Origin of the sequence: Undibacterium pigrum (assembly GCF_003201815.1) — a bacterium.
In the GTDB taxonomy this organism is placed as follows: domain Bacteria; phylum Pseudomonadota; class Gammaproteobacteria; order Burkholderiales; family Burkholderiaceae_D; genus Undibacterium; species Undibacterium pigrum.
Genome location: NZ_QJKB01000001.1, coordinates 519044 through 576714 on the forward strand (window position 1 = coordinate 519044; position 57671 = coordinate 576714).

The window sequence follows — 57671 nt, forward strand, 5'->3', positions numbered from 1 at the left end:
TTGTGCCAATGCCACCCCCAGTTTTTTGCAGGAAGATTGGGAACGCAACCAGGCTTTTTTCAAGCAGCATGGCATCACCAATCATGGTTTCGCTTTTCCCTTTGGCGCTTATGACCTGGGCAGCAAACTGGCGGCTTCGAAGCGATTTGCGTATAACCGGATTACCGGTGGCGGTACCCAGACAGGGCGTGCCGACTTGTCTGCCTTGCGTGCACAAGCCTTATACTCGGCCAATAATAATGAAGATGAGATAGGTGCACTGATCAAACATACTGCCTCAGAGGGCGGTTGGTTGATTTTATATAGTCATGAAGTCAGTGAAACACCTGGTCCATGGGGGGCAACGCCAGCTTTGCTGGAAAGCGCCTTACAGACAGCTACTCAAGAAAGTTGTCAGATATTGCCAGTCCATAAGGCAATTGACTTCTTTCTTTCATAATGGCTTACGTGGTTTTTACTCAAATCTTATTTGGGTAAGTTACAATTCTTGCGGTTTCAATCTTAATTTCAGGTAGCAGACAACATCCATGAGCCAACATAGCCAGTTTACCCTGCTGTCCCAGCGTCGCTTTGCTCCGTTTTTCTGGACGCAATTTCTCGGCGCGTTCAATGATAATGTGTTCAAGACAGCCTTGCTGACCATACTGACGTATGACGCATTGTCCTGGACAAATATGGATGTCGGCTTGCTTAATAACCTGATACCAGGTTTATTCATTCTGCCCTTTGTGCTGTTTTCAGCAACCTCCGGTCAATTGGCTGACAAATTCGAAAAAGGCCGCATGGCCCGCAATGTCAAATTGCTCGAAATTGGTATCATGCTGATTGCTGCTGTCGGCTGGCAAACGCATAATCTTTGGCTGCTGATTGCCGCTGTTGCAGGCATGGGCATACATTCAACCTTGTTTGGCCCGGTCAAATATGCCTATTTACCCCAGCATCTGAAGACTGACGAGCTGGTTGGCGGCAATGGCCTGATAGAAATGGGTACCTTTGTCGGCATCTTGCTAGGTGAAATTCTCGGTGCCATGCTGGTGGTTCACAAACCCTGGGGCATAGAATTGGTTGCTGGTGGTGCGATAGTCGTTGCTATCATGGGTTATCTGACGGCACTGCGTATCCCCGATTCTCCAGCTCCTGCGCCGGAATTAAAAATCAACTGGAATCCAGCAACAGAAACAATCAGGAATATCAGTTTCAGCAAACAAAACCGTCCGGTATTTTTGTCTTTGCTGGGTAACTCCTGGTTCTGGTTTTACGGCGCGATTGTTCTGGCGCAATTTCCTTTATATGCAAAAAATTACCTGCATGGTGACCACAGCGTCTTTGTGCTTTTGTTGACGATATTCTCTTTTGGTATAGGCGCAGGTTCTTTGTTATGCGAGAAGCTCTCTGGTCATAAGGTCGAAATTGGTCTGGTGCCTTTTGGGGCCATCGGTTTGTCTGTATTTGGTTTTGATCTGTATTTATCCAGCCTTAGCTATACCAATGTGGCAACTGTCGGCGCCATGGAGTTCATCAAGCAAACGGGTAGTTTGCACATCCTGTTCGACATTACGATGATAGGTATCTTCGGTGGTTTATACATCGTGCCTTTGTTTGCTTTGATACAAACACGTTGCGATCCAAAACATCTGTCGCGTACGATCGCGGGCATGAATATCCTGAACGCCTTGTTCATGGTGGTCGCTTCATTGTCTGCTGTAGCGATGCTGGAAAAAGGTTTCACGATACCGCAAATCTTCATGGCAACTGCTATTCTGAATGCCATCGTGGCGATCTATATCTTCAGCCTGGTACCAGAGTTTTTGATGCGTTTTATTGCGTGGATATTGATACACACTATCTACAAGGTCAAGACCATCAATACTGAGCGCCTGCCTGATGAAGGGGCTGGCATCCTCGTCTGTAATCATGTCAGCTACATGGATGCCATCGTCATCATGGCATCAAGCCCGCGACCAGTGCGCTTTGTCATGGACCACAGGATATTTAAGATACCTTTCATGTCATGGGTATTCCGTACTGCCAAGGCCATTCCTATCGCGCCAGCCAAAGAAGACCCGTGGTTGATGGAAAAATCGTTTATCGATGTTGCCCAGGCTTTGCATGAAGGTGATCTCGTTTGCATTTTCCCTGAAGGTAAATTGACCGCGACTGGTGAATTGAATGAATTTAAAGGCGGGATCATGAAGATACTGGAACGTAGCCCCGTTCCGGTTTATCCGTTGGCTTTGCGTGGTTTATGGGGTAGTGTATTTTCGCGTGATAAAAGCAATTCCTTTGGACGCGCATTCCGTCAAGGCCCATTCTCCAAACTGGAACTGGTCGTAGGTGAGGTCATGCAGCCTCAGGATGTGACTCCTCAGGCGCTGCAGGAAAAGGTCAGTGAATTGCGTGGTGACTGGAAATAAATTTCAAATATCAGCTTAATCATCCAGGTTCATTTTAAGTTTAATAAAAAAATGGCGCATTCATTATTGAATGCGCCATTTTTATTTGCTGCGTTTTTACTTCATGAGTCCGATTACAGAATCTCGCTCGCGTGATCTGCCAGACGAGAACGTTCACCGCGTGCCAGTGTCACATGGCCGCTATGCGCCCAGCCTTTGAATCTGTCTACGACATAAGTCAGACCGCTTGAGCCTTCAGTCAGGTATGGCGTATCGATCTGGGCAATGTTACCCAGGCAGATGATCTTGGTGCCAGGGCCCGCACGCGTTACCAGAGTCTTGACCTGCTTCGGTGTCAAGTTCTGCGCTTCGTCGATGATGAGGAATTTATTGACGAAAGTACGGCCACGCATGAAGTTCAGCGACTTGATCTTGATCTTCGAGCGTATCAAATCCTGCGTGGCTGCACGACCCCAGTCACCTGCATCATTGTCTGACTTGTTGAGCACTTCCAGGTTGTCGTCAAATGCGCCCATCCATGGTGACATTTTTTCTTCCTCTGTACCTGGCAGGAAACCTATGTCTTCACCAACAGGCACGGTAACGCGCGTGACGATGATTTCATTGTAGGTTTTGGTTTCCAGTACTTGTGCCAGACCTGCAGCCAAAGCCAGCAAGGTCTTGCCTGTGCCAGCCTGACCCAACAGGGTAACGAAATCGCATTCTGGATCCATCAACAGATTCAATGCAAAGTTCTGTTCGCGGTTGCGGGATGTGATGCCCCAGACGCTATGCTTGATATGGCCATAGTCACGCAAGGTTTGCAGCACTGCAGTCTTGCCATTGATTTGCCTTACCTGGCCATAGAAAGATGCTTCACCATTTTTTGGTTCCAGATACACGAACTGGTTCACCAGCAGCGAGGGGATGACAGGCCCGGTAATTCGATAGAAAGTCGTGCTCAAACCATTACGGTTTTCTTGCCAGGTTTCTATACCCTTGCCATGCTTGTTCCAGAAGTCGTCAGGCAATTGTACGATGCCTGAATACAGCAGGTCAGAGTCTTCCAGCACATGATCATTGAAATAGTCTTCGGCAGGCAAGCCCATGGCGCGCGCCTTGATGCGCATATTGATGTCTTTCGACACCAGCACGACAGGGCGGCCCGGCATTTCTGTTTCCAGGGCACGCACTACACCAAGGATCTGGTTATCGGCCTTGCCTTTAGGCAGACCGACTGGCAAGTCGGCGCTTTGCAATTTGGTCTGGAAGTACAAATGGCCCTTGGCATCCTTGTTGCCCAGTTTGGACAGCAAGATACCTTTTTCGATATCGTGATGGTCGATATCACCTACCAGCGCATCCAGTGAGCGTGATACCTGACGGGCATTGCGGGCGACTTCGGACATGCCTTTCTTGTGATCATCCAGTTCTTCCAGAGTGATCATAGGCAGGTAGACATCATGCTCCTCGAAACGGAAGAGCGATGATGGGTCATGCATCAATACATTGGTATCGAGTACAAACAACTTGGTTGTACCTGACTTGTCGGCAGCGCGGCTGGTGCCCGACTTGACGCGGCTGTCGTGAGATTTGGCCTTGCTTGCAGCGACGACAGGCAGAGTCTTGGCGATGACGGCTGGTGTCGCTTTTTCTGCAACGGCTTTGCTGACCACTGCCGGTACCGGCGTGGTTTTCTTTCTTTGTGGTGCGGGTGCGACATCAACTGCAATGATTTTCTCAGGCGTTGCGTGTTTTATTGTTTTGGCTGGTTTGCCTTTTTCTGCCTTCGGATAATCCTTGGGTGAAAGCAGTGCTGCTGGCTTGGTCGGCATTTTTGGCAATGGCATGAAAACCTCAATCAAAAAGTGAGAGCTGAAAAGTTAAAAGCCGCTAAGGACATACCAGCATTGCTACTGGCACTGTCTTTTGCGGCTTTTATCAAGAGTAATTCTGGAGAGTTCAATTAAGTTTGGGCGCTCACAAATTCGAGTACTTCGTCTACGTGTCCTGCTACTTTGACTCCACGCCATTCTTTCACTAATTTACCATTGCCGTCAATCACAAATGTGCTGCGCTCTATGCCGCGCACTTGTTTGCCATACATGTTCTTCATTTTCATGACATTGAACAACAGGCATAAAGTTTCATCAGGGTCGGAAATCAGTTCGAAAGGCAGGTCTAATTTATTCTTGAAACCGTCGTGAGAGCGCAAGCTGTCACGGCTGACACCAAAAACAACAGAGTTAGCTTGCTGGAATTGAGGATGCAGGTCACGGAAGGCGATGCTTTCTGTGGTGCAGCCCGGAGTGTTGTCTTTTGGGTAAAAATAAACGACGATATTTTTACCAATATGTTCACTTAATTGAAACGCTTTGCCGCCAGTCATGACGGCAGAAAATTCTGGTACCTGGCAATTTAGTGCGGAAGGGGTCTCAGCCACTTTCATCTCCTTGGTTAGGGGTGGAGAAATGTTGCTGACTGACTAGATCAGGGCGACCAGTTCTCCGGAACGACCTGGCAAGCTTGCCCATGACAATGGACGTGTCGGTAAGTCACTGTTCTTGATGGACGCATAGTAGTCCGCCATGGATATACAACGATAACCTTGCTTGTGCCAGCCTGTCAGCAATTCCTCGAATATGGGGGCGAGTTTTTGTCCTTCAAGCTCTGCATGTAAGGTAAATACATGATCTTTTGGATTTGCTGTCAGTTTCAGTATATTGCCAGCGATATTTGACTCGCTAATGACATTGCCAGCGATGTCGCGCCCCAGCAACTCATCGAGAGTCGGCAGGGTAGTTGGCATCTGTATGCAGGACATGACATTGCTACCCACTTGCAGGCGGTAGGGGCCAGCGTCTGCATTGGTGAGGCTACCATCTTCATTGAGCATGGCGCGCCCGTCAGAAGCGTATTGCATGTCAAACTGGTCGAGCTGGGCAAAAGCATGTTCATTCATTTGCCAGCCGGCAGCACCATGGGTTTTTGGGGTGACACCAAAAATTTGCTGGAAGCGCTGGTGGGCTTGCTGCATTTGTTTGCGAGTCCAGTCAAGATCACGCACCCGCACATTGTCTTGCCAGACCACATGGTCCCAGGTGTGGATGCCACACTCAAAACCGGCATCACGCACCGCCTGCATTTCGGTCGTGCAACTGCCTATATCCGGGGCTGGCAGGAAAACACCATACATCAGGGTCTTGAAGCCATAATGCTCCAGGACCGAGGTTCGCGACACTTTTTGGAAAAAACCAGGGCGAAATGCCCTGCGCAAGGCCCAGCCTGTGTGGTCCTTGCCCAAAGAAAACAGGAAAGTTGCGCCTGAGTTATGCTTCTTGAGAATGCGCACCAGGTTAGGTACGCCTTCTTTGGTGCCGCGATAGGTATCGACGTCGATCTTGAGAACGATGGTAGGCATGTAATCCAGTATTAGTCCATCAAGGCGCGTGCTTCAGCTACCTGGCTGCGGTAAGCATCAAAAATATTGCGCATGGTGTCTGGCATGGTTGTCACCGGCTTCCAGCCCAGTTCTTCACAGGTGTTGGTGATTTTTGGAACGCGGTTTTGCACGTCCTGGTAGCCTTTGCCGTAGTAGGCTGCAGAAGTGGTTTCTGTCAGTTCTACTTTTTTGGCCGTTTCCGCATACTCAGGATATTCAGCAGCCAGATCCAGCATCATGTGTGCCAGTTCGCGGATGGAGAAATTATTGGTCGGGTTGCCGATGTTGTAGATCTTGCCGCTGGCTACGCCGTTTTTGTTATCGATAATGCGCATCAGTGCGTCAATACCGTCGTCGATATAAGTGAAAGCACGTTTTTGCGCGCCGCCATCTACCAGGGAAATATTTTCGCCACGGACGATATGGCCAAAGAATTGCGTCACAACGCGTGAGCTGCCTTCTTTTGGTGTGTGGATATTATCCAGGCCAGCACCGATCCAGTTGAACGGGCGGAACAGAGTGAAGTTCAGGCCTTCCATGCCATAGCCCCAGATCACGCGATCCATCAATTGCTTGGCGCAAGAATAAATCCAGCGTGGTTTATTGATAGGACCGCAGATCAGTTCGGATTCTTCCGGATCAAATTCTTCATCATGGCACATGCCATAGACTTCAGAAGTGGATGGGAATACTAGGTGTTTGCCATATTTTGCAGCGGAGCGAACGATAGGCAGATTGGCTTCAAAGTCCAGTTCAAACACACGCAAAGGCTGTTTTACATATGTGGAAGGTGTAGCAATCGCCACCAGAGGCAGGATGACGTCGCACTTCTTGACATGGTATTCAACCCATTCTTTATTGATGGTGATGTCACCTTCAAAGAAATGCATGCGCGGGTGATTGATCATGTCGCCCAGACGCTCGGTTTGCATGTCCATGCCATACACTTCCCAGTCTGTGGTTTCCAGAATGCGCTTGGACAAATGGTGACCGATAAAACCGTTCACGCCGAGTATGAGGACTTTTTTCATAATGAATTCTTTTTAAAGTAAATGTTGATTGCCAGTTCAGATGTGCAAAACAAAGGCTTATGCCGCTTGCTTTAAGAGGGTCGCTAATTCCTGCGTACCCACGATTTTGCCATCCATTAACAATTCAATAATATGCAGTGCCCGGCCATCGCCGCACACGCCAAGGACGTTATTATCTACTACATGTAAGCCTATCGGCAAATTTGCAACGTCAGATTTGGATAAACGTGCTTTTCCGATAATAAAACGCTGGCCAGCTTGATCAGTGTATGCACCAGGGTAGGGCGGAGCTACTGCCCTATGCAGGTTATAAACCTGTTGCGCAGTCTGTTGCCAGTTGATACGTCCGTCTTCCGGTTTGCGACCACCGAAGTAACTACCGGCAGATAAATCGTTGGGCAAACGCCTGGCAGTACCAGCAATCAAATCAGGTAACGCGGCCCACAGGCATTGCTCTGCTGCCACAGTCAATTTACCAAATACTTCATAGGCTGTGTCATCCGGCAAAATGGGCGCTGATACTTGAGCAAGAATGTCACCTGCATCAGGTTTCAAGGCCATTTCATGCAGGGTGGCACCAGTTTCAGTCTCTCCATGCAAGACTGCCCAGTTGACCGGTACACGACCACGGTATTTAGGCAGCAAAGAACCATGCAGGTTGTATGCTCCGCGCCTGGCCAGTGCCAATACATCCAGCGGCAGCATGTGACGGTAATAAAAGCTGAAAATGAAATCTGGAGCTATGGCCGCGACTTGTTCTTTCAGTTGAACTGATTTTGGATCATCAGGCGTGATGCAGGGTATGCCTTGTTCACGGCAAAGATCGGCAACGGATTCAAACCAGATGGTTTCTGCCGGGTTGTCAGTGTGGCTGACAACCAGTCTGACATCTACGCCGCGTGCCAGCAAAGTCTTGATGCAACGCACGCCTACGCTGTGATAGGCAAAAACCACCGCTTTTACCACTGCTTTTGCAGGGGATGCTGATGTAGTCATCTCTGCTCTCTTAATTAACTTCAGGCAAATCTGCGCTGGATTGCTCGAGTATGGTTTGCACCACATAACGCGGGCGACCACGCACTTGCTGATAAATCCGGCCTACATACTCACCCAGCAAACCTATGCCGAACAAGATTACACCCATCAGGAAGAAGGCGATAGCAAACAGGGTGAACAGACCTTCCGCCTCTGCACCCAGTACAAAGCGGCGTATCAGCAACAGCAATACCAGGCCACCAGACAAGACAGACAGCACCATACCCAGCATGGAAAACCATTGCAAAGGCATGATGGAAAAACCCGTCATTAAGTCGAAATTCAGACGTATCAGGCTGTACAGTGAATACTTTGATTCGCCGGCTGAGCGTTCTTCATGTTCAACCGTAATCTCAGTCGGCTTGCGTGCAAAGGTATAAGCCAGGGCAGGGACGAAGGTATTCACTTCGCTGCATTGATTAATCAGGTTAATCACATTGCGGCCATAGGCGCGCAGCATATTGCCCTGGTCAGTGATCTTGATGCGCGTGATCTTTTCGCGGAAGCGGTTCATCGCCTTGGACGCATAAGTACGCCAGACAGAATCCTGACGCTTGCGGCGTATGGAGCCTACGTAATCATAGCCTTCACGCATTTTATCGACGAGTGCACCGATTTCTTCTGGCGGATTTTGCAAATCCGCATCCAGAGTGACAACAATCTCACCACGCGTAGCTTCAAAGCCAGCCAGAATAGCCATGTGCTGGCCATAATTGCCATTGAACAGCACGACACGGGTTACGTCCGGGCGCAGGCGATATTGGTCAGCCAGCAAGGCAGGCGTATTATCGCGGCTGCCATCGTTGACAAAGACTATTTCATAGCTGACGCCGCGCGCTGCCAGCGTATCAAGCGCCGGGTACAGGCGTTCAAACAGCTTGGCCAGGCCAGCTTCTTCGTTGTAGACGGGTATGACAACAGAGAGTTCGGGTTTCATTGGTATTGTTCTGCCGATTTCAGAGAAGGCAGGATTTTACCGCAGACACGACTCTTTCGACATCTTCTGTGTTCATTGCTGGAAATAATGGCAAAGTAACAATTTGCTTGCCTATGCGTTCTGCAATCGGGAACATGCCATCGGTAAAGCCGCGCTCGCGGTACATACTGAATAAATGAATGGCGCGATAGTGATAACCCAGGCCAATTTGCTGATCCAGCATTTGCTGCATAAAAGTCGCACGATTAACACTTTCTGGCAAGACCAGGTGGAACATATGCCAGTTGCTGTTTTCAAAGTCGGCAACAGGTAATTCTGCCCCTGTCTTTTGTTCAAAGTCATTGCCAAAGCTGGTGAAATAGTGCTTTGCCAGGGCCGCGCGTTTGGCATTGAACTCTGCCAGATGCTTCATTTGCCCCAGGCCTATGGTCGCTGCAATATCGGTCATATTGTATTTGCCACCCAGCACATCAACATCTATGCCATCAAGACCACTACGCGTCACGCCTTGCAGCCTGTATTTTTCGGCCAGACGTACTTCCTCTGCGTTATTCAAGACCAGGCAGCCACCTTCGCCTGTCATGATGTTTTTGTTGACCTGGAAGCTGAATGAAGCAAAATCACCAAAAGCGCCTATGCGCTTGCCTTTCCAGCTGGAACCTATGGCTTGCGCCGCATCTTCTATAACGCGCAATTTATATTTTTCGGCGATGGCGTACAGCCTGTCCATATCGCAAGGCAGGCCGCACATGTGCACGGGGATGATGGCCTTGGTACGTGGCGTAATGGCAGCTTCGACTTTGTCGAGGTCAATATTATGTGTTTTGGGATCAATGTCAGCAAAAACCGGTGTCGCGCCTGTTTCTATGATGACATTGGCAGTAGCCACCCATGAATTTGGTGTGGTGATGACTTCATCGCCTGCGCCTATGCCTGCAATGCGCAGGGCAATTTCCATGGTGCAGGTGCCAGAATTAAACGTGCGCACAGGACGGCCACCAAAATATTCAGACAATTGGGCTTCCAGAGCTTGCACTTTAGGGCCACTGGTCAACCAGCCAGAACGCAAGACTTCTGTGACGGCGGCGATGGTTTCTTCATCGATAGTCGGTTTGGTAAATGGCAGGAATTTGGATGTATCACTCATGGTGAACCTTTCAATAAAACAAAGCTATTCTTATGGAATATGAGGTGTGTGCCAATGAAGCAATTCAGCTTTTTACCAGCAAAGCCACGCCTATGATGATGACGCCAATTGCCAGCATCCTTTGCACGGACATGACTTCACCCAGGAAATACCAGGCACCGATGGCATTCACGATATAGCCTAATGACAGTAACGGGTAAGCAATGCTGACATCAACCCGCGATAAACCTATGATCCAGACAACGACAGAAATGACATAGCAGGTCAGGCCGCCGATGATGGGTAACTGTGTTGCCAGTTGCAGGCCCGTTGAAAACCAGTTTTCGGCAGTCAGATGTATGGCACCAACTGCATTCGTGCCTTTCTTAAGCAAAAGCTGGGCAACAGCATTGAGCATAATGCCAGTGAAAATAAAGCCAAAGGTATTGATATTCATAATTATTTATTTGTTTTTATTAACCAGGTTGGCAATGATGACCCGGCGAGGGTCCTTGGCGATTACCCGCATAGGAAAGTCGGTTTTTTTCAAGTCTTCATAAATATCATTTCGCACGATGGCGACTGCGGCTTCGCCTTTGTCCTGATGTGCCTGCCACTTTTTGATGAAGTCTTCGCGCTTTGGTATCCACAATTCTGGCTGTTGCTCCAGGCCAAACTGCATTTCATCCGGAAACTCAACCAGCGTTACTGTGCGTTCCAGATAAAACGGCAATGCCTGTTCATAGCGGCCAACTGCGTAGAAAGGCGTAGTGGGAGAAATCAATTCAGCCTTGATGGCGGGTATGTATTCACTGCCCGCCATATATTTACCCCAGGGATTGTGCCCCAGGAAACCAATTTGTCCAACCAGATAACCACTGGCAGCCAGGCAAATGATTGCCCAGTCTTTCCCAGTATTGCCTTTGCGTGCCAGCAGCCAGGTGGCGAGGCCGCCCACTATTGACAGCGTAATGACGGCAATGATCCAGGGGGTATAAGCAATCGCCAGTGGGCGGTCAAATTCGTCGGCAGCATCCAGTTTGCCCAGATAAATTGTCAGGCCGACTGCGATAGCTATGCCAAATACAATAAATAAAATGCCAGCTGTTTTTACAGGGCGGCTATCTGTCTGTTCCAGGTGGCTGGCTATCAGGAGTGCCAGGGCAGGGAATATAGGCAAGATATAGCCTGGTAATTTTGAGCCAGAAATACTGAAAAAGAAAAACAGGAAAGCTGCCCAGATAAACAGCATCTTTCTGGGTTGAAAGCCAGGTGTTTTATCTTTGACGCCCGACCAGAGTCCTTGCAACAAGACACCTATCCACGGAACGATGCCCAGAATAAGCAAGGGGATAAAATAATGCCAGGGTCCACCACGTTTGTGCACAGTGCTGGTAAAACGCTGAAAATGCTCGTGGATAAAGAAAAAATGCGGGTGCTCAGGATTTTTTATCGCTATCAGGATAAACCATGGTGCAGTGATGGCAAAAAACAGGATCAGACCCTTGCCCATGTGCAGACGTTTCCATAAGCCCCAGTCACGGGTTGCCAGGGTATAGATAACCAACACCCCTCCTGGTAACACGAAGCCGATCAGGCCTTTCGACATCGTTGCCAGTGCCATGCCTGCCCAGCAGACCAGCATGGCATTGCGTTCAGTCTTGCTATTGGCATCTGCCATTTGCGCGACCAGCAAACCGCACAAAGCCAGAGTCATCATGCCAGATAAACCCATATCCAGAGAGTTGACATGACCCATGCCAGCCCACCAGAAGCTTGAGCCCAATACCAGTGCCGCGATAATGCCGACGCGGCGGCTGAATATCTTGTTGCCGGTGTAAGCAACGGCAGCAACTCCCAGTAAGCCATTCAAGCCTGTCCACAAACGCGCTTGCCAGTCTCCCAGGCCGAACAGGGCAAAGGTCAGGGCATTCATCCAGTTTTGCAGGGGAGGCTTTTCAAAATACTTGATGCCGTTCAGGCGCAGGGTAATCCAGTCGCCAGAAGCCAGCATTTCGCGGCCCATTTGCGCATACCGGCCTTCATCGGTCGGTACCAGGGTTCTTGCGCCCAGCATGTAAAACCAGATCACCAGGAAGGCAATCATCAAGGCCCATAAGGTACGAGGGGAATCGTAAGGGGAAGTCTTGTTCATGCAGTTTCCATAATCAGGGCAAGCGCAACCTTGCGGCCTTCAGCCATCAGGATATTATAAGTACGGCAAGCGGCCTGATTGTCCATGCATTCCACACCTATGCGTTTGGTAGCCAGTGCAGCGGTCAGTTTGGGATGAACAAAGCGCTGCTTGTTCCCTGTGCCTAAAATCACGACATCGGGCACGGTCGCTTCAATTTGCGCAAAATCAGCAGCGTTCAATTGCTCAAAACTGGTAGCCGACCATTGTTGAGGCTTGGTTTCCGGTAGCACGATCAGGCTGTAGGTATAAGTAATTGCATTAATTTCTACACTGTCTTTTTCATAAGCAGTGATGGTCTGGTATTGCTGCGTAGGAGTAGAGTGCAACTTCATCGATATAGCTCAAGGGTTAAGACTGGAGAAGGGCGCATTGTAACGGTTTTTATTCACTTTCATGGGATGCTCAAAGCTGCTGGCCTATTTTTTTGACCATGCATCCCAGCCAAGCTTGGTAATTTTGGCGATCGTCAAATCACGGGATGCATGGGGAGCCTTGCTATCCGTCAAAAAGACTGCCACGACCATATGGTGACCATTGGGCAAAGTAACAATACCCACATCGTTATGCGCAGCTGTCAGGCTGCCATGCGTGGCTGAGCTGCCGGCCTTATGAGCCACGGCTGTGCCAGCAGGCAGTAAAGCCTTGATACGTGCCGCATTGGGGTTAGGAGTGGTGTTGGAGCTTGGGCCGGTTTCGGCATCTGTCATCCATTTCAGCAGCAATTCTCTAGCTTTGGGACTCAGGGCTTTGCCTTGCTGCAAGGCTTGCAGCAGTTTGATCATTGCTTTGGGCGTCCCGGTATTGCGGTATTGCATATTCCAGGATTTTGCCATTTCCTTATCTGTATTCAGGACTTTAATGTCCTGGATCTCCAGTTGTGCCAGATATTGCATGACGGCAGTTGGCCCGCCTAGCAGACGCAACAAGACATCATTGGCCGTGCCATCGTTATCAACAATGGCGTGATGCATTAGTTCCTTGAGGCTGATTTTGAAATTGCCATCTGGATGTTCATCACGCAGAGGGCTGGCTAGTTCAGCAGCGATTAATTCTTCTTTGCTGACGGTAACTTTTTGCTCCAGCTTGAGTTTGTTTTTGTCGACCGCAGCCAATGCTGCCATGACGACCGGCAGTTTGCTGACACCTTGCATGGGGGCGGCCTGATCCGGCAATATCCACAAGCTCTGGCCTGTTTCCAGCACCAGTAAGCTGGCACTCAATCTACCGCCGCTGTCAATGGCGATAGATTCGATCACATTTTGTGCAAAGGCAGCATTCATGCTGGCCATACTGAACAATAAGGATAAGAGCAGTTTTTTCATAATGCTTTCTACTAAATTAAATGCACACTAAGTATTCTGACCAGCGACATGCATTTTTGTTCTCGCTAAGTTCACGCTGAGGCAATAATGCCCGCTCATGGTTATTAGGTTGTAAAACCATCATTTGCGATACATGCTGCGACTCTATTGGTGCAAATCCGCCAGTTAGTTCCGCTTTTGCCAAGTTCTGATTGATAAAATTCGGCGCATTGTGCAGAATGGAACGTTTGGCAGTGCAGCATTTCTGTATTGCAGCTTAATATGTGCTTTTATCTCATTTCAGTCTGGATTGGAAATGTAGATATAGCCAACTCATGAATATTATCAAGGATTGTTGCGGTGCGCCCCATACAAAAATCACAAAAACTAGCAGACGTTTGTTATGACATCCGTGGCCCTGTCATGGAAAAAGCCAAGCAGATGGAGGATGAGGGCCATAAGATCATCAAGCTCAATATCGGCAATCTGGCGGTTTTCAATTTTGATCCGCCGGATGAAATCGTGCAGGATATGATACGCAATATGCAAAATGCAGCCGGTTATACCGACTCCAAAGGCATGTTTTCACCTCGCAAAGCGATTATGCATTACACCCAGGAAAAACATATCCGTGGTGTGACCATAGAAGATATTTATATCGGCAACGGCGCTTCTGAACTGATCGTCATGGGCATGAATGCTCTGCTCAACAGCGGTGATGAAGTATTGGTGCCAGCGCCTGATTACCCCTTGTGGACAGCAGCTGTCAGCCTGTCTGGCGGCAAGCCCGTGCATTATGTCTGCGACGAAAGTGCAGACTGGATGCCTGATATTGACGATATCAAGAGCAAGATCACACCTAATACCAAGGCCATCGTCGTCATCAATCCGAATAATCCTACCGGTGCCTTGTACCCGGTTGAGGTCTTGCAGCAGATAGTTGAAGTAGCACGCCAGCATCAACTCATCGTTTTTGCAGATGAAATTTACGACAAGACTTTGTATGATGGCGAAGTGCATACCTCGATTGCGTCTCTGGCCGATGATGTACTGTTCCTGACACTGAATGGTCTTTCGAAAAACTATCGTTCTTGTGGTTATCGCGCTGGCTGGATGGTGGTATCCGGTGAAAAACGTCATGCCAAGGATTATATTGAAGGCTTGAATATGTTAGCCTCCATGCGCTTGTGCGCAAATGCACCAGGCCAGTTTGCTATCCAGACTGCGCTTGGCGGCTACCAGAGTATCAATGATCTGGTAGGGCCGGGTGGACGCTTGCTCAAGCAACGCGATCTGGCGCACAAGCTGTTGACGGCAATTCCTGGTGTGACTTGTGTCAAACCAAAGGCTGCGCTGTATATGTTTCCCAAACTGGACCCCGTGATGTATCCCATCAAGGATGACCAGGAGTTTATCCACGAACTGCTGACCGAGCAGCGCGTGTTGCTGGTACAGGGAACGGGATTTAACTGGATCAATCCCGACCATTTCCGTGTGGTGTTCTTGCCCAATACGGATGATTTGACAGATGCTTTCGGACGCATTGCCAGTTTCCTGGAGTCATACCGAAAGCGTCACGGCACCAATTAATTAATTTAATTTACTGTTTAGAAAACTTATGAAACCCATCAAAGTAGGCCTGTTAGGCATAGGCACCGTCGGCTCCGGCACTTTCAACGTTTTGAAGCGCAATCAATTAGAGATTACGCGTCGCGCAGGTCGCTCGATTGAGATTGCCATGGTGGCAGACCTGAACGTTGAGCGGGCACGTGAGTTGACCAATGGTGAATGTGAAGTCGTCAATGATGCCAATCTCGTGGTCAGCAATCCTGATATCGATATCGTCATCGAATTGATAGGTGGCTACGGTATCGCCAAAGACCTGGTCATGAAAGCCATCGCCAATGGCAAGCACGTTGTCACAGCCAATAAGGCTTTGCTGGCAACACATGGCAATGAAATTTTCAAGGCGGCAGAAGAAAAAGGCGTGATGGTTGCTTTTGAGGCTGCAGTTGCCGGTGGCATCCCCATCATCAAGGCTTTGCGCGAAGGCCTGACTGCCAATCGCATACAATGGATTGCTGGCATCATCAATGGCACGACCAATTTCATCTTGTCTGAAATGCGTGACAAGGGCCTGGACTTTGCGACTGTGCTGAAACAGGCGCAAGAACTGGGCTATGCAGAAGCAGACCCTACTTTCGATATTGAAGGTGTCGATGCTGCACATAAAGCTACCATCATGGCATCGATAGCCTATGGTATTCCCATGCAGTTTGATAAAGCCCACGTAGAAGGCATCACCAAACTGCAAGCCAGCGACATCCGCTATGCAGAAGAACTGGGATACCGCATCAAATTGCTGGGTATCAGCAAACGCACTGAAGACGGTATAGAGCTGCGCGTGCATCCAACCCTGATTCCTGAAAAACGCCTGATCGCCAATGTAGAAGGTGCCATGAATGCGGTGCTGGTGCATGGTGATGCAGTCGGTGCGACACTGTACTATGGCAAGGGTGCAGGCTCTGAGCCTACTGCTTCTGCAGTGATCGCCGATCTGGTTGATATCACGCGTCTGGCAACGGCTGATCCTGAACATCGCGTGCCTTACCTGGCCTTCCAGTCTAATTCCCTCAGTGATTTGCCAGTCCTGCCTATGGCAGAAATCGTCACCAGCTATTATCTGCGCATGCATGTGGCAGACAAACCTGGTGTTTTGGCCGATGTCACGCGCATCCTTGCAGATTTGACGATTTCTATCGATGCCATGCTGCAAAAAGAACCAGCAGAAGGCGAAACGCAGACAGATATCATCATCCTTACGCATCAGACCAAGGAAAAAAATATTGTTGCAGCCATAGAGAAAATCGAAAAGCTCGATTCAGTCTTTGGTGAAGTGACGAAGTTGCGCCTGGAAGAACTGAGCTAAATCAGCAGGTTTCAAACGGAAAAGCGTGGTCATGGAATAATGACCACGCTTTTTTCTTTTCCAAGATAGCACGAACAGGAAGATATGCCGCGCCTCTCACTCTCGCAATTGCTGTCCTATGCCTTGTTTGGCTTCCCGCTGGCGATGGTGGCATTGCCCATCTATGTCTATGTACCTCAGTTTTATGCTGATCGACTTGGCATGTCTTTATCTGCCATAGGTACAGCACTATTGCTGACCCGCATCATGGATGCCTTCATTGATCCTTTTATTGGTGCGGTGATAGACCGCAGACCGCAAAGCCGTACTTACGCGCCATATATAGCCATGGCATTGCCATTGTTGATTGCAGGTTTCATTGGCTTGTTTCATCCTCCGCAGCTATCAGGCAATCCGGCTTTTCTCTGGTTTTTTGTGACACTGGTAGTTGTATATGCCGGATTCAGTCTGGCCAGTATTGCTTACCAGAGCTGGGGCGCTGCCCTGACGCAAGAACCTGGGCAAAGAGTAAGACTGACCAGTGTACGTGAGGCATGTGGTTTGGCTGGGGTGATCGCGACTGCCATCATCATCCAGTTTGGCAATGTCACGATCTTGTCTGGCATGTTGAGTTTTAGTCTGCTGATAACGGCATGGTTCTTGATACGGCATACACCGCGAAAGTCTGGTGTAACAGACACGGCTCATGTGCCGCTGTCTTTGCGCCATTTATTCGCCAACCGCAGTTTTCGCGCCTTGTTTCTGGTCTTTGTGGTTAACGGCATTGCTGCAGCGATACCGGCCACATTGTTCCTGTTTTTCACCAAAGACCGTTTGCATCTGGCGCATCTGTCCGGAGTTTTATTGCTGATGTATTTTCTGGCGGCTGCTCTATCCATGCCTCTATGGACTCGTCTGGCACAGAGAAAAGGCGAAGTCAAAGCATGGTTGTTAGCAATGCTTTTGTCTGTAGTCAGTTTCGTTGGCGTACTTGCTCTAGGTGTCGGCGATGCCTGGGCCTTTTCGCTGATTTGTATTTTTTCTGGCATGAGTCTGGGAGCCGACCTGGCTTTGCCACCAGCCTTATTGGCAGGGGTCATACATGCGGCAGGACATAGTGAGAAAAACGAAGCCAGTTATTTTGGCGTCTGGAACTGGGCCAGCAAGATGAATCTGGCTCTGGCCGCAGGCCTGGCTTTGCCAGCACTTGAGTACTTGGGTTATGTGCCGGGAGTGGCCAGCGAAAATGGCTTACAGGCACTGACACTGGCTTATGCTGCTTTACCCTGCATATTAAAATTACTGGCCGCGGCTTTACTGTGGAAAGCCAGACTGGAAAAAGTATAAAGGCGCAAAGTGCGGGGCTGACTGCACCAACTTATCTAGCGCAACAATTTTTCATTGAATTCCGCTGGATAGTCTTTATGGACTTTGACTACCGTAGAAACCCTGGTGCCATAATTCGGCGAGACTATGCAGGGCGATGATAGCAAGCGTTCCATTTCAAATGAAACGCCAGTGTCAGGCAAGCGGCAATCGGGGGCAGGGGTGGTGTTGGCCAGCACTTCAAAATAAGCATCCACTGGTGCCCGTTGACAGATCATGCTGGCAAATTCTGCCTTGGTCCTGACAACTTTTGGCCATGGCGTATCCAGTGATGCATTGGAAATGCCATAAATACCCGGAGGCAGGGGCTGACCATTGCGTACATCGTCCAGATTACGGTTGGAAAACCAGATCAGATCTTCCTTGTCGCCTATCAATAAATTGAAGCCATTATAGTCAGCAACAGTGTCACGAATGCTGGCAATATACTCTTGCGCACTTAAATCACTCTTGAGGTAATTGGCAACCAGTTCTCCGCGCGATGGAGCATCTTCACGCTTTTCCGACGGTGCACGGATATTGGTAATGGCAGCAAATTTAATGGTCAGGCTATCCGCGCCATCCACGGTAGTCATGCCCAGCCAGGTGCCGCCAGATTGCAGGTCACGCCCAGCGTATATCTTCGGGTTATCTTGCCACCAGTCAGCCGCAGCCGCAGGCCGGTCATAAAATTCATCACGGTTGCCTGCAAACACGATAGGTGTGCAGGGTATCAGTTTCCAGGCAAAGACGATCAGGCACATAAGTCTATATCCACAAAATATTCCATATGTCGCTCACCAGACTGTAATTGCTGCAATCCAGTTTGCGCGTAAGCCAGCTCAAGACGCTGTTCAAAATCAGACGTGACCTGATGATAAATCTCCATCCAGGTATGCATGCCATCCTGTTCTGTCGGGCGTCTCTGCAAGAGCGGGCTTTTTTCATTTTCCTGGCGCATCAGGTTTTGCAACAACCTTTCCTGCTGCAGTACTTCTGCTTCTTTGCCAGCGCTGGCTTTAAAATAGATATAGCAATTCATATGCCTGCTTTTGATTCTTTATTGCGCGATTATTGCGTGATGTCTGTTATTGCATATGGCAGAGGCAATAGCTCTATTGCAGCGCCAGTTGCCGAGCCTAAGGTGAGCTGACCACTCTCCTGATCAGCCAGCTTCATTTCTATCAGGGCCAGTGAGCTGTCTTCCTGATGTTGTTCTGCGTTAACGATCATGCCGCAGGGTTGGCTGACATCATCGCTGTTAAATACTTCGGTTCCTGCTGCGACATCTGACGCGTGCACCAAGGCTATCGCCATGCGGCGTTTGAGTTTGCCCAGGTATTGACTGCGCGCGACTATTTCCTGGCCGGGGTAGCAGCCCTTTTTAAAATTCACGCCACCGATAAGTTCAAAATTGATCATTTGCGGGACAAACTTCTCTTGCGTGCTGGCGATGACGATGGCAATGCCGGCCTGTATTTCAGTCGCACGCCAGGCGCTGGTGTTTACCGCCTGCAGTTGGGTGTTTAATTTGAGCCAGGCTTGCTGTGCAATTTCCACAGGTGCTATCCATAGATAGCGCGGCGCATTGCTGACGTCAGCCACGCGTAGCAGACTGCCATATTCATTACTCAGTTTTTGGTCGACCTTTGCTGGCAGTTCCGGAAACCATGCTTGTAGTGCAGCAGGTGCAGCACTGCCACCCAGTCCTAAAACGACGTATTCTGCATTGATATCGTGTAATTTGGCTTTCGCCCGCAAAACAAACATTTGAAAGCGCTTTTGTACTGTAGCTTGTATGCTTTTTGATAGCTGCAAGATAATATCCTGACCATCTTTCCAATACACAAAGCTGGCCAGCATGCGACCTTTGGGGGTGCAGTAAGCAGCACGACGCAGCTCAGTGGCTCCCAGGTGTTCTACATCATTGCTCAATTGATTATGCAAAAATGACGGGGCATCTTCACCTGTAACTCTGATCAGGCCCAGATCAGTCAAGGGGGCAATAAACCCTGTTTGTAGGGCATCTGACTGCCAATGTGGGGCAAAACCACTGGTATTCAGGTTTTCCACCGTTGCACCCTGGCTGGATAAAAAGTCTTCCCACGTCATATTGTTATACTCACTATTCTTTACGATTCGCTTAATGTTTGCGCTGGCTTTACAATACCGCCTGCACCTGTTCAGGCGAATTATAGTAGCGTCTGCAAAATCTCGTCAGAACTCCCTCAATTTTGATTAAGCTGCCTACATGGGTTTCATAAAAAAACTATTTGTATTATTTATTTTACTTGCGCTGGCCGCAGGTGGCGGCTTCTATTACTGGATGCAACAAGTCATTTTTACAGAGGGTGAGGCCAAGGAATTCACCATCAAACCGGGTAGTAGTGTGCGTGCATCTGCTCGTCAGGTCTATGAAGCTGGCGTACCAGTTCAACCCCTGATGTTTGAAGCACTGGCACGTTTGTTGGGTAAGGAAAATCGCCTGAAAGCGGGTTCTTTCGAAATCGAAGCTGGTAAAACGCCTGTTGACCTGTTGAACAAGATCGTCAATGGTGACTTCTCCATGGCCAGCCTGGCGGTCATAGAAGGCTGGACTTTCCAGCAGATGCGCAAGCTGGTAGATGCGCATCCTGCCATCAAACATGAAACCCTGGGTATGAGCGAAGCTGAACTGATGCGTAAGATCACCCCAGATTTTCCACAGGCAGAAGGATTGTTCTTTCCGGATACCTATCGTTTTGCCAAGGGCAGTACTGACCTGCAACTATATCAGCAGGCACATAGCCAATTGCTGAAAAAACTCGATGAAGCCTGGAAAAAGCGGGTTGATGGCTTGCCCTACAAGAATCGCTACGAAGCCCTGACCATGGCTTCCATCATAGAAAAAGAGACTGGGCAAAAATCAGAGCGACCCATGATAGCCTCGGTTTTTGTGAATCGTCTGCGCACGGGCATGTTATTGCAAACCGATCCTACCGTCATTTATGGCATGGGCGAACGTTATCAGGGCAAGATTTATAAGCGTGATTTACTGACAGATACACCTTATAACACCTATACACGAGCTGGGCTGCCGCCTACCCCAATTGCATTGCCAGGCATGGAGTCCATTTCTGCAGCTTTGGACCCTGCTCGCAGCGATGCTTTATACTTCGTGGCGCGTGGAAACGGGACCAGTCAGTTTTCTGATAATTTGAATGACCATAATCGCGCAGTGAACAAGTACCAGCGCTGATAGCGTCAAGACGCATTAATAGAATATAGAATTAAATAATGAAGCACTCAGGAAAATTTATCAGCTTTGAAGGCATAGATGGTGCGGGTAAATCCACCCATATCGCCTATGTTGCAGAGCGTTTGCAAAAACAGCTGCAAGCTGAAGATGTAAAAGTAATTTGCAGCCGTGAGCCTGGTGGTACGCCACTGGGTGAAACCTTGCGCGAATTGCTATTAAAACAAAAAATGCATCTGGAGACAGAGGCCTTGCTGATGTTTGCCGTCAGGCGCGAGCACATTTCCCAGGTCATAGAGCCAGCCCTCGCACGTGGCGACTGGGTTATTTCTGACCGTTTTACCGATGCCAGCTTTGCCTACCAGGGCGGCGGCAGGAATTTATCGCTGGATAAACTCAATGCGCTGGAACAATGGGTGCATCCGCATTTGCAACCAGACCTGACTCTCTTGTTTGATGTGCCTCTGGAAGTGGCGCGTGCGCGCCTTGATGCAACACGTGACCTGGACAAGTTTGAGCAGGAAAAGGCAGATTTTTTTGCCGCCACCCGCAAGGAATACCTGCGCCGTGCCAAAGAATTCCCTCAACGTTTCAGGATCATCGACTCTACACAAAGCATAGAGGCTATACGTTTGCAACTGGACATATTGCTTGATGATCTTTTGAGCTCTTCTCAGCAAACGATATGACGCAGCATCCTTTATATAGCTGGCAAGAGGATTCCTGGCAACAGATACAGGCTCTGGGGCAGCGCTTGCCACATGCCTTTTTGTTGCATGGGCCACAAGGCATAGGTAAAACTGTATTTGCCGAGCATTTGGCGCAGTCACTGCTTTGTGAAAGTCCGGGGCAGGGTGGACACGCTTGCCAGCAATGCGGTTCTTGCGGCTGGTTTGCGCAATATAGCCATCCTGATTATCGCCGTGTCAGGCCAGAACTGCTGGACGAAGAAGATGCGCCCGCTGGTGACGAGGCGGAGGCTCCTGCCAAAACCAGCAAGGCCAGCAAAGCGCCTTCCAAAGAAATCGTCATCAACCAAATCCGCGCATTGTCGGATTTCATGAACATTTCTACTCACCGCAGTGGCAGACGTGTCATTGTCTTGTATCCCGCCGAAGCTTTGAATGTGCCAGCAGCAAATGCCTTGTTGAAATCGCTGGAAGAGCCCAATGCCAATACGGTATTTATCCTGGTGTCGAATAGTATAGACAGGTTGCTGCCAACCATCTTGTCGCGTTGCCACAAGTTTGGACTTGGCTTGCCGGATGCTGGTATTGCGCTGGAGTGGCTACATAAACAGGGCATCAAGGATGCTGACGTCTGGCTGGCGCAACAAGGTGGTGCGCCGCTGGCGGCATTTGATATGGCACATTCAGACTTACGTGCTGATCTGGATGAATTTATACGGTTTTTGAGCAAACCTGGCACAGAACTGAGCCTTAAAACTGCTGACAAAATGCAGAAAATGGAAATGCCTGTCGTCGTCGGCTGGCTACAACGTTGGCTCTACGATATATTTTCCTGCAAACAAAGTGGCAGAATCCGGTATCATCGTCGCTATGAGAGGGAGTTGAAGTCATTGTCCGTGCAGGTTGATGAGCCAGCTTTGCAGCAATTCATCAAGAATTGCAACGAAAGACAGGCAATTGCCAGCCACCCTTTATCGGCCAAATTATTTTTGGAAGATATGCTGCTTGAATATTCAGCACTATTTGATTAAAGAATTGCGAAAGCCAGAACATGTCAGATTTACCAGCAGATCCCGGTACACCACTTAATATGCCGTCACCGAATCGTCCTTCGGTGTTGTCGCTGGCGATTAAAGAAAAAGCGGCCTTGTTTGCAGCCTATATGCCATTTTTAAAGAATGGCGGTATCTTTGTGCCCACCAATAAGACTTACCGTCTGGGCGAAGAAATTTACTTGATTCTGACCCTGTTGGACGATCCAAATAAATATCCTATCGCAGGTAAAGTAGCCTGGATTACACCGGCAGGTGCAGGCAACAACAAATCGCAGGGCATAGGCGTGCATTTTCCTGAAGATGAAAGTGGTACCCGCATACGCTTACGCGTAGAGGAGTTGCTGGGTGCGGCCGTACGTTCTTCCCGTGCTACCCATACGATTTAATGACGATGGCTGCAGAGTTTACGCACAGACTGGCTCAGTTTGAGGATTTGCCGCAAATAGTGGTAATTTATAACTCCACGGTTGCTTCGCGTGTGGTGACCGCAGATACTGAGCCTATTACTGTAGAATCGCGCCATGCATGGTTTCATGAGCACAAGCCTGAATCACGTCCACTCTGGGTATGCGAACAGAATGGGCAAATCATAGGCTGGTTGTCATTTTCGAACTTTTACGGCAGGCCAGCTTATGCTGGTACGGCTGAATTATCCATTTACTTGCATGAGGCTGCGCGTGGCCAGGGGCTGGGGCGTTATTTTCTGACCCAGGCTATTGCTCATGCCCCGGAAATCAAGGTTCATACTTTGCTGGGCTTCATTTTTGGTCATAATGTACCTAGTCTGAAGTTGTTTGCTGCATTTGACTTTGCTACCTGGGCGAATATGCCAAAGGTGGCGACGCTGGACGGCATAGAACGCGATTTGATCATATTAGGCAAACGGGTAGGCTAGGCCTTTAGCTTCATCCCGTTTGTTACCACTTCAGGGCGACTTGCCAACGGCAGGTCGCCTATTCATTTTTGAAAGATTTATTATGCTGAGCTACCGCCACGGCTTTCATGCCGGTAATCATGCCGACGTTCTGAAACACTTTGTCCTGATTCAATTGCTTGAATACCTGGGCCAAAAAGACACTGCCTATACCTATATAGACACACATGCAGGTGCGGGTTTATACGCGCTTGATAGTGGTTATGCGAGTAAAAATGCCGAGTTTGAAACCGGTATCGGTCCTTTGTGGGACAGGAAAGATATTCCTGAGTCTTTCGCAGCCTATATGGATTTGATCAAGGGCCTCAATCCCAGCGGCAAAATGCGCTATTACCCAGGCTCACCTTACTGCGCCAATATTGTCATGCGTGAGCAAGACCGCCTGCGCCTGTTTGAATTGCACCCTAGCGAAATCAAGATACTGGGCGAAAACTTCCGCAAGCTGGATAACCATGCGGCAGAGCAGGGCCAGCGTCAAACCGTCAGGGGCAAACGCGTCATCATTTCTGCCGGCGATGGTTTTGAAAGCCTGAAAGCCTTGCTGCCACCTCCATCCCGTCGTGGCCTGGTGCTGATAGACCCTCCTTACGAAGTCAAGGATGATTACCGACGCGTCAAAGTGTCTCTGGAAGATGGCTTGAAACGTTTCCCCACCGGCACCTTCGCTGTCTGGTATCCGGTACTGCAACGTCAGGAATCCCGTTCCCTGCCAGAAAAGCTCAAGCGTCTGCAGGCGAATAGCTGGCTGAACGTCACCTTGTCCATCAGCGGCCCAACGCCAGATGGTTTTGGCTTGCATAGCAGTGGGATGTTCATCCTTAATCCTCCGTGGACTTTGCTGGCTACTCTAAAAGAAGTCATGCCCTATCTGGTCAAGGTCTTGGGAAAAGATGCAAAAGCAGGTTTTGTGCTTGAGTCGGGAGAAGGTGGCCCACCAGCCAGGCGTTAAGAAGGCGATCGACTAAGGGTGTCGGACTCTTTTTTCGACACAAAGTAAATTTGTTGAATGTTGCGATGCGGGAGAGCTTATCTTCCGCATTTTTGTTTGTGGAAGCACTAAAACAGAAAGGATGAAAAGAGGCTACTTTGTGCATTGCAAAAAAAATACTGATTGACGGATTAGTACGGTCGTACAAAAATCGGTAAAGAATAATATTCAGCAATTTAAGCAATTACCAAAGTAATCAATAACGCTGCACATTTCAGGAGAACAAATGTCGTCTTATGAGAAGAGTCCCTTGATGGGGCAAATGATGGGCAAACCCATGCTTATTTCCAGCCTCATCGAACATGCTGACCGTTATTTTGGAAAGAATGAGATTGTCTCCCGCCGGGTAGAAGGCGATATACACCGTTATAACTATAGTGAATGCCATAAACGTTCAAAACAACTGGCGAATGCTTTTGCGAAGCTTGGGGTAAAGCTGGGTGACCGGATTGCCACCCTGGCCTGGAATGGCTACCGCCATTTGGAAGCTTATTATGCAGTGTCTGGTTCTGGCGCTGTCTTGCACACGATTAATCCCAGACTGCACCCTGAACAGATTGCATACATTGCCAATCACGCAGAAGATCAATACCTGCTGTTTGACATGACCTTCCTGCCTATCGTACAGGCAATTGTTGCGCATTGCCCTGGTATCAAAGGCTATATCATGATGTGCGACCAGGATAAATTGCCGACCGATGGCAAAATCCCCAACCTGATGGCTTATGAGGATTTGATCGAAGCCAATAGCGACGATTTTGCCTGGCCAGTGTTTGATGAAAATTCTGCTTCCAGCCTGTGCTATACATCTGGTACCACAGGCAACCCTAAAGGGGCTCTGTATTCCCACCGTTCCACTATCCTGCATTCTTATGGTTCGTCATTGCCAGATGGTTTGAATGTATCGGCACGTGACTCTGTATTGCCTGTCGTACCCATGTTTCATGTGAATGCCTGGGGCCTGCCTTATTCTGCGCCATTGAATGGTGCCAAACTGGTTTTCCCTGGTCCGCATCTGGATGGTAAATCTCTCTATGAATTATTCGAGCAGGAAAAAGTTACCTTCTCAGCCGGTGTGCCTACCGTCTGGCTGGGCTTGCTGACGTATGTCGCACAAAATAACCTGAAATTCTCTACCTTCAAACGTACGGTGATTGGTGGTTCTGCCTGCCCACCTGCCATGATGAAAACCTTGCGCCATACCTATGGCGTAGAAGTAGTGCATGCCTGGGGCATGACAGAAATGTCGCCGCTGGGTACGGCTGGCACCTTGATGGCCAAACACGCAGACCTGGCTGAAGAAGAGAAGCAAGCCATACTGCAGAAGCAAGGTCACGTCTTGTATGGCGTTGATATGAAGATTGTTGATGACGCTGGCCAGGAATTGCCATGGGATGGTAAAACCTACGGCAATCTGCTGGTCAAGGGGCCGTGGATTATCAATAGCTATTACAAGAACGAGGGCGGTGATGTCCTCGAAGATGGCTGGTTCCCTACTGGTGACGTGGCAACCATAGATACCGATGGCTATATGCAGATTACTGACCGCAGCAAGGATGTGGTCAAGTCTGGTGGCGAATGGATAGGCACGATAGACCTGGAAAACGTGGCTGTCTCCCATCCTGCAATTCTGCAGGCAGCATGTATTGGTGTCTTCCATCCCAAATGGGACGAGCGTCCGCTACTGCTGGCAGTCAAGAAGCCAGGGGCAGAAGTGAGCAGGGAAGAATTGCTGCAATTTTTTGATGGCAAGGTAGCTAAATGGTGGTTACCTGATGACGTGGTTTTCATAGAAAGCCTGCCGTTAGGGGCAACAGGAAAAATTTTGAAAAATAAACTGAGGGAGCAATTCAAGGAATATAAACTACCAACTGCATAGGAAGTGCAGAGCCTGGACTTAGCTATGAGGGTAGCCCAGGTTCTGGAAGTAGCGATAAAACGAAAAAATCTAGATTCCAAACAATGAGAATACCGGAGAGAGACAAATGAAATTTCCTTTACGTGCCAGCCTTGCTGCAGTCGCTTTAACCTTCGCCGTACCTGCAGTAATGGCAGATACCATCAAGATCGCTTACATTGATCCACTCTCAGGCGCTTTTGCGCCAGTTGGGCAAAATATTCTGAATTCCTATCAGTTTGTTGCTGACAAGGCCAATGCTGAAAAGTGGGCAGGTGAACACAAGTTTGAAGTTGTCGGCTTCGACAACAAGGGTAGCCCACAAGAGTCATTGAATGTTTTGAAAACGGTGATTGATAAAGGCTTTCGCTACATCACGCAAGGCAATGGTTCTGCCGTAGGCCTGGCTTTGCAGGATGCTGTCAATAAGCATAATGAGCGCAATCCGGGGAAGGAAATCATTTACCTGAACCATGCTGCTGTTGATCCTGATATGACCAATAGCAAATGCAGCTTCTGGCATTTCCGCTTTGATTCAAATTCTGATATGAAAATGGAAGCCCTGACTACATTCATGGCGGCCGACAAGAATATCCAGAAGGTGTATATCATTGGGCAGAATTACTCATTTGGTCATCAGGTGACCCGTGCTGCCAAAGAGTATCTGGCGCGCAAACGTCCGGACGTACAAATCGTTGGTGATGACCTGCATCCTATTGGCCAGGTAAAAGACTTTTCTCCTTACATAGCTAAAATCAAGGCTTCTGGTGCTGATACGGTTATTACAGGTAACTGGGGTGCTGATCTGGCCTTGCTGATTAAATCTGCCAAAGACGCTGACCTGAAAGCCAATTTCTACACTTACTATGCATCGACGACTGGCGTCCCAACAGCCATGGGCGCTGCTGGTATAGACAGGGTGAAATATGTAGGCTATTGGAATGTGAACAATGAAACCTTTGCAGGCAAGGACATTGTTGAAGGATTCAAAGCCAAATACAAGGATGACTATTATTCCATGGCGACTTATTCTGTCCTGGCAGCTATGGGACAAGCCGTCAAACAGGCCAAATCCATAGAACCTGCAAAAGTGGCTGTGGCACTCGAAGGCTTGAATTTCAAGAGCCTGAATGGTGACGCCAGCATGCGTAAGGTTGACCATCAAATTCAACAGCCTTTGTATATCGCTACCTGGGTAAAAACCAATGGCAAGGATGTTAAATTTGACCAGGAAAATACTGGCATGGGTTGGAAGACCAATCAAAAGATAGATGCGTTCGTTGCATCGCAACCATCTTCTTGCCAGATGAAACGACCAGGCTAATCCTATAAGAAAAGAGAGTCGCTTCATGCGCACTCTCTTTTTTTACCTATAAATAGTACGATCGTTCAAGAATTTTCTGAAAAGGATCTTTGCTGTGGAATTCACACTGATCACTTTGCTGAATGGTGTCAGTTACGGATTGCTGTTGTTCATGCTTTCATCCGGACTGACGCTGATTTTCAGCATGATGGGCGTTCTCAATTTCGCCCACGCCAGTTTTTATATGCTAGGCGCTTACTTTGCCTATGCCATCAGTATCAAGATAGGCTTTTGGCCAGCCTTGTTTTTAGCGCCATTGCTGGTTGGTTTGCTGGGCGCAATGGTGGAGCGCTATGGCTTACGCTCGGTACACAAATATGGGCATATACCTGAATTGCTGTTCACCTTTGGGCTTTCCTATGTGATTGTCGAGTTGGTGCAATTGATTTGGGGCAGGTCTACCGTGCCTTACCCTATCCCTGCGTCACTGGATGGCCCCTTGTTTACTTTGTACACAACCACCTTTCCTATCTACCGCGGTTTCATGATGCTGGTGGCACTGGTGATGCTGGCCGCCATTTATCTCTTGCTCACGCGTACCCGCATAGGTCTGGTGATACAGGCAGCTTTGACCCATCCTGATACTGTAGAAGCACTGGGACACAATGTGCCACGTGTTTTCATGCTGGTATTTGGTGGTGGCTGTGCATTGGCCGGCCTGGCGGGTGTTGTCGGTGGCAATGCCTTTGTTACCGAGCCAGGTATGGCTTCCACTCTGGGTAGTATTATTTTCGTGGTGGTCGTGGTGGGGGGCATGGGCTCACTGGCGGGGGCCTTTGTGGCATCGCTATTAATAGGTGTGCTGCAAACATTTGCCGTGGCGCTTGATTATTCCTTCGTCACCGTGTTCGCCAAACTGGGCATGATCATCAGTGCGACAGCACCTGGTTACGCCTTGTTGAGCCTGACGATTGCTCAGGTTGCCCCTATCTTGCCTTATCTCTTATTGGTACTCATCCTGATTTTCAGGCCCAGAGGTTTACTCGGCACACGCGAAGGATAAAAGATGAGCAAACCTTTAGTATTCAAACCCATCAACCTGGCGCGCTGGATAATCTGGGGCAGTTTTGCCATCCTGCTTATTGTCGCGCCTATGATATTCAGCACTGGCGGATCATTGTCCCTGCTGTCGCAAATTGGCACTTTGATGATCTTCGGCCTTTCCTACAATATGTTATTGGGGCAAGGCGGCATGCTGTCATTTGGTCACGCCGTGTATTCCGGATTGGGAGCTTTCTTCGCCATTCATGCGATGAACATGGTGACTGCGGGCAGCCTGGTGTTCCCAATTACACTGATTCCCTTGATAGGTGGTGTTGCCGGCATGTTCTTTGGTGTCTTGTTTGGCTATGTCACGACCAAGAAATCAGGGACGACTTTCTCCATGATTACCCTGGGTATGGTTGAACTGGTGTTTGCCTGTTCGCTGATGTTCCCCAGTTTCTTTGGCGGCGAAGGCGGTATCTCTACCAACCGTGTCATTGGTCAGTCTTTCCTTGGTATTACCTATGGACCGCAAATTCAGGTGTATTACCTGATTGCCTTGTGGCTGTTCATCAGTACCATAGGAATGTACGCCTTTACGCAAACCCCACTGGGGCGCATCGTCAATGCTGTACGGGATAATCCTGAGCGCGTCGAGTTCATAGGCTATGACACGCAATGGGTACGCTATATGACATTGATTTTGTCGGCATTTTTTGCTGGTATTGCCGGTGGTTTGTCTGCCATTAATTTTGAAATTGTCACAGCAGAAAATGTCAGTGCCATACGCTCAGGTGCGGTGTTGCTGTTCACTTTCATAGGTGGGGTGGGCTTCTTTTTTGGTCCTATGATAGGGGCAATCATAGGAGTATTCCTGACCGTGATGCTGTCAGACCTGACCAAGGCATGGCAGTTGTATCTGGGTGTTTTCTTTATCCTCATCGTCATGTATGCGCCTGGTGGTATGGCAAGCATCATCATGATGAATCTGCGCGTAGCAAAGTTTGGCCTTTTCAAGCGGGTCTGGCCAAGCATGTGGAAACTTGTGCTGGCGGCAGCAATTACTACAGCAGGGGTCATCCTGGCGGTGGAAATGCTGTATCAACGTACCCTGGAAGCGACGCAAAGCGCCGTCATAGAAATGTTTGGTGTTTCCATCGATACCGCAAGCAGCAGCTGGTGGGCAATGACCATCGTCGTCATTGGCCTGGGTATTTTTGCCTGCGCCAAACTCAAAGGTGGTTTTGCAGAGCACTGGGGCGAAGTCAATACTGAAATTGAAGAACAAATGCGGAGGGCGCAAGCATGACAGGCTTTTCGCTAGAATTAAAAGACGTACGAAAGTCTTTTGGCAGTGCAGAAATCATCAAGGGTGCAAATTTGCAGGTGCCAAAAGGCGAGCGTTTTGCCATCATTGGCCCCAATGGTGCTGGTAAATCCACCTTGTTTAATCTCATTTCTGGCCGCTTCCCGCTGAGTTCTGGAGATATCCTGCTCAATGGCGAGAGCATCACAGACCTGAAACCCTATGAAATTAACCGACGTGGCTTGTCGCGCAGTTTTCAGATCACGAATATTTTCCATCGTTTGTCGGTCTATGAAAATCTGCGCTGCGCAGTCTTGTGGTCGCTGGGGTATAAATACTCGTTCTGGCACAGGTTGAATGGCTTAAAGGATGCACATGAAAGGGCGGAGGCAGTACTGGAACAGATTGGCCTCAAACGCAGGCGCAATGTTACTGCTGGCTTGCTGACATATGCTGAGCAGCGCGCTCTGGAAATTGGCATCACCATTGCTGGCGGCGCTGATGTGATTTTGCTCGATGAACCTACTGCGGGCATGAGTCGTTCAGAATCCGATGCTGCGGTAGAGCTGATACGCAAGGTCACCGTCGGTAAATCCCTGTTGATGGTGGAACATGACATGAGCGTGGTCTTCGGGCTGGCCGATAAAATTGCTGTGGTGGTTTATGGTGAAGTCATAGCCTGCGATACTCCGGCAAATATACGCAATAATCAAAAAGTCAAAGACGCCTATCTGGGTGGTCATGCACCGGTGGAGGTTGAATGAGCTTGCTGACGATTAAAAATCTCAATGCCTTTTATGGCAAGAGCCATGTTTTGCATGGCGTGGACATGCAGGTCAATGCCGGTGAAATTGTCAGCCTGCTGGGGCGGAATGGTGTCGGCCGTTCAACTACAGTCAAGGCCACCATGGGGCAGGTGGATGCCACTGGGTCCATCCTGTTCAAGGGCGAGGAAATCATTGGTCTGAAAGCCTTTCAGATTGCTCATAAAGGTTTAGGTTATGTCCCGGAAAACCGCGATATCTTCCCGACCTTGACTGTCGAGCAAAATCTGATGCTGGGTGAAAAATCTGGTCGCGCCAAAGACAGCAAGCCACGCTGGAGCATGGAGGATATGTACCAGATGTTCCCGCGCTTGCGTGAACGCAAAAACACCCAGGCGGGTGTGATGTCAGGTGGTGAGCAGCAAATGCTGACCTTGTGTCGTACCTTGATGGGCGACCCTGACCTGATCATGATTGATGAGCCCACAGAAGGTCTGGCACCTAAGATTGTTGAGCTGGTGGCAGAATATCTGAAGGAACTGAAGAATCGAGGAATCTCTGTCTTGCTGGTAGAGCAAAAACTGGCCATCGCCCTGGAAATCTCGCAACGGGTGTATGTGATGGGTCATGGCAGCATCGTTTTTGAAGGCACTCCTGCTGATTTGCGTGCCAATGAAAACATCCGCAAAGAATGGCTGGAGGTTTAAGACTGTTGAGCTTCCTTTGATCGGGTTCAATTGGTTTTGAGTCCGATCATTTTCAGTTTTTTAAGCATCAAGGTCATCACTTTCTACGCGATTGCGTCCATTTTCCTTGGCGCGATAAAGCGCTTTGTCAGCAACCAATAACAATGCTTCAATATCGGGTATAGCCTGTTGGGCAAAGCTGACGCCTATACTGACAGTTACTGTAATTTGCTGGCCGTCGCCCAGATCAATGGATGTGTCTGCAAGTTTGCTGCGTATACGTTGCGCGATTTTTGCCGCCTCCTTCTGGCCGCAGCCTGGCAGTACAGCCGCAAATTCTTCACCACCTATACGACCCAGCATATCTATATTGCGTAGACCGGCACTGGCGATACGTGCAAATGCCACCAGCACACGGTCGCCGCCAGCATGCCCGTAGGTGTCATTTACGTCCTTGAATTTGTCTATATCCAGCATCAATACTGCTACCGGCCTGGTTTGTTCAGACAGCCTGGCCAGCAGGTTGGCAGCGCGTTCATTAAAAGCACGGCGGTTTAACAGAGCGGTCAGTTGATCGTGTTCAGCGATGTATTTGAGTTGCCGCAAAAGTTCTTCACGTGCTGCCATGACGCAGGCCACGGTCAGAGGTGCCAGTGCCATCAGGCTTACACCTATGCGTATCGACAACAGCATGGGGCGCGAATTCATATTGACTATGGAAATGGGCAGGTAGCCGAGCGACATGGCAATCAATACCCAGCCGCTGTACAGCAAAGTCAGTATGCTGGTGATGAAGATATCGTAGCTTAGTGCGCACCAGAGCAAGGCGGGGATAGGGAAGACAAGTGCACCAGGACCACCTACGATAATGCCCAAAGCAAGAGATATCAGGAGGGCGCATACAGGCAAGATTTTGCTGACATGAAAGTGCTCAGTCTTAAAAGCACGACGGCGATCTAATCTTAATCCTGACAAATCCGGCAAACTGAGCATCACAGGTAAAACTGCCATCAAATTAGCCAGTTCAATGACGGACCAGAATGCCCAGTTTTTGAGTGGGTTTGCATTGGATAGTATGGGGTCGGCAATGACACCAACTACGCCAGTTGCGGCTGCTGCACACGATGCCACCAAAGCAAGATAGAGCACAGACAGCGGGTGTTTCAAGCGGCGGTGTTCTTCATCCAGCCAGGAGAAAAGGAGTACGCCGGTGACGACGCAGACAAGATTGCCAGCAGTCAGCATTAAATTGGCAGACCAATTATTGCCCGTCATGATGTCAGCCATGAAATAAGCCAATATTGCGCCCAGCCATCCAAAGGCATTGTTCAACTTGGGAAAGCGTACAAACAGACCAATCAGCAGGGCATTGGCTGGCCATAGTGCAGCAAGGTGGCCCATGGGTCGGCTGAGTATACCCAATACACATGCGGCAAACACGATGATGCCAGTGATGGCCGCAGCTTTGATGTGCTCAGTCCAGCTCGGTGTGGGATGCATCATTGGCGCAGAGACTCCGGTTCCATTGACTTCGCAGGTATTAAATATCGTCTTGCGCCTTCTCAGGAGCAATATCGGTATTCAAGACCAGATTTTCTAATATGCTGGTGCTTGATAGACTAAAGTACTGTAGCAGATAGTGCGGTAGGTAGTACTGCAGGCAGACGGCACCAGATGTATTTCATGGTGCGTGGAAATATTTTCATGCTTGCCCGTACTGGAATTAAAATAAAATAATACGCTCGTACTATTTTGCGGTATAGTAAGCAAAAACAAGCTTACACCAGATTTTAAAAAGCACTGAACTGGCAAATCCAAGCAGCATTTCACCTATAGGAAGAGACATGAGCGCCGAATATCAAGTGAATGGCAATATCGCCGTAATTACCCTGAACAATCCACCTGTCAATGGCTTGGGTCATGCTACCCGCGCAGCTGCGGTGAATGGCATGAAGCAGGCATTGAATGATGATGCAGTCAAAGCCATCGTCATCACTGGTGCCGGTAAAGCATTCTCTGGCGGTGCAGACATCAAAGAATTTAATTCCCCCAAAGCATCTGCAGAGCCTAGCCTGCATACGCTGATCAATGTGGTCGAAAACTCCGACAAACCCGTGATTGCTGCTATTCACACTGTGTGCATGGGCGGTGGTCTGGAACTGGCTTTGGGTTGTAACTATCGCGTTGCATCCAAGGGAGCGCAAATCGCCTTGCCTGAAGTTAAGCTCGGCATCTTGCCTGGAGCTGGCGGCACGCAGCGCCTGCCACGCGTGCTGGGCCTGGAAATGGCTTTGAACATGATAGTTTCAGGCACACCAATTCCTTCAGAGAAGCTGGCTAAAACAGCGATCTTCAATGAAGTGGTGGACGGTGACGTACTGGAAGCTGCACTCGCATTTGCGGCTAAAGTTGCAGATGTGCGCCCTTTGCCTAAAGTGCGGGATATCAAGATTGATTATCCGAACTACGAAGCCTATCTGCAATTCTCACGTAATACAGTACGCGCAATGGCAGGACCTTTCCCAGCACCTTTGAAATGCGTGGAAGCAGTAGCAGCCGCAGTCACCAAGAAATTTGATGACGGTATCAAGTTTGAGCGTGAACTGTTTGTTGACCTGGTGCAAACTACAGAATCCAAAGCCTTGCGTCATGCTTTCTTTGGTGAGCGTGCGGCCAGCAAATTGCCTGATGTGCCAGAAGATACACCAACGCGTCCTATCAGATCCGTTGCCGTTATCGGTGCCGGCACCATGGGAGGCGGCATTGCCATGAACTTTGCCAATGCTGGCATTCCTGTACAAATACTGGAAATGAAGCAGGAAGCATTGGACAAAGGTTTGGCGACGATCCGCAAGAATTATGAAAACACGCTTAAAAAAGGTAAGCTGACGCAAGAGAAATTTGATCAGCGTGTGGGTCTGATTACAGGTACTTTGTCGTATGAAGAGATTGCCCAGGCAGATATCGTCATTGAAGCTGTATTCGAAGACATGGGCGTCAAGGAACAAGTTTTCAAAAAACTCGACGAAGTCATGAAGCAGGGTGCTATTCTGGCGTCGAATACCTCAACACTGGACGTCGACAAAATCGCCGACTTCACCAGGCGCCCTGAAGATGTCATCGGCACCCATTTCTTCAGCCCGGCAAATGTCATGAAACTGCTGGAAATTGTACGCGGTAAAAAAACTGCCAAAGACGTGCTGGCGACAGTGCTGGGCTTATCCAAAAAAATCAAGAAAACTGGCGTGGTATCTGGCGTGTGCGATGGTTTCATTGGCAACCGCATGATAGAACAATACAGCCGTCAGGCGGGTTTCTTGCTGGAAGAGGGCTGCACACCTGAGCAGGTGGATAAAGCCGTAGAAAAAATGGGCTTTGCCATGGGACCTTTCCGCATGGGTGACCTGGCTGGGAATGATATCGGCTGGTATATCCGCAAACGTCGTTACGTAGAAAAACCACAAATCACTTATTCCAAAACAGCAGATTTGCTGTGTGAGCTGGGTCGTTTCGGACAAAAAACCGGTGCTGGCTGGTATGACTATAAGCCGGGTGACCGTAAAGCTTATCCTTCAAGCATTGTGAATGACATGATCATCCAGCACTCTGCTGACCTGGGTATTACGCGCCGCAAGATTTCTGATCAGGAGATAGTAGAGCGTCTGATATTTGCCCTGGTCAATGAAGCTGCTTACATCCTGGAAGAGGGCATCGCGACACGTGCCTCTGATATTGATATGGTGTATCTGACAGGCTATGGCTTCCCATTGCATACTGGTGGCCCTATGTTCTATGCCGATACCGTGGGCTTGCCTAATGTGGTTATGGCCATGGAGAAATATGCCAAAGGCCGACATGGCGACGCCTGGAAACCCGCTCCTTTACTCGCAAAACTGGCTGCAGAAGGAAAAACTTTCAATTAAGTAAATCATTTGAAGTTTAGAAATGGCTTGTCTGAGAGAGTTGATCTTCAGGCAAGCCATTTCTTATTGGTAAAGAAGTAACCTCGCTCCTGCAGAAAACTGCCAATCTGCATATATCTGCCGTTCAAAGCCCATAATTTCTCTATAAATCATGGGCTTGTCTTCGACTCGTCAAAAACACAATGCGGCACGATGCTATAATGCATGGTTAATCCCCATACTTATTGCAAAAGGTTTTCTGTGCTTTCTACCGCTAATATCACCATGCAGTTCGGCCCCAAGCCGCTGTTTGAAAATATCTCTGTCAAATTTGGCGAAGGTAACCGCTATGGCCTGATTGGTGCCAATGGCTGCGGCAAATCCACCTTCATGAAGATTCTTGGCGGTGACCTTGAGCAATCTTCCGGCACGGTCATGCTGGATCAGAATGAGCGTCTGGGTAAATTGCGCCAGGATCAGTTTGCTTTTGAAGACATGCGCGTGCTGGACGTAGTCATGATGGGCCACATAGAAATGTGGGCGGCAATGTCGGAACGGGATGCGATTTACGCTAATCCTGAAGCGACTGACGACGACTACATGAAAGCGGCAGACCTGGAAGCCAAGTTTGCTGAATATGATGGTTACACTGCTGAGGCACGTGCTGGTGAATTATTGCTGGGCGTAGGTATACCAACCGATCAGCATCAGGGCGTCATGAGTGCGGTTGCGCCAGGCTGGAAGCTGCGCGTCTTGCTGGCACAGGCCTTGTTCTCCAATCCAGATATTTTGCTGCTTGATGAACCAACCAATAACCTGGACATCAATACAATTCGCTGGCTGGAAGATATTCTGAATGAACGCAATTCCACCATGATCATCATTTCCCATGATCGCCATTTCCTGAACCAGGTATGTACGCACATGGCCGATATGGATTACGGTACGCTGAAAGTGTACCCGGGTAATTATGATGATTACATGCTGGCATCATCACAGGCACGTGCGCAGCAAATGGCGAACAATGCCAAGGCCAAGGAAAAAGTCGCTGAGTTGCAAGACTTCGTTCGTCGTTTCTCTGCGAATAAATCCAAGGCACGTCAGGCAACTTCACGTGCCAAGCAGATTGATAAAATCAAGATTGAAGATTTCAAGCCATCCAGCCGTCAAAATCCTTTCGTGCGTTTCGATGGCGAGAAGAAATTGCATCGCCTGGCCGTGGAAGTGCAATCCCTGAGCAAGGCTTACGACAAGCCATTGTTCAAGAATGTCGATCTGATGGTCGAAGCTGGTGAAAGAATCGCGATTATCGGTGCCAATGGTATTGGTAAAACCACTTTGTTGCGTTGCATAGGCGGCGATGACATCACAGGTTTGCATGCTGATTATGGAACGGTCAAATGGGCAGAAAATGCCAATGTTGGCTATATGCCGCAAGATCCTACTGAAGAATTTGCATCTGATAAAAATCTGACTGACTGGATAGGTCAGTGGACACAAGAGGGTGATGATGACCAGGCAGTACGCTCCATCCTCGGTCGTTTGTTGTTTGGTGGTGATGACGTCAAAAAATCAGTCAAGGTTTTATCGGGTGGTGAAAAAGGCCGCATGATGTATGGCAAGCTCATGCTGGGCCGCCATAATGTCTTGTTGATGGATGAACCAACCAATCACATGGATATGGAATCTATCGAATCATTGAATATCGCGCTGGAAAAATATGCGGGTACTTTGATTTTCGTATCGCATGACCGTGAATTTGTTTCATCTCTGGCGACACGCGTGTTGGAAATCAAGGAAAACAAAATCATCGATTTCCAGGGTACGTATGAAGAATACCTGAGCACGTGTGTGATACCGTTTGAGGGCAAAAAGTAGAAACAATTTGAACTGTTGACATGTAGGCTCTATATTGCAACGTATGGACGTGTAGGTTTGTCCGAGGGGTTGAGTAGCAAAAGTCTCTTTTAGAGACGAGTAGCGGTGGCGCAAACTGACGCCCAACGCATCAATCAAGCACTTCCGGACGTTGCCGGAACTCATGTCTCAAAGGAGTTCAAATTGAATCGAGTGAATGCAACGGAGTTGCAACGCTATCAGGCGATGGGTCTCGAAGCGGTGCTACCGCTTCTTGCCGAGTACGCCAAGGACGATGTGTCCTTCCAGCCAATCCAAATCAAACTTGTGTCACGATGGAATGTGACGGTGTCAGGCCGTCATTTCGAATTAGTTCTGAATGGCCCAAAATTCTACGATTCTCGCGCCAAAAGCGGCGGTGGCAGCGTTATTGACTTGACGATGCATCTGTTCCAATTGAATTTCAAACGAGCGGTGGAAAAGTTCAGGGCGATCTTATGATCGCAATGTATTTTTTCATCAAAGATGCAGCTGATGGCGACTCTTGAGCACATCCTGTACATCGCTCATCGTCCAGAGGTATCCGATGGCAAGATCAAATGGGTGCCTGACACCATTGTTCGGACCGTGGATCGGTTGCCACAGGTGTTCTGGAAAGATGGTAAGGCGTGGCGCGAAGCCAATCTGTGGGCATTGGAAATGGCGCGAAACCGCAACGTGAAGTTGAGCACGGCGATCAGCGTCATGGAGCATCTGCACAAATACGCCGAATGGTTGGAAGAGACAGACATTGATTGGCGGCACTTCCCAATTACAAAGGTCGAACGAGTCCTAGTGCGCTACCGGGGGGCGCTAATTGATGCTCGTGATCGTGGAAATTTGATGCCGTCCACCACCACAGCGCGGATGAATGCTGTCATTCGTTTTTACCGCTATGCTGCGGGCCGCAACTTCATCAGTCGTGAGGCTCCAAAGTGGCAGGACAGAATTGTAACCATCAGCTACTTCGACCCTGTGGGATTTGAGCGTACCATGAGCCGTGTCACCACGGATGTATCGATACCCAACCGCGCTCGACCTGGTCGGCGTCTGGAAGATGGCTTGCTCCCAATTTCTGATCAAGACAAGTTGGATCTTTTGCAGTTCGCTAGCACGAATGCATCGCGGGAGTTGTGCTTGATGCTAATGGTTGGATTCTATACAGGTGCGCGAATTGGAACCATCCTTACCCTTCGCACGACAGCACTCGATAACGCGATGCCTGATCCCAAACTGCCGAACATGTGGCTGCTTCCAGTTGGACCTGGTACCGGCATCGACACGAAGTTTGACATCAACGGCAATTTGATGATTCCGCAGCAACTCATGACAATGCTCAGAAACTATGCAACCTCACGCCGCCATCTGGACCGCGTCGTCAGAGCCAATGGTGCCGACAAGAGCCTTTTGTTCTTAACACGATTCTGCAAACAGTATAAGGTCGTCGCGGTAGCTCGAGAGATGGTCGATCTGCGCCGTGCCGGACAAATCGTAGGGTTGAAATTCCTACAAAAGTTCAAGTTCCACCAAACTCGTGCCACCTATGGAACGTGGCTTATTACGCTTTGCTTGATGTGCATGGAGGTCAAGGCGGCCATCGAATTTGTCAAGCACGCCATGTTCCACAAGCACGAATCGACGACCTTCGGCTACATCACCTTCGCTCAGAACACGAAGGAGAAAATTGAACTGGATAAGTTATTTACAGAAGCTTTTCTTGGCCTTTCCGACCACCTTAAGTCAGCAAAAGGTGCTTGATGTGGCGATCCCCGATCTGACCTTTACGATGGTGAAGTATGGGGCCACAGAAACGCCGTGGGATTTGCGTGTGCTTCTATACAGAGGCGGCGCGAAGGGAAATCCGAAAACCGTCTTCAACCAGATCGCGGAGGGCAAATTGGGTCGCCCGATAATTGATCGGATGGGGTTGGTGAAAATTATTCACGCAGAAATTACGGCGAGGCTTGTTGGGGGAGGTGCAAGGGAGACGGCTTCGTCCATGATAAGGAATCTGCGAGCTTTTTTTTCTTGGGCTGACGAATTCGATCAGTCTCTCTCTCTAGAAGTCATCGAAGATACTTACAGGCATTGGTGTGATTATTTGTTGAGTCAAGTGCAGCTCAAAGTCATGAAAAATAACTCCGCTTACAGCAAAGCACAAATTGTATCGATCATACTCAATGCGGTGCTGGATCGGGCACAATCTCTGATTTTGACCACTCGGCTTAAGTACAAAAAGCGTGGCACCCGTGCAGTCAGTGTGGCCGCTGATAAGCAGAGCCTTACGGATACCTTTAAATTTGGTCATTTGTGCCTAGATATTATCAACAGTCTCTCGTATGAGGCCATTTTTGGCTCGTTGCCCATCAAAATTCAATTGCGCGATGGGCGAGAAATTGAACACTGGTCTGGATTGAGAGATCCCGCCACCGTTGTGTCCCTTCAGCCAAAGTACAAGAACAAACATACCACTGAAAAAGTTAAGCGACAACGCGATAATTGGGAGGCAGACGGAACGTTGAACACACGTTATCCAACAATCAATTTACGTATCATGGCAGAGATGATGGCCTTTATCGGTCAGACCGGTATGAATCTCTCTCAAGCTCATAACTTACTTCTCAATCAATACACCTACAGTAGTTCGACAGATGGCTATGATGTTCGTGCCTTTAAGAATCGACGCCACGGTGAAGTGCTGTTCAGTATCTATAACGAATACAGGGAGGTGTTCGAGAACTACTTGGCTTGGCGTAAGAAGGTGTTCGGAGAAACATCAAGTCGCCTGTTCCCATTCATTCGTACACTTGGGGCTCTGGAAACCAAGTCATTTAGCTTCAAACCTTTGCAGGTCAACATCTGCAAAGCAATGGGAATTGCTTTTGTGTCTCCCCAAAAACTCCGCAACACGCGCGTTAATTGGCTGCTGAGGCGATCGCGAGATCCCGACCAGACCGCGGAACAAGCGCAACACATGAAGGAAACGCTGTTGCAAGTTTATGAAAAGCCGAGCCTTCAAGTCGCGCTGGTCGAGATCATCGAATTCTGGAAAAAGAACGATCCACGACTCGTCGGCACGGAGGTCGCTTGTCCCGCGCCTGGTTCATGTGATGGCGTTCCAACATCCACCTCTGATTTGCCGCCAGAGGCCCCGAAACCGGACTGCTCGAATCCTTCGGGATGCCTGTTCTGCACGCACCACCGCGACATCGACAGCGAGGATTATGTTTGGTCAACGGCAAGTATGCGGTATCTTAACCTCACCATACTGCCACGCTTCCATCAACCTGCCAAAGCCAAGGCCGACTCCGCAAGGCATGTGCAGATGGTGATCGATGTTCTTACGTCGAAACTTAAATGGTTCAGCGACTCCAACGCCGCGCGCAAAGCATGGGTGGAAGAAGCACAGGAAAAGTTGAATGAGGGGGATTATCACATTTATTGGCGTCACCTGATCGAAAGTGCGGAGGGAATCTGAAATGAGCATCAATTTGAATTACTTGGGATTGGCAATTTCAGCACCTGGCGTCACACCGAAATCGCGATCCTTCCGTCCACCGAGCTGGCCGCCTCCAAAAAATTGGGTCTGCGTCGAGGACAAGGATGGTAATCCAGTGTCGCGCTATGGCGATTCAGTCATAGACATGACGCCATGGGTAGGTAGGACAGTCACATTCAACTTTGGTGACGGTCCCCAGACCCAATCAAACGGTGTTCGGATCGATGCTGCCAATGCCGACCTGCTTCGTGTCTTGTTCGCGTGGTACTTTTGGGGAACGAGAGCGCCACGTGCAGTAGCCACTTCGATGAACAGTCTAAAATGGCTCAGATCAATCATCGCCGTTTGCAGTAAGGAAGGAATCAAAGCGTCCGACCTGTCGCGTTTTCCCGCCGTGATTGACAAGGTGGCAGCCTCCATTTCCGCAAGTGCGTTCGATGTAGTCATCGGCGCGTTGGATCGGCTGAGGGACGCCCGTGAAGTTCTCGGTTTCGAGTTGCTGGATCTGGCAGGAATTCAACGCTTGAAAACATTGCAACCCGATCACGAACCCCTGCAAACTGTCTACATCCCACCGCGCATCTGGACCTACATCGTCAATCGGGTGGCGGAGTGCAGGAACGACTTTCTTTCGCATCAGAAACAGATCGAAGAGTGCTTTGCGTTCAGCGTGGATGCTTATGAAAATAACGGTGCGGTGGAATATCGTGAAAAAACAGGAAAGAGTCATCGGAACCCGTTTCAAGCAATTCCAGCCGTCAACCATTACGCTGACATGACCTATTATGGCTCATTTGCCGATACAGCCCAGCGCTTCGGCATTAAGGATGTGATCGAAAAATGGTCAGGCCAGATCACGTCGAGACGTGGTATCGTAAAAATGACAAATTATTTTCAGTTGGTTCAGTGCGCTGCGTTGATAGATGTTGCCGCTTTCTCCCTGATGCGGGTTGAGGAAGCATCAAACATTCGCTGGAACTGCTTGCGCTGGGAAGATGACCCGGTGAATGGGCGCATTCCTTTGATTGAGAGCGAAACGACCAAGACCGATGCTGATTCCAACGCCTTTTGGATCACCAGCCCGAGCGTTGAGCCGTCTATTGTTGCGCTGCAATCCATCGCTAGGATGCGCCTCACGAGCGCTGGACGGTGGCAGGATGGTGGTAATCCCAAATTGATTACCGCTACACTTGAACCGTGGAGTACAGGTAGAAAAACTACAAAGCGAGTTGAAACCCAACCTACGTTGAAATCTTTGGCGGAAGTTTTTCAAAAATTTTCGCACTTGTTTGGTCTTCAGCAGCTCACCATTACCGAAGACGACCTCAAGATCGCACGGGCAGTCTGTCCTAAATTGGATTCCGAGCGATATCAGGTGGGTAATTTGTGGCCGCTTGCATGGCATCAATTCCGGCGCACGGGAGCCGTCAATATGTTTGCTTCCGGCGGAATCAGCGATTCCTCCATACAACTCCAATTGAAGCATCTGAATCGTCTCATGTCGCTCTACTACGGACGCGGCAATACTGCTCTGCATCTCAATGATAACGCTCGCACGTTGCTGGTCAATGCCTTCTACGAAAACATGGGGCGCGAGCTGGCATCAATGCTCACGAATCGCTACGTTAGCCCTTATGGTGAAGAGCACAAAGCAAAACTATTTGCTCCTGCTAATGACGGTGAGCCAGTGAATCTAGTCAATGAGGGCGATGCGAACCACCTAGCCAAAATTTACAGGTTGCATCAGATTGGTGGGCGATTGACAGCGCTCGGAGCATGTATGAAGAGTGGCCGTTGTGACGATGCTGATAGTTTTAGCTCAGTGGCGAGCTGTGCCGGTGACGGTGACAAGAAGCCCTGTGCTCATACATTGTTTAACATCGAACGGGTTCCCGCGAACCAGAAGCGTCTCGATGCAGTGAATCATTTGTTGAGCACGACACAAGTGGATACGCCGCAGTATCGTTATTTGGAACAAGAGAAGCGTGGATTGGAGAATTACTTTGTCTACATACGAAAAACAGCCTGATAAAGCACTGACCGCCGAGCAGCGCTTCCGCGATGCTTTCGAGCGATTGAAGCATGCGGTTCCCCAAGTATTGCCAAAGGGAACGCCAGTCAGCCAGAATAACGTCGCCAAGGAAGCTAAGTGCGATCCAAGTGCTCTGCGTAAGGCGCGTTACCCATTGCTGGTGATAGCAATTCAGGAGTGGGTCGAAGGCCACAAGAGCGATCAAGCGCCATCTGAACGGCAAAATCTGCTCAAGCAGCGGCAAAAGAAACGCGATACACGTGAAACTATGCTGGACTTGAAGTTGCAGCGCGATCACGCTGTAGGCCTAATCGCAGATGCGGATTTGCGTATAGTGGAGTTATCGGAGAAGGTTGCCGACTTGCAGGCGAGGTTGGATGAGCTTAAACCTTCAGCGAAGGTTCTGAACCACTCAAAATGAGGTGTTTCTGTATGTGCATATTCGGTAGTGTCTCAATTTCTGTTAACGCTGATACCAAATTGATCCCTGTACCGAAATACTGCCGATAAAAATTTTGATTGGTACTTTCACCGCCAATCTGGGGTAATCGTATCTTCCGTGCATTGAGGTGCGGTAGCCGATTTTCTCTATACGTTTCAAAGACTTACAATCGGCTTGGCGCGAATTTTCAATGGAACTGAGTTTTGTTTGCACCAAGTTTGTGAATAGCTTCTTCGAGTAGACGAGTCGACAACAAGAGAATTTCCGCCTAGCCAAAAAGTACTATGTGGCAAATAGCTGGCTGGGTGCACAATCTCTGCGATGAACTAACCGTTTGCGTATAAGTTCGAGGGGCGGTCGGAAATGCATCACATAAGCGTGTGGTTCCCCACCAGAAGCTAACGAACTACAGACTGAGCTTTGCATCAGATTTTTTCAATTTCATTATTGCACTGGCGATTTGCCTGGATACACCAACATACTCAGGCCCATTCAGCATGTTTTCTGCCTCAGCATAGTTGCCAGCGTTGATCAAGCGGGCAATTTTTGTAGCAGCGACATGGAACTGTTTGTGAACTTCAACCAGTTGTGCAAATTCTGGCAGATGGCCGTTTTGCTGTTTGCCTTCATGGTCCATCCAGCATCCGATCTCACATAGATGAATATTGGATACGTGTGCAATATCCATATGTGACTTCTTGCCGATAGCGGCACGAAACTTGACTTTCCACTCTGCATGCTTGCCGATCGCTGATTCCAGGTCCATGATTTACTCCAACTGATTGACGTTTGTGCTGCTGACTGACAGGGATGGCGCCCCTGTCAGAACTATTCTGATGTACGATGAATTAGAGCGGATTTACTTTTGGAAAATCAACATCTGTGAGGGCGACATTATTGACATAGTTGGTCAATACATTCACTGCCACATTCAAGACGATTTCAATCACGGCGGCATCATCAAAACCTGCAGCACGTAAATTGGCCAACTCGGTATCACTGACGCGACCACGCTGCTCTGCAACCTGACGTGCAAACTGCAAGGCAGCATTGGTTTTAGCATCTTCTGCATGGGCGCTGCGAGCTGCATCAATATCTGCGTCACTCAGCTTTGCCAGGTTTTTACCCAGATAAGCATGCGCAGCCAGGCAATAGTCACAACCATTGTATTCGGCGATGGTCAGCGCAATACGTTCACGCAGTTGTGCACTCAGGCTACCCTTGGCCAAGGCACCACTGAGTGACAGATAGCCTTCCAGGGCAGCCGGGCTATTGCCAACCAGTTTCATCAGGTTTGGTACCACGCCTAATTGCTTGTTCACAGCAGCCAGCATGGGCTGAGAGGCTGAAGGGGATTGTTCTACTGTAGGGATAGCAAGACGGGACATGAGAGACTCCATTTAAATCAGGTTTAAGGGATTCGCGTTTTATATCTGTGTCGCGAATAGGGCTACTTTGCCTTATTCCTATAATTTAAAGAATACTCAGATTATGTAATTCATTGTTCCATTTAGTGGAATTACTGTTTTCTCATCTTCAGTCATATTGGAAGCATGAAAAATCCAAACGCGTCGATTTTCCTAAAATTTCGCAGCAAAGTATCTATTCCACTAAATGGAATAGATGATTGTATTTTTTGAGTATTCCCTATTTTTTGAGAAATAAATAAAGTTCTCTGGCTGGCAAATATGCCACGCGAAAGACAGAGTCACTAACACACTTATTACTTGGATGAATCATGAATAGATTTTCTTTAAAGCGTCGCCTGGCCTTAGCAATTATGACTGCCTCGATTACCATGATCGGTGCCATACCACAACTCGCCATGGCGTACGATGAAAACTCAACCAGCTCAGTCAACGTGGATGCCAAAGGTGTAGGCTTGAAAGGTTTTGACCCAGTTGCCTACTTCACTGCAGGGTCACCAACGATAGGTAAATCCAGCATTGCTGCAGCACATGATGGCGTTACATATTACTTCGCATCGATCGAAAACCGGGACAAGTTCAAGGCTGATCCTGCAAAATATGCGCCGCAATATGGTGGCTTTTGTTCCACGGGCGTGGCACTGGAAAAGAAACTCGACGGTGATCCGCAAGCCTGGCGTGTAGTCGACGGGAAACTGTACCTGAACGTGAATAAAGACGTACAGAAAAAGTGGCTGGAAGATGTTCCTGGTAATCTGAAAAAAGCAGAGATGAACTGGGGCTCTATCAAGGCAAAAACACCAAAGAGCCTTTGATTCTCGTAACGTATTTGTCACAGCAGAGCAGTTAAGTGAAAGTTCGATTTGCCGGTTTAAATTCCTCTGAACCGGCAAATCGCAGCGTTAACCATACCTTCCACACTGCCGCTATCTGCATAGCGTGTACGCAAGTAATGTGCGTCGCTGCCAGTATGTGTAGTTTCGTAAAGGTGAGTCAGTGCAGGCAATGCGCCTAATGAAGCTGCATAAGGCTCTATCGTTCTGATAGTGGCAAGGATATCTTCCCGCAATGATTTCGTTTCATAGGTCTTGGGATGGACGATAGACCCGTCCAATCCAAAACGACAGGCTTGAAAGCGATTGTAGTTATAGACCAGATAGTCGTCCTCGACTGGTGGTTCTTCACGTTTGTCTAGCAGATAGGCACAGAGGACTTGCAAATAAGCTGCTAATGCAGCCGCATGTTCCACCGTCAACGGGGTATCGCACACGCGCAGTTCTATCGTGCCATATTCCGGTTTAGGGCGGATATCCCAGTAAAAATCTTTCATGCTTTTGACTACGCCAGTCTTTTCCATTTTAGAAAAGTAATTTTCTGAAAATGCCTCCCAGCTCAACATAAAGGGTGCCCGGCCAGATAGTGGAAAGGCAAACACTGAATTCAGCCTGGCTGAATTAAACAAGGTATCCCCGCCTTGCACATAGGGAGACGATGCTGACAACGCAATGAAATGCGCCACATAGCGGTTGAGCGAATGCAACAAAAATAAGGCATTGTCGCCTGAAGTACAACCTACGTGGACGTGCTGACCAAAAATCGTGAATTGCTTGGCGAGATAGCCATACAAAACAGACACCTCCTTGAATCTCGGCTTGGAAAAAATCTTCCTGTCCGTCCATTTCTGAAATGGGTGGGTGCCACCACCACAGATGCCGATTCCCAAGGTATCCGATGCTTCTACAAGGGTATCTCGTATTTGCTGAAGTTGTGCCAACACGCCCTGGTAATTCGTTTGTACGTCCGTACAAATTTCTATCATGCTCTCCGTTATTTCAGGCGTGACGTTTCCTGGAAATGGTCGGCGTCCAAGCAAATGCAAAAGATCAGGACTTGATGCAGATAAATCGAAGTCTGAAAGGCCGATTAATTGAAGCTCAAGTTCAACACCCAAGGACAAAGCGTCCGAAGTCTTAAAAGGTTCTAGTGACATCTTATCTCCCGTTCTGTTCAGGTACTTCTTTCGCCCAGATCAAGGCACGCTGAGTCAATATTGGCCCTACTATTTCCAATAGCAGGGTCATGGCCGCGAGAGCGGTCAGTTCATCGGCAAAACTAATACCAAGATAGCGCGTTTGTTCTAAAGTAAGGATCACGAATACAGAAATAGGTGCCAGGGCCAGTCCCGTCATCACACCTTTGCGCGTTTGTATTCCGCTTACGTGAGCCAACAGCGATGTGACCGACAGTTTTGCAGCAAAGCGCACAGCCACAAGGGCCAAACCCAGACCTGCGCCAGAGAGAATTTTTTGCCATTCCAGCGTCGAAGCTGCATAGACAAACAGCATGACAGTGAGCAAGTCGCCCAATGCGCCAAAGTTCCTTTGAGTACGGCTCAAGGTGATTCGTCGATGCCTGGCCATCAATCCAAAAGTCAGCGTTGCTAGTATCGGGGAAAGCTTGCCTGCATGCGTCAACGCCACCAATAAAATCACCGCAAATGCGAAGGCAACAGTTGCGTCCTGCCCCAGATTACCGAGCTGTCGTAATATCAGCGGCAGAAGCACACCAAACAGAGCACCCATTGCGACGGATGCGACCAGCACTGACAAACTGTTCACGGATGCATGAAGGAGGCTGCCTGTGTTTTGGAAGACCCAAAACCCTACGATGACCTTGAAAGTAAACACACCCATGACACAATTGATGGCTGCCAGATGCAATATCCTTTCAGTGACCTGGCCTGCGCTGCGCTGTTCATTAATGACGCGTAACAAACCGGCTGGAGAGGTCGACATGGTCAGTGCGGCTAACAATAATGCCGTCAGTATGGGCGTTCCAAACCACGTCGCCACCAAATACACAGCTGAGAAAGTCAGCATTGCCTCCAGTACACCAGTGAGGCCTATCCAGGGATTATTGCGAAGCCAGCGGATATTAATGCGATAGCCAAATTCGAACAAAATCAGCCCAAAGGCGATATTTGCTAACAACAGAATAGCGCTATGACCATCATGAGACAACATTCCCAGTTGCGAATTCGCCAGCAAGAAGCCCACTAGGCCGTAGATACTGATACGCGGCAGACCAGTCCAGCGGTGGCCGAATTCACCGGCAAGCCAGGCAAACACAAGGGCAAAAGGCCATGCCAGTTCGGCCAGGTTAGAATTGAAGAACTCGAACATTCAAACTCCTTTAAAGTAAGTCAATTTTCCTGGCCTGACACGACTTGGTTTTTCACCACAAGAAAGCCACCGCAGCCATCAAGGTAGGGGGCGTTGCACCCAGCAATAAACCACCGGCACCAATTGATTCGTCATTGAAGCCTCGGCGTAACAGCGCGACACCCGCTGGATTTGGTGCGTTGGCAATCACGGTCAATCCGCCACCAGCCACTGCACCCGCAACCAGCATGTACTTGGATTGATCACTCATACCGACAATCAATGAGCCTAAATACGTCAGGGCAGCGTTGTCAGTAATGGCAGTCAAGCCAAGAGCCCCAAAAAACAAGGCAACTGGACTAAGGCTGGAAACGATGGGTTGCAACCACCATTGCTGCATTCCCCCAAGAACAACCAGTCCTGCCAGGAAAAAACCAACCAGCAAACCTTCCTTCAGGATCAGCGGATTCTGGAAGCGCTCATAGGCTTGTGTGTATCCCATGAAGAATAAAAACAGGCCAAGAAAAAATACCGGATGATGGGCAAAGATCACTACACCTGCAAGAAACATCAAATGCACCAGGCTGACAATCAGAGGTACGGGGATCTCGTCTTTTTTATCACTAATGACAGGTAGACTGACATGCTTGCGCAATAAAAAACTAATAAAGGATGCATTCACAAGCACAGCAATACAAGCTTTCCAGCCAAAAGTCATCGCCATGAAACTTGTCGACCACTGCCAGGTTGAAGCGACCATTAATACGGGTGGTGCTGCGAATGAAGTCAGCGTCCCGCCGATGGACACGTTCACGAACAGTACGCCCAGGCTGCCATATTTCAGCCACTCAGGTATTCCTGGTCGAAACACCAGAGGTGCCAGCATCAATGCAGCCAAAGTCATTGCTGCCGGTTCGGTGATGAATGAGCCCATTAAAGGAACCAGGGCCAAGCCAAACCAGGTCATGGTCAATGGCTTTGGTAAAGGCACCAGCTTTGCCAGAATAGAGAGAAAGCGCGCCACAATTTCCAGCACTGGTTTGGAAGCAGCAACCACCATTACCACAAACACAAATAAGGGTTCGGTGTATTGCCTCGACTCGGCATAGGTGACGGCAGCTTCACTGCCAGAGACCACAGCCATGGCGACAATGAGTATAAAAGCCCAAAATCCAAAAACCACCTCGACTTCACCAAGCAGGTGGAATAAACCTGCATGTTTGGGGGCTTTATGAGCAAGCTCTTCAAAAAATTTCGCGGCAAAGGTATGTGCTAATGCGAGAAAGAAAATAACTGCTCCGACCACTTGTATCGTGTTCATGTTTTTATAGATATTTGCTTGTTAAGGTGAAGTGTCGGCTGCCACTATATTGAGCGGCACTGTCTGACACACCATTACCGGCTTGGCTGCAAGTTTGCTGTTGCCGGTACAGAAAACCGCTCTGCCAATTTGTGATAAAGCGGTGTAGGACAAATCATTTTTGATACTGCACTGGCGATCACTGATACTGTCATTAATGGTATCAGCATCTGATGGCTGTCTGTCATTTCCATCATGATAATAAATGAAGTTACAGGCGCTCTGGTTACACCGGATAGGTACGCCGCCATGACCAACAACACTGTCGCGCTGTGCGTGGCCATGTTTGGAAACAGGTCCGCAACGTTATCGCCAATGCCAGCGCCCACCGCCAACGAAGGCGCAAATATTCCTCCGGTTATTCCGCTCATGGAAGACAGTATGGTCGCCAGCATTTTGCTTATCCCAAAATACCAGGGCAGGACACCACTATCTTCCAAAGTCAGTCTGGTTGTGGCGTAGCCAGTACCAAAAGGCAATCCATCCGTACAAACACCGAGAATCGCAATCAGTAACCCACATAAGGCAGCAAACAGTACGCCACGGTTTTGCATAAAACTTGTCACGCGTGCAGGTAACTTGCTGGAACTAGCAATCAGTAACTGGCTGAAACAACCACCAGACGCACCACCGATGACACCACACAGCAATATTGCCCAAATACCCGAACTCCAGTCCAGATAAGCGCCAGTTGAGCCAAAATAGGTGTAGTTCCCCAAGGCAGCCAGTGAGATCAAGCCAGAAAGAATCACTGTCACCAGGGTGGAGCTATTCGCATTGAACACGTGTTTCTTGCTCAGCTCTTCAATTGCAAACATGATGCCTGCCAAGGGTGTATTGAATGCCGCAGCGATACCGGCAGCACCACCCGCCATGATCAAAATTCGCCGCGTCTCCGGGTTCTGGAATGGACCATGTCCATAGAACATATGCATCACCGAAGCACCGATCTGTACAGTTGGACCTTCCCGACCGATTGAGGCACCGACAGAAAGTCCGCCCAAGGTCATCAAGATTTTACCTACCGCTATCCTTGGTGACAGCAAGGCATTTTCTTTTTCTGTACCGGTTGAATCGATAGCTGCGATAGTTTGCGGAATTCCACTACCTTGCGTGCCAGGAAAAAAACGCCTGCCAAGATAAAACAGTAGTGCGAAACCCAAAGGCATCACCACAAGCGGTGAATATGGCGATATTTTCAGCATTTGAGCATGCAACTTTGCTGCCTGCTCTCCACCAAAGGCAAGACCTACGGCCAGTAAGCCTACCAATAAAGGCCCGATGATCCAAGCAGCTCCCCTGTGCCAGATATCAGAAACTCTGGAAATAATGAGACCAGTTCGAAGTGAGTATGGCTTTCTGCGGGGTGGTAAATGCATAATGAAGTGGGCTATTCCTTCGGCATATGCTAGATATTTGCCGGACAAGTTAATCGCTTTTTTACATATATTTAGGCAAAACATATTCCTACAAATTATATTTGCAGGAATGGAGTTATGATACACTTTATTCGCAGGAGATACTTGATGATCAAAAAAGTAGCACGAAAAACCAGTGCCGATAGTGATGAAAATAGCGAAATTCAGGCAAGACTCGATATTCTGAAAAAGCTGCGCATCGTCATACGTGCAGCACAGCAGCATTCTTTGTGGATAGAAAAACAATGCGGCGTCAATGGCGCGCAACTATGGATCATCCAGGAACTATTTGAAACAGATGGATTGCGTGTGGGGGAGCTGGCTAAAAAACTGGCAATTCACCAGACGACGACCAGTAACTTATTGGACAACCTTGAAAAACGAGGTTATGTCCGTAAGGCGCGCGATCCCAAGGATCAACGTGTAGTCAGAGTCAGCCTGACGGAAGAAGGGGCGGCCTTGTTAATGCGGGCACCTAAACCAGCCAGAGGATTATTGCCGGAAGCCTTAATGCAGCTTGATCCAGAATCAGCAAGCAATTTGGACTCTGGCCTGCAGGGATTGTTAAGTAGCATCGAAGTATTAGACGAAGGATTTGCCTTATTGCCTTTGCCATTTACGATGTAACCAGGTTGCAAGACGAGAGTGGGAGTGCAGGTTTAATGCTTCCTTTTAACCCCCCTTCTCGGAGGGGGCTTTTTTTCGTCTGATTGAAACGCCGGGATCAGTCACCGGTTGGTTGCTTATCGCATTTTTATCACTGCACCTGACAGTAAGGGAAATCAGGTGTGGGCAGTCCTGATGATGTGTCAGGGATTTTTCCCATAATTAAATCAAAGAGGAAATTGAAATGCGCTCTACCACCATGTTATCTTTTGCCAGCGCAGCAGTCGTTCTGCTGTCAGCATGCAGTTCTCCAGTCAAGGTTGCAGAAAAACCTGCCACGCCAGTTGCTGAAGTTCCGAAAGCTATGCCAAATACGCGGTCGGTTGAAACTGTCACGGCTGCTGTAGATCCTTTGAACGACCCAAAAAATATTCTCTCAAAGCGCAGCGTCTATTTTGATTATGACCAGTACACGGTCAAACCTGAGTATGCCAATCTGGTACAGGCACATTCTAAGTACATCGCTGGGAATAAGACAAAAAAGGTTTTGATCCAGGGTAATACAGATGAGCGTGGGGGTAGCGAATACAACCTTGCATTAGGCCAAAAGCGTGCAGAAGCCGTGCGTAAAGCCATGGTTTTGCTCGGCACACCAGATGCACAGTTGGAAGCAGTCTCGTATGGTAAAGAAAAGCCAAAAGCAATGGGGCACGATGAAGCTGCCTGGGCAGAAAATCGTCGCGACGACATCGTCTATCTATCTAAATAAACATGTACGGTCAATGTCGTGCGCGAATGGGTAAATTTCATTATCGACCTGCGTGCCCTGATTGACCCAGTACCTGGTGGCGGGCTCGGCTTGCGTGTCTTGGCCCGCTGTCAGTAAATGCTCCAATCAAGTCATGACGCTTTCAGACACTCATATCAGAGATAAATATGGTATCGGCAGCACTTCCGGATGAATTGAGGCGATTCATCCTCAGTAACATTGCTTCCGTTCCGCATTTGGAAGCACTGCTGTTGCTACATGCGACACCTGAGCAAGCTTGGGAATGCCTGGCTGTGTCACAGCGCCTATATGTCTCTGAATATGTGGCGCAGAAGTTACTGGATGAGCTATATGCAGCAGGTATGCTTTCCAGGACCGAGTCGGTGAAATCATCCAAATATTGTTTTCAACCTAGTCAGCCAGAATTTGCTGAACTTATCAGCCGATTGGCAAAGGCATATCGCCGTGACTTGGTTGGAATAACTTGTCTGATCCATTCTCAAACAGACAGACGGGCACAGCAATTTGCAGATGCGTTCATCTGGCGAAAGGACGTATAACATGGCTGAAACCATTTATGGGCTCTGCACTTTGACATCGCTGTTGTGCGCATGGATGTTATTGACTTCTCATCGACGCAACGGAGTGCGTCTGCTGTTTTGGAGCGGTTTATGTTTCATTGGATTGTCAATCAACAACATCTTGCTTGTGCTCGACAAACTGGTGTTTCCGCAGATTGATCTTTTATTGCTCCGTTTATTTAGTGCATTAGTGGCATTGCTGTTATTGTTATTTGGCTTGATTTACGAAAACAAGTGAGAATGCAATGATCAATTTTTTGACTGGTGCCATCGCCATGGCTTCATGTGCCATCGCATTCTTCTTTCTTCGATTTTGGCGAAGTTCGGGGCAGCGGTTTTTCCTGTATTTCGCGCTGTCGTTTTTTGTGGAAGCTGGTCACCGTGTTTATTCCGTGTTTGATCAAATAACACATGAGGATTCGCCCTATCATTACTTGATCCGACTCCTGTCCTATAGCCTAATACTTTGGGCGATCATTGAAAAAAATTGGCAAAATCGGCAAAAAAATACTTCTTCTACTTTGGGTGAGGACCAGGTTTGATGATAGTGAAAGACGATATTTTTTGTAGCTAAAAGCGTGTAAAAAAATCCCAGAATTGTGGGAAATTACGAACGATAGGCGTGCGCTGAAGTCTGAAGTCGAGGAGTAATAATTCCATTTCATGTTGCATCGATTATCTGAATACATCTAGTTGCGGGAGTCAAAAAAAATGAACCTCAAATCTGCAAGCTATCGATTGCTCCTCGTCATAGGTCTGGTCGCATTACTATTAATGTTGGCGCATATGAGCGCCGGTGCCAAACCACAGCCCGCTACTTCGCAAACAACATCCAGCAGTGCAACAACCACGCAAGCAGAGGCTGGCCCAACGTGGAATTCGCTGAGCGCTACCCAAAAGGATACCTTGTCACCTCTGGCAAGCGAGTGGAGAAATATCGATGCAAACAGGAAGCAGAAATGGATAGAAATAGCCAACCGCTATCAGAAACTCAATCCCGACGAAAAAGCAAGAGCGCAAGAACGCATGCGTGAATGGGTCAAGCTCACACCAGAGCAGAGGATGCAGGCAAGAGAAAATTTTGCACGCGCTTCAAAATTGAAATCTGGTCAGAAAGCTGCCCAATGGCAGCACTATCAAGAGCTTAGCGAAGAAGAGAAAAAACAACTCGCCGCTGACAAGCAAAAAAGAACAGTGACAAATTTACCTGCTACTGTCATCAAATTAAAACCACATGTCAGGCCTAAACCTTCACCACCAGTGCAGCAGGTGACGCCAGAGAGTGCCGTTGTGCCTGCCAGCCCGGTTAAGGTGCCAGAACAGGTCACCCCTGTCAGCGCGTCTGAGCAGTCGAAATAACTATCCTGACCTTGCCTGACAAATAGGGCAACAACGATCTCTGACTGCACATAGCTAAAGAACAAATGCATGAATTTAAATCAGAAAATTATCGCCTGGGTTGATCAGTCTGCCTTTGCGGCAAACATTGCAGACTATGCGACATGGGCGGCAATCCGACTTGATGCTCCATTGGAATTTGTACATGTCACCGGGCCTTACAGCGGCCAAGAGATTTTCAGCAGACGCAGTCACGTTGTTGATATAGGTACGACCGAGAGTACTGCAAATACGGGCAGTGCAATTCAATATTCTGTTGCTGTAGAGTCCTCAGCCCAACCTGATGAATCTGCTTTGGGGTTTCAGTCTTCAGTCAGTTTTGGAGACAGAACGGCCAAGTTCTACCATCTTGCAGGTGAGCTTGGCGAAAGGGTAATAGAATACGATATTGTTACCCGACTCCATATTTTTGGACGGCAGGGGCAATCCTCTGGAAATCTTGGATCGAACGTCCGACGATGTGTCAGAATGCTTCATAAACCAGTTCTTGTCGTCAACTCTGCTTTTCGCCCTCCAAAACGCGCTATGATTGTTTTTGATCGCGGCACAATTTCGAGTCGAGCCGTACAACTGATTGCCAGCAGTCCTCTGTTTAAAAACATTGCGATTCATTTACTCGTCTGCGGAGATACTAATCAGCAAAGCCTGAGAGCATTGAACTGGGCTACAAATTGCCTTGAAAACGCGGGGCATGAAGTCAGCGCAGCATTTCACCAGGGTGATGTAAGAACTCAACTTCCAAAAATGATTGAGTTGCATTCTATAGATTTGCTCGTGCTAGCAGCCTATCCCTATTCACCGTTACGTAGCATACTGTTGGGGCATGCAACCACAGATTTTTTACGGGCTACAACAATACCAGCACTCTTATTACGGCAGCTTGTCGATGATTGAAACTAATTAGTAGTTTTTTGTAGGCTTGCGTTGTTGCATAAGCATTTTAAATCGACATTCAGCATTGCTCCATCTCGCGGCTTGCAGAAAATACCAGATCCGTTGATTCTTAAGCAGAGTATCTCTTAAAAATTACGGCCCAAGATTCATTCGAACAGTAGAAGGCCATCTACAATGAAAAAGACGATACTAGTATTGCTTGTCGCTGGCTGCACTTTCATTGCTTTTACTCTGGGCTATTTTAAGCTTCAGAACACGCACTATACCCAACAGCTAACTAGCGAGAACATCACTTTAAAAAATGAATTACTGGGCTACACCCGATTCAATGATTATTTAACAGAGGGAAAGCGGCAACTGCTTGAACAGTCAAAGCTGGTGACTGCGCAAATTGTGCGCCAAGAGGGAGTGACTCGCGTCATAGAAAAAAAGTTCTTTGGTCTGTCGTCAGGTGCAATTGTCGCGATTTCATATACCGCTGAATATTCCTTTGGCTATGACATGCGCCCAGAAAATTATACGCTCGTCAAAACGTCCAGCGGTATAGAGATAAAACTGCATCGCCCCATATTGCTGGTTTCCCCATCTGCTCGGGATTTGAACTATAGAATTTTAAGCTCCGGGATGTTCACAGATCCAAAGTCAGCCGTTATTCAGTTGTACCAAGGAATAGAAAAGGAAATGCAAATAAACGCAGAAAAGCTAAGGGCTGATGAAGCAGTCCTTGCTCTTTGTGAAAAAAAGCTTGTCCTTTTCGTCCATCATTTTTTAATGAAACAACCTGGGGTAAAAATGGTTCCCAATATTTCTGTGAACTACGTAGACTAAATACTGGGATCAACAATTAACCTCTCTTTTTTAACCTCACTTTGCACTGGTGGTACTGTTCCTATTACGTTTTGAGTTTGACGTTGAGGACTTGTTATTTGTGACTTCTATGACCAGTTCTATCGCTTTAGTTTGCATCCTCTTTTTCAGCCAGTTTTCTATCTTGACCTGTTCATCGTTGGAAAGTCTTTGGGTAGACTTGAGATTCAGCACCAGTGCTGGATTTTCCTGAAGCCCCATACCTTGCTTCCAAATAATAGCTTGTGACAGCCAGATTTCAGCCACGTCAGGGAATAATGCCTGTAACTCTTCAGGTATTCCAAGATTTTTCAGTGCCGTGCGTATCAATTGAAAATCATAGATGCCAACCCCGTAGCCTATTCCCATGATCGGACCCATTAGTGGGGATATAAGCATGGCGCCAATTATGACCGCCGTCGAATTAACGTTTAAGCCAATAGAAGCGATGAAGATAACCGTGTTCTTAAATCATAAAGTCAGCCTAACGGGAGCGACACTTATCAAGTGCGATTGTCGTATGACCGGTCAGCATCTTTCGTAAGGACGTGGAAGGTAAATCGAACTGACCGGATCAATTCAGCAAGCAAGCGAACAGTTAGAGGTTAAGTTGGCGCATGGCGTATATCCAGTGAATGGGATGCTTCACCCGTTTTGCAATGGTATGCAAGTTACCTGTAAACCGGAAAGGTACTTCCCTTGGCCACTACACAAGCATAGTTGACATTCCTAGGATGATTGTCCTAAAATTTGCGTTGCTAGGATGAACGTCCTAGACGTAAAAGGATTTAACGATGCAAACTGAGCTTTTCACCTCAACCACACTTGGCTCCCTGACACTTGCAGACCGCATGGTAAGTGCCCTACGACACGCAATTGTCACAACGCCCCGCCTCAACAAGCCAGGCCATGCCTTGTTTATCGAGGCGGGGCAGGCGATTTTGCCGACTACCTTTGGATCAAAAATATCTTCAAAGCCTGACCGGCCTTCTTACCATGACCAAGACAAATCAGAGCACGCGAGAACGCATCGTCGAGACAGCCGACCAGTTGTTCTACGAACATGGTTACGACCATACTTCATTTGCAGATATCGCCGGAGCAGTAGAACTCTCGCGTGGAAATTTCTATTACCACTTCAAGACGAAAGATGAAATTCTGGAAGCGGTGATAGATTTACGTGCAAAAAAAACACAGGCCATGCTGGATGCCTGGGCTGCAGAGGCGCATACCCCGATAGAGCGTATCGGCAGATTCATTGAGATGATGGTCATGAATGCCCCGAAGATCCGGCGTCATGGGTGTCCTGTTGGCAGCTTGTGCACGGAACTTGCCAAACTTGAACATCCGGCGCTACCTCAGGCGGGCGCACTTTTTATGCTATTCCGGCGTTGGCTTGCCACGCAATTTGAACAAACCGGGTTTGACCGGGATGCTGACGCCATGGCCATGCATTTACTGGCCAGGAGCCAGGGTATCGCAACACTAGCCAATGCTTTCGACGATGAAGCATTCATACGGCAAGAAGTGCTTGAACTGCATACGTGGTTGCGTAGCGTTTGCGAGCGGAGATCATTGTCAGTGTAATAAACCTCAACTTTAACTATTCAGGGGATTGCAGTGTTTATCGTGTTACTGAACATATCAGGTAGCAAAGAGCAGGCAGCCAAGCACATGGCAGAACACAAGGCCTGGCTTCAAAACGGCTTTGACGAAGGTGTCTTTCTCGCTTCTGGAAATCTTTCAGGTCAGCCTGGAGGAGGAATATTAATTCACGGCCTCAGCGAAAACGAGCTTCAACAGC

General features: G+C 48.6%; 57 protein-coding genes (2 of these 57 running past the window's edge). 35 read left to right on the top strand and 22 right to left on the bottom strand.

The window, feature by feature from the left end; all coding sequences use genetic code 11:
- Together DFR42_RS02350 and DFR42_RS02355 are read left to right on the top strand one after the other, a co-directional pair.
- Positions 1-439, top strand: partial view of a polysaccharide deacetylase family protein gene (locus DFR42_RS02350; protein WP_110253332.1) — the 3' portion only. The gene continues 293 nt to the left of window position 1, outside the view; only the last 439 of its 732 coding nucleotides appear in the window; its start codon lies off the left edge, out of view; its stop codon occupies positions 437-439.
- Between the two features lie 88 nt (positions 440-527).
- Positions 528-2414 carry an MFS transporter gene (locus tag DFR42_RS02355; RefSeq protein WP_110253333.1) on the top strand — a complete coding sequence of 629 codons (1887 nt, stop codon included), beginning with the start codon at positions 528-530 and terminating at the stop codon, positions 2412-2414.
- A 113-nt stretch (positions 2415-2527) separates the two neighbouring features.
- Here DFR42_RS02355 and DFR42_RS02360 read toward each other — a convergent pair whose 3' ends face one another.
- The 11 genes from DFR42_RS02360 to bla form a co-directional block, all read right to left on the bottom strand.
- A complete protein-coding gene (locus DFR42_RS02360) occupies positions 2528-4243 on the bottom strand; it encodes a PhoH family protein (RefSeq protein ID WP_110253334.1) in 1716 nt (571 codons plus the stop codon).
- A 116-nt stretch (positions 4244-4359) separates the two neighbouring features.
- Positions 4360-4842 carry a peroxiredoxin gene (locus DFR42_RS02365; RefSeq protein ID WP_211324111.1) on the bottom strand — a complete coding sequence of 161 codons (483 nt, stop codon included), beginning with the start codon at positions 4840-4842 and terminating at the stop codon, positions 4360-4362.
- 36 nt (positions 4843-4878) lie between these two features.
- Positions 4879-5814, bottom strand: a complete 936-nt coding sequence (locus tag DFR42_RS02370) for a polysaccharide deacetylase family protein (RefSeq protein ID WP_110253335.1) — start codon at positions 5812-5814, stop codon at positions 4879-4881.
- Between the two features lie 11 nt (positions 5815-5825).
- Entirely contained in the window at positions 5826-6866 is a 1041-nt protein-coding gene (locus DFR42_RS02375; RefSeq protein WP_110253336.1) for a bifunctional UDP-4-keto-pentose/UDP-xylose synthase, read from the bottom strand.
- Positions 6867-6923: 57 nt separating this feature from the next.
- Positions 6924-7862: a formyltransferase gene (locus DFR42_RS02380; RefSeq protein ID WP_110253337.1), complete on the bottom strand. Its 939-nt coding sequence runs from the start codon at positions 7860-7862 to the stop codon at positions 6924-6926.
- 10 nt (positions 7863-7872) lie between these two features.
- Positions 7873-8838 (bottom strand): glycosyltransferase, encoded by a 966-nt coding sequence (locus DFR42_RS02385; RefSeq protein ID WP_110253338.1) that lies wholly within the window; start codon positions 8836-8838, stop codon positions 7873-7875.
- Between the two features lie 19 nt (positions 8839-8857).
- Positions 8858-9985: a DegT/DnrJ/EryC1/StrS family aminotransferase gene (locus DFR42_RS02390; RefSeq protein WP_110253339.1), complete on the bottom strand. Its 1128-nt coding sequence runs from the start codon at positions 9983-9985 to the stop codon at positions 8858-8860.
- Positions 9986-10049: 64 nt separating this feature from the next.
- Positions 10050-10421: an EamA family transporter gene (locus tag DFR42_RS02395; RefSeq protein WP_110253340.1), complete on the bottom strand. Its 372-nt coding sequence runs from the start codon at positions 10419-10421 to the stop codon at positions 10050-10052.
- A 6-nt stretch (positions 10422-10427) separates the two neighbouring features.
- Positions 10428-12119: a glycosyltransferase family 39 protein gene (locus DFR42_RS02400; protein WP_110253341.1), complete on the bottom strand. Its 1692-nt coding sequence runs from the start codon at positions 12117-12119 to the stop codon at positions 10428-10430.
- A complete protein-coding gene (locus DFR42_RS02405) occupies positions 12116-12493 on the bottom strand; it encodes an Mth938-like domain-containing protein (RefSeq protein ID WP_110253342.1) in 378 nt (125 codons plus the stop codon). The genes DFR42_RS02400 and DFR42_RS02405 overlap by 4 nt, the downstream gene beginning before the upstream one ends.
- Positions 12494-12577: 84 nt before the next feature.
- Positions 12578-13483: a class A beta-lactamase gene (bla, locus tag DFR42_RS02410; protein ID WP_110253343.1), complete on the bottom strand. Its 906-nt coding sequence runs from the start codon at positions 13481-13483 to the stop codon at positions 12578-12580.
- Between the two features lie 339 nt (positions 13484-13822).
- On the opposite strand from bla, the gene DFR42_RS02415 reads away from it, so the two are divergent.
- The 3 genes from DFR42_RS02415 to DFR42_RS02425 all read left to right on the top strand — a co-directional run bounded on the left by DFR42_RS02415 (position 13823) and on the right by DFR42_RS02425 (position 17717).
- The gene (locus tag DFR42_RS02415) at positions 13823-15052 is read left to right on the top strand and encodes a pyridoxal phosphate-dependent aminotransferase (RefSeq protein ID WP_110253344.1); all 1230 of its coding nucleotides are present in this window, start codon (positions 13823-13825) and stop codon (positions 15050-15052) included.
- Between the two features lie 28 nt (positions 15053-15080).
- A complete protein-coding gene (locus DFR42_RS02420; protein ID WP_110253345.1) occupies positions 15081-16391 on the top strand; it encodes a homoserine dehydrogenase in 1311 nt (436 codons plus the stop codon).
- A gap of 84 nt (positions 16392-16475) precedes the next feature.
- Positions 16476-17717, top strand: coding sequence for an MFS transporter (locus tag DFR42_RS02425; protein WP_110253346.1), 1242 nt, complete (start codon positions 16476-16478; stop codon positions 17715-17717).
- A gap of 35 nt (positions 17718-17752) precedes the next feature.
- Here the strand turns inward: DFR42_RS02425 and DFR42_RS02430 are convergent, their stop codons facing one another.
- From DFR42_RS02430 to ygfZ, 3 genes are read right to left on the bottom strand one after another with little or no spacing between them, the layout of a single operon-like run.
- Positions 17753-18499, bottom strand: coding sequence for an NRDE family protein (locus DFR42_RS02430; protein ID WP_110253347.1), 747 nt, complete (start codon positions 18497-18499; stop codon positions 17753-17755).
- A complete protein-coding gene (locus tag DFR42_RS02435) occupies positions 18490-18777 on the bottom strand; it encodes a DUF4936 family protein (RefSeq protein ID WP_110253348.1) in 288 nt (95 codons plus the stop codon). The genes DFR42_RS02430 and DFR42_RS02435 overlap by 10 nt, the downstream gene beginning before the upstream one ends.
- 29 nt (positions 18778-18806) lie before the next feature.
- A complete protein-coding gene (ygfZ, locus tag DFR42_RS02440) occupies positions 18807-19847 on the bottom strand; it encodes a CAF17-like 4Fe-4S cluster assembly/insertion protein YgfZ (protein ID WP_110253349.1) in 1041 nt (346 codons plus the stop codon).
- 139 nt (positions 19848-19986) lie between these two features.
- Here ygfZ and mltG point away from each other — a divergent pair, with 139 nt between their 5' ends.
- The 12 genes from mltG (at position 19987) to DFR42_RS02500 (ending at position 31657) form a co-directional block, all read left to right on the top strand.
- Positions 19987-20973: an endolytic transglycosylase MltG gene (gene mltG, locus DFR42_RS02445; protein WP_110253350.1), complete on the top strand. Its 987-nt coding sequence runs from the start codon at positions 19987-19989 to the stop codon at positions 20971-20973.
- 38 nt (positions 20974-21011) lie between these two features.
- Positions 21012-21659 carry a dTMP kinase gene (gene tmk / locus DFR42_RS02450; protein ID WP_110253351.1) on the top strand — a complete coding sequence of 216 codons (648 nt, stop codon included), beginning with the start codon at positions 21012-21014 and terminating at the stop codon, positions 21657-21659.
- Positions 21656-22690, top strand: coding sequence for a DNA polymerase III subunit delta' (gene holB, locus DFR42_RS02455; protein WP_110253352.1), 1035 nt, complete (start codon positions 21656-21658; stop codon positions 22688-22690). Before tmk ends, holB begins: the two co-directional genes overlap by 4 nt.
- 20 nt (positions 22691-22710) lie before the next feature.
- Complete coding sequence (locus tag DFR42_RS02460) at positions 22711-23100, top strand: PilZ domain-containing protein (protein WP_110253353.1); 390 nt, start codon at positions 22711-22713, stop codon at positions 23098-23100.
- A gap of 5 nt (positions 23101-23105) precedes the next feature.
- A complete protein-coding gene (locus tag DFR42_RS02465) occupies positions 23106-23609 on the top strand; it encodes a GNAT family N-acetyltransferase (RefSeq protein WP_110254202.1) in 504 nt (167 codons plus the stop codon).
- Positions 23610-23691: 82 nt separating this feature from the next.
- Positions 23692-24597 (top strand): 23S rRNA (adenine(2030)-N(6))-methyltransferase RlmJ, encoded by a 906-nt coding sequence (locus tag DFR42_RS02470; protein WP_110253354.1) that lies wholly within the window; start codon positions 23692-23694, stop codon positions 24595-24597.
- Positions 24598-24862: 265 nt separating this feature from the next.
- Complete coding sequence (locus DFR42_RS02475; RefSeq protein ID WP_110253355.1) at positions 24863-26515, top strand: 3-(methylthio)propionyl-CoA ligase; 1653 nt, start codon at positions 24863-24865, stop codon at positions 26513-26515.
- Positions 26516-26621: 106 nt separating this feature from the next.
- Complete coding sequence (locus DFR42_RS02480) at positions 26622-27857, top strand: branched-chain amino acid ABC transporter substrate-binding protein (protein ID WP_110253356.1); 1236 nt, start codon at positions 26622-26624, stop codon at positions 27855-27857.
- A gap of 94 nt (positions 27858-27951) precedes the next feature.
- Positions 27952-28899, top strand: a complete 948-nt coding sequence (locus tag DFR42_RS02485) for a branched-chain amino acid ABC transporter permease (RefSeq protein WP_110253357.1) — start codon at positions 27952-27954, stop codon at positions 28897-28899.
- Between the two features lie 3 nt (positions 28900-28902).
- Entirely contained in the window at positions 28903-30189 is a 1287-nt protein-coding gene (locus tag DFR42_RS02490) for a branched-chain amino acid ABC transporter permease (RefSeq protein WP_110253358.1), read from the top strand.
- The gene (locus DFR42_RS02495) at positions 30186-30950 is read left to right on the top strand and encodes an ABC transporter ATP-binding protein (protein WP_110253359.1); all 765 of its coding nucleotides are present in this window, start codon (positions 30186-30188) and stop codon (positions 30948-30950) included. The genes DFR42_RS02490 and DFR42_RS02495 overlap by 4 nt, the downstream gene beginning before the upstream one ends.
- Positions 30947-31657, top strand: a complete 711-nt coding sequence (locus DFR42_RS02500; RefSeq protein WP_110253360.1) for an ABC transporter ATP-binding protein — start codon at positions 30947-30949, stop codon at positions 31655-31657. Before DFR42_RS02495 ends, DFR42_RS02500 begins: the two co-directional genes overlap by 4 nt.
- A gap of 60 nt (positions 31658-31717) precedes the next feature.
- Here DFR42_RS02500 and DFR42_RS02505 read toward each other — a convergent pair whose 3' ends face one another.
- Positions 31718-33139 carry a GGDEF domain-containing protein gene (locus DFR42_RS02505; protein ID WP_110253361.1) on the bottom strand — a complete coding sequence of 474 codons (1422 nt, stop codon included), beginning with the start codon at positions 33137-33139 and terminating at the stop codon, positions 31718-31720.
- A gap of 341 nt (positions 33140-33480) precedes the next feature.
- Between DFR42_RS02505 and DFR42_RS02510 the strand changes: the two genes are divergently transcribed.
- The 7 genes from DFR42_RS02510 to DFR42_RS02540 all read left to right on the top strand — a co-directional run bounded on the left by DFR42_RS02510 (position 33481) and on the right by DFR42_RS02540 (position 43386).
- Complete coding sequence (locus tag DFR42_RS02510) at positions 33481-35559, top strand: 3-hydroxyacyl-CoA dehydrogenase NAD-binding domain-containing protein (protein WP_110253362.1); 2079 nt, start codon at positions 33481-33483, stop codon at positions 35557-35559.
- Between the two features lie 240 nt (positions 35560-35799).
- Positions 35800-37416: an ABC-F family ATPase gene (locus tag DFR42_RS02515; RefSeq protein WP_110253363.1), complete on the top strand. Its 1617-nt coding sequence runs from the start codon at positions 35800-35802 to the stop codon at positions 37414-37416.
- 105 nt (positions 37417-37521) lie between these two features.
- Positions 37522-37896, top strand: coding sequence for a hypothetical protein (locus DFR42_RS02520; protein WP_110253364.1), 375 nt, complete (start codon positions 37522-37524; stop codon positions 37894-37896).
- Positions 37897-37929: 33 nt separating this feature from the next.
- Positions 37930-39192, top strand: coding sequence for a site-specific integrase (locus tag DFR42_RS02525; RefSeq protein ID WP_170133393.1), 1263 nt, complete (start codon positions 37930-37932; stop codon positions 39190-39192).
- Complete coding sequence (locus DFR42_RS02530) at positions 39119-40912, top strand: site-specific integrase (protein ID WP_211324112.1); 1794 nt, start codon at positions 39119-39121, stop codon at positions 40910-40912. The genes DFR42_RS02525 and DFR42_RS02530 overlap by 74 nt, the downstream gene beginning before the upstream one ends.
- 1 nt (position 40913) lies before the next feature.
- Positions 40914-42962, top strand: a complete 2049-nt coding sequence (locus tag DFR42_RS02535) for a hypothetical protein (protein ID WP_110253367.1) — start codon at positions 40914-40916, stop codon at positions 42960-42962.
- Positions 42937-43386 carry a hypothetical protein gene (locus DFR42_RS02540; protein ID WP_211324116.1) on the top strand — a complete coding sequence of 150 codons (450 nt, stop codon included), beginning with the start codon at positions 42937-42939 and terminating at the stop codon, positions 43384-43386. Before DFR42_RS02535 ends, DFR42_RS02540 begins: the two co-directional genes overlap by 26 nt.
- Positions 43387-43813: 427 nt before the next feature.
- Here the strand turns inward: DFR42_RS02540 and DFR42_RS02545 are convergent, their stop codons facing one another.
- Positions 43814-44173 (bottom strand): CZB domain-containing protein, encoded by a 360-nt coding sequence (locus DFR42_RS02545; RefSeq protein WP_110253368.1) that lies wholly within the window; start codon positions 44171-44173, stop codon positions 43814-43816.
- An 82-nt stretch (positions 44174-44255) separates the two neighbouring features.
- Complete coding sequence (locus tag DFR42_RS02550) at positions 44256-44795, bottom strand: carboxymuconolactone decarboxylase family protein (RefSeq protein ID WP_110253369.1); 540 nt, start codon at positions 44793-44795, stop codon at positions 44256-44258.
- Between the two features lie 350 nt (positions 44796-45145).
- Between DFR42_RS02550 and DFR42_RS02555 the strand changes: the two genes are divergently transcribed.
- Positions 45146-45649 (top strand): YHS domain-containing (seleno)protein, encoded by a 504-nt coding sequence (locus tag DFR42_RS02555; RefSeq protein WP_211324118.1) that lies wholly within the window; start codon positions 45146-45148, stop codon positions 45647-45649.
- A 56-nt stretch (positions 45650-45705) separates the two neighbouring features.
- Here the strand turns inward: DFR42_RS02555 and DFR42_RS02560 are convergent, their stop codons facing one another.
- The 4 genes from DFR42_RS02560 to DFR42_RS02575 form a co-directional block, all read right to left on the bottom strand.
- Positions 45706-46824 carry a YbdK family carboxylate-amine ligase gene (locus DFR42_RS02560; protein WP_110253371.1) on the bottom strand — a complete coding sequence of 373 codons (1119 nt, stop codon included), beginning with the start codon at positions 46822-46824 and terminating at the stop codon, positions 45706-45708.
- 1 nt (position 46825) lies between these two features.
- Entirely contained in the window at positions 46826-48016 is a 1191-nt protein-coding gene (locus DFR42_RS02565) for a cation:proton antiporter (protein WP_110253372.1), read from the bottom strand.
- Between the two features lie 52 nt (positions 48017-48068).
- A complete protein-coding gene (locus DFR42_RS02570; RefSeq protein WP_110253373.1) occupies positions 48069-49316 on the bottom strand; it encodes a putative Na+/H+ antiporter in 1248 nt (415 codons plus the stop codon).
- A gap of 74 nt (positions 49317-49390) precedes the next feature.
- Entirely contained in the window at positions 49391-50782 is a 1392-nt protein-coding gene (locus DFR42_RS02575) for a chloride channel protein (RefSeq protein WP_245936802.1), read from the bottom strand.
- Positions 50783-50881: 99 nt separating this feature from the next.
- Here DFR42_RS02575 and DFR42_RS02580 point away from each other — a divergent pair, with 99 nt between their 5' ends.
- The 8 genes from DFR42_RS02580 to DFR42_RS02615 all read left to right on the top strand — a co-directional run bounded on the left by DFR42_RS02580 (position 50882) and on the right by DFR42_RS02615 (position 55849).
- Positions 50882-51400 carry a MarR family winged helix-turn-helix transcriptional regulator gene (locus tag DFR42_RS02580; protein WP_110253375.1) on the top strand — a complete coding sequence of 173 codons (519 nt, stop codon included), beginning with the start codon at positions 50882-50884 and terminating at the stop codon, positions 51398-51400.
- Between the two features lie 223 nt (positions 51401-51623).
- On the top strand, positions 51624-52148 hold the full coding sequence (gene pal, locus DFR42_RS02585) for a peptidoglycan-associated lipoprotein Pal (protein ID WP_110253376.1): 525 nt from the start codon (positions 51624-51626) through the stop codon (positions 52146-52148).
- Positions 52149-52315: 167 nt separating this feature from the next.
- Positions 52316-52708 (top strand): hypothetical protein, encoded by a 393-nt coding sequence (locus DFR42_RS02590; RefSeq protein WP_110253377.1) that lies wholly within the window; start codon positions 52316-52318, stop codon positions 52706-52708.
- A gap of 1 nt (position 52709) precedes the next feature.
- Positions 52710-52967, top strand: coding sequence for a DUF5985 family protein (locus DFR42_RS02595; protein WP_110253378.1), 258 nt, complete (start codon positions 52710-52712; stop codon positions 52965-52967).
- Between the two features lie 7 nt (positions 52968-52974).
- Entirely contained in the window at positions 52975-53271 is a 297-nt protein-coding gene (locus DFR42_RS02600) for a DUF5985 family protein (protein WP_110253379.1), read from the top strand.
- A 169-nt stretch (positions 53272-53440) separates the two neighbouring features.
- A complete protein-coding gene (locus DFR42_RS02605) occupies positions 53441-54088 on the top strand; it encodes a DUF3106 domain-containing protein (RefSeq protein WP_110253380.1) in 648 nt (215 codons plus the stop codon).
- 69 nt (positions 54089-54157) lie between these two features.
- Positions 54158-55021 (top strand): universal stress protein, encoded by an 864-nt coding sequence (locus tag DFR42_RS02610; RefSeq protein ID WP_110253381.1) that lies wholly within the window; start codon positions 54158-54160, stop codon positions 55019-55021.
- Positions 55022-55195: 174 nt separating this feature from the next.
- On the top strand, positions 55196-55849 hold the full coding sequence (locus tag DFR42_RS02615) for a hypothetical protein (RefSeq protein ID WP_110253382.1): 654 nt from the start codon (positions 55196-55198) through the stop codon (positions 55847-55849).
- Between the two features lie 36 nt (positions 55850-55885).
- Here the strand turns inward: DFR42_RS02615 and DFR42_RS29980 are convergent, their stop codons facing one another.
- Entirely contained in the window at positions 55886-56266 is a 381-nt protein-coding gene (locus DFR42_RS29980; RefSeq protein ID WP_281275132.1) for a DUF389 domain-containing protein, read from the bottom strand.
- Between the two features lie 597 nt (positions 56267-56863).
- Here DFR42_RS29980 and DFR42_RS02625 point away from each other — a divergent pair.
- Both DFR42_RS02625 and DFR42_RS02630 read left to right on the top strand, forming a co-directional pair.
- A complete protein-coding gene (locus DFR42_RS02625; RefSeq protein WP_110253383.1) occupies positions 56864-57454 on the top strand; it encodes a TetR/AcrR family transcriptional regulator in 591 nt (196 codons plus the stop codon).
- A 33-nt stretch (positions 57455-57487) separates the two neighbouring features.
- Positions 57488-57671, top strand: the 5' portion of a protein-coding gene (locus tag DFR42_RS02630; RefSeq protein ID WP_110253384.1) for a YciI family protein. It continues 113 nt past the right edge of the window; only the first 184 of its 297 coding nucleotides appear in the window; the start codon lies at positions 57488-57490; its stop codon lies beyond the right edge, outside the window.

Bases quoted from the DNA above. Each gene is read 5' to 3' on its own strand.
- DFR42_RS02355 (WP_110253333.1), top strand. From the start codon at position 528: ATGAGCCAACATAGCCAGTTTACCCTGCTGTCCCAGCGTCGCTTTGCT.
- DFR42_RS02360 (WP_110253334.1), bottom strand. From the start codon at position 4,243: ATGCCATTGCCAAAAATGCCGACCAAGCCAGCAGCACTGCTTTCACCC.
- DFR42_RS02365 (WP_211324111.1), bottom strand. From the start codon at position 4,842: ATGAAAGTGGCTGAGACCCCTTCCGCACTAAATTGCCAGGTACCAGAA.
- DFR42_RS02370 (WP_110253335.1), bottom strand. From the start codon at position 5,814: ATGCCTACCATCGTTCTCAAGATCGACGTCGATACCTATCGCGGCACC.
- DFR42_RS02375 (WP_110253336.1), bottom strand. From the start codon at position 6,866: ATGAAAAAAGTCCTCATACTCGGCGTGAACGGTTTTATCGGTCACCAT.
- DFR42_RS02380 (WP_110253337.1), bottom strand. From the start codon at position 7,862: ATGACTACATCAGCATCCCCTGCAAAAGCAGTGGTAAAAGCGGTGGTT.
- DFR42_RS02385 (WP_110253338.1), bottom strand. From the start codon at position 8,838: ATGAAACCCGAACTCTCTGTTGTCATACCCGTCTACAACGAAGAAGCT.
- DFR42_RS02390 (WP_110253339.1), bottom strand. From the start codon at position 9,985: ATGAGTGATACATCCAAATTCCTGCCATTTACCAAACCGACTATCGAT.
- DFR42_RS02395 (WP_110253340.1), bottom strand. From the start codon at position 10,421: ATGAATATCAATACCTTTGGCTTTATTTTCACTGGCATTATGCTCAAT.
- DFR42_RS02400 (WP_110253341.1), bottom strand. From the start codon at position 12,119: ATGAACAAGACTTCCCCTTACGATTCCCCTCGTACCTTATGGGCCTTG.
- DFR42_RS02405 (WP_110253342.1), bottom strand. From the start codon at position 12,493: ATGAAGTTGCACTCTACTCCTACGCAGCAATACCAGACCATCACTGCT.
- bla (WP_110253343.1), bottom strand. From the start codon at position 13,483: ATGAAAAAACTGCTCTTATCCTTATTGTTCAGTATGGCCAGCATGAAT.
- DFR42_RS02420 (WP_110253345.1), top strand. From the start codon at position 15,081: ATGAAACCCATCAAAGTAGGCCTGTTAGGCATAGGCACCGTCGGCTCC.
- DFR42_RS02425 (WP_110253346.1), top strand. From the start codon at position 16,476: ATGCCGCGCCTCTCACTCTCGCAATTGCTGTCCTATGCCTTGTTTGGC.
- DFR42_RS02430 (WP_110253347.1), bottom strand. From the start codon at position 18,499: ATGTGCCTGATCGTCTTTGCCTGGAAACTGATACCCTGCACACCTATC.
- DFR42_RS02435 (WP_110253348.1), bottom strand. From the start codon at position 18,777: ATGAATTGCTATATCTATTTTAAAGCCAGCGCTGGCAAAGAAGCAGAA.
- ygfZ (WP_110253349.1), bottom strand. From the start codon at position 19,847: ATGACGTGGGAAGACTTTTTATCCAGCCAGGGTGCAACGGTGGAAAAC.
- mltG (WP_110253350.1), top strand. From the start codon at position 19,987: ATGGGTTTCATAAAAAAACTATTTGTATTATTTATTTTACTTGCGCTG.
- tmk (WP_110253351.1), top strand. From the start codon at position 21,012: ATGAAGCACTCAGGAAAATTTATCAGCTTTGAAGGCATAGATGGTGCG.
- holB (WP_110253352.1), top strand. From the start codon at position 21,656: ATGACGCAGCATCCTTTATATAGCTGGCAAGAGGATTCCTGGCAACAG.
- DFR42_RS02460 (WP_110253353.1), top strand. From the start codon at position 22,711: ATGTCAGATTTACCAGCAGATCCCGGTACACCACTTAATATGCCGTCA.
- DFR42_RS02465 (WP_110254202.1), top strand. From the start codon at position 23,106: ATGGCTGCAGAGTTTACGCACAGACTGGCTCAGTTTGAGGATTTGCCG.
- DFR42_RS02470 (WP_110253354.1), top strand. From the start codon at position 23,692: ATGCTGAGCTACCGCCACGGCTTTCATGCCGGTAATCATGCCGACGTT.
- DFR42_RS02475 (WP_110253355.1), top strand. From the start codon at position 24,863: ATGTCGTCTTATGAGAAGAGTCCCTTGATGGGGCAAATGATGGGCAAA.
- DFR42_RS02480 (WP_110253356.1), top strand. From the start codon at position 26,622: ATGAAATTTCCTTTACGTGCCAGCCTTGCTGCAGTCGCTTTAACCTTC.
- DFR42_RS02490 (WP_110253358.1), top strand. From the start codon at position 28,903: ATGAGCAAACCTTTAGTATTCAAACCCATCAACCTGGCGCGCTGGATA.
- DFR42_RS02495 (WP_110253359.1), top strand. From the start codon at position 30,186: ATGACAGGCTTTTCGCTAGAATTAAAAGACGTACGAAAGTCTTTTGGC.
- DFR42_RS02500 (WP_110253360.1), top strand. From the start codon at position 30,947: ATGAGCTTGCTGACGATTAAAAATCTCAATGCCTTTTATGGCAAGAGC.
- DFR42_RS02505 (WP_110253361.1), bottom strand. From the start codon at position 33,139: ATGATGCATCCCACACCGAGCTGGACTGAGCACATCAAAGCTGCGGCC.
- DFR42_RS02510 (WP_110253362.1), top strand. From the start codon at position 33,481: ATGAGCGCCGAATATCAAGTGAATGGCAATATCGCCGTAATTACCCTG.
- DFR42_RS02525 (WP_170133393.1), top strand. From the start codon at position 37,930: ATGGCGACTCTTGAGCACATCCTGTACATCGCTCATCGTCCAGAGGTA.
- DFR42_RS02535 (WP_110253367.1), top strand. From the start codon at position 40,914: ATGAGCATCAATTTGAATTACTTGGGATTGGCAATTTCAGCACCTGGC.
- DFR42_RS02545 (WP_110253368.1), bottom strand. From the start codon at position 44,173: ATGGACCTGGAATCAGCGATCGGCAAGCATGCAGAGTGGAAAGTCAAG.
- DFR42_RS02550 (WP_110253369.1), bottom strand. From the start codon at position 44,795: ATGTCCCGTCTTGCTATCCCTACAGTAGAACAATCCCCTTCAGCCTCT.
- DFR42_RS02555 (WP_211324118.1), top strand. From the start codon at position 45,146: ATGAATAGATTTTCTTTAAAGCGTCGCCTGGCCTTAGCAATTATGACT.
- DFR42_RS02560 (WP_110253371.1), bottom strand. From the start codon at position 46,824: ATGTCACTAGAACCTTTTAAGACTTCGGACGCTTTGTCCTTGGGTGTT.
- DFR42_RS02565 (WP_110253372.1), bottom strand. From the start codon at position 48,016: ATGTTCGAGTTCTTCAATTCTAACCTGGCCGAACTGGCATGGCCTTTT.
- DFR42_RS02570 (WP_110253373.1), bottom strand. From the start codon at position 49,316: ATGAACACGATACAAGTGGTCGGAGCAGTTATTTTCTTTCTCGCATTA.
- DFR42_RS02580 (WP_110253375.1), top strand. From the start codon at position 50,882: ATGATCAAAAAAGTAGCACGAAAAACCAGTGCCGATAGTGATGAAAAT.
- pal (WP_110253376.1), top strand. From the start codon at position 51,624: ATGCGCTCTACCACCATGTTATCTTTTGCCAGCGCAGCAGTCGTTCTG.
- DFR42_RS02590 (WP_110253377.1), top strand. From the start codon at position 52,316: ATGGTATCGGCAGCACTTCCGGATGAATTGAGGCGATTCATCCTCAGT.
- DFR42_RS02595 (WP_110253378.1), top strand. From the start codon at position 52,710: ATGGCTGAAACCATTTATGGGCTCTGCACTTTGACATCGCTGTTGTGC.
- DFR42_RS02600 (WP_110253379.1), top strand. From the start codon at position 52,975: ATGATCAATTTTTTGACTGGTGCCATCGCCATGGCTTCATGTGCCATC.
- DFR42_RS02605 (WP_110253380.1), top strand. From the start codon at position 53,441: ATGAACCTCAAATCTGCAAGCTATCGATTGCTCCTCGTCATAGGTCTG.
- DFR42_RS02610 (WP_110253381.1), top strand. From the start codon at position 54,158: ATGAATTTAAATCAGAAAATTATCGCCTGGGTTGATCAGTCTGCCTTT.
- DFR42_RS02615 (WP_110253382.1), top strand. From the start codon at position 55,196: ATGAAAAAGACGATACTAGTATTGCTTGTCGCTGGCTGCACTTTCATT.
- DFR42_RS29980 (WP_281275132.1), bottom strand. From the start codon at position 56,266: ATGCTTATATCCCCACTAATGGGTCCGATCATGGGAATAGGCTACGGG.
- DFR42_RS02625 (WP_110253383.1), top strand. From the start codon at position 56,864: ATGACCAAGACAAATCAGAGCACGCGAGAACGCATCGTCGAGACAGCC.